Genomic DNA, 57,671 nt, shown 5'->3' with positions numbered 1-57,671 from the left:
TACGAAGAAATAGAAAACGATTTAGAACATACTTTCAATAGGGATTTCAGAAATAGTAGCTATATTTCATTTAGTCTCTTCCCTAAAGAAAATATTGCTATTGTTAGCACAACCTACTACCAACCTTTATACAAAAGTTTTTCAGACTATAGAATATCTAACGACACTTCAATAGCTCTTACTATTTTTAAAAACTTAGCCTTTAAAATACACTTTACTTACCTATTTGATATCAAACCTGCATTAGGGGTTCCAAAAGAACAATACAAATTGAGCAACGGACTAACTTATACATTTAATTAACTTTTTAATTCTTTGACTAAGTCGTCGTAGGTTATTTTTTGTTCTTTAGTTTGGTATTTAATATTTACACGAATGGCTTTTAAGCCAACTACTCCTTGTAAATCTTCTAACTGAACCAGTTCTTCTCCTTCTTCTAAATATCCTTTACGCTGTAAATATTGAATGTAACGTAAATACTCTAATTCATCTTTCTTTTGAGAGTATACAATAACTAATTTTCTTTTTTGGGTAATTCGCTCATTTGTTCCTTTTATATGAGCTTTATCTATACGTTTTTTTACAATTTCATAACGTGCATTATAAGCTCCATCTACATCAAATTTCTTTTCGTCTACTCTAAAACTAATTGATAAGCTATTACCAAATACTAAAACTAAAGAAGCACAATCTAATTGTAAAGACCTTCCTTTTTGCACTTCATAAAATGATCGTTCCATTTCACACATAGTGGTTAACTGCCATAACCTTAGATTGTTTAAATAAACCTTATTGTAAGTTTTATTTTTAACTAAAGATTGACCAATGTACATATTGTGTTCTACACCATCAGTTTTAAAACGTTCAAAGAAATGTGGAAAAATTGCTTGCGCTTCCTTCTGCTTTTCGTCCAATAACGCAGCAGAATGAGTATTTAAAAACTGAACGGTATTTTCATATTCCTTACGCTTATTATAAACAATCCCTATTTCTTGATCAATAACGTTTTCATAAGCATCCACACTCGCTTTTAATTCAGTAGATAACTTTTCTATATGAGGCATAATAGGATTAACTTCATTCTTTAAAAAATGAAGCAATTGCTCTTCGCTGGTAGCATTAAAATCTGATGAAAATTCAGTAATAAAATTATCAATACGCAATATTACTTGCTCATAAAAAGCTAATTTTTCCACCTTATAAGCCTTCTTAAAAATAGCTTTCACCATTTTTAGCTGTTCTATAAAGTCTTCCTGTATTGCTTGATTTCTAACTATAGAAGAACCAATAATATCAATCTGACCAAAAAGCGGATAAACATGATTAAAAACCATGTCGTTAAAAGCTACATCTGTTTTATTGTCAACCAAAGTAGCTTCCATATATTTTCTTGCCTCTTCTTCAAATTTCCATAAAACTGTTGGGTGAATAGATGTGCATTCGTTTTGAATAATTGCCTTAATGTAATTTTCAGACTCTTGTATAGACCTTTCTGCTGTAGCAGTTAAATAGGGCATAATTATATCTAACCTGTTTGCATTTATAGAAGTTAAATCATTCTTGTTTGGAGAAACTATTTCTAAAGTAGCTACTAATTCATCATTAATTATTATTGGAGCTATAATACAGCTTTTAAACCCTTGTTTTTGTAACTGACTTAAAATAAAATTTTCTCCTTCTTCTAAAACAGCATCTATATTAGATACTGTAAAATATTTTTTTTGCTTTATAACTTTATCATAAGAACACTCACAAAAACTTGACTTACAACTCATCTCAACTTTATCACCTAATAAAAAACTCGTGGCTGGTTTTCCGGGTGGTGCTACAAAACTATCTATATCAGCATCGTATTGAGAAAAACCAATACTTATTTCTGTATTATTAAAAAAACGCCTAAAATTATCTTGAAACTCCTCAAAATTATCATAACTAATTGAATGGTTTAACATATCGGATTTTAAATCGGAAACAACAGCATCTACTGTTACATCCGACAAAGTCATTAAAATAAACCCTTGTAAGTTCCAGGAGTTGGGTGGAAATTTTTCTTTCCACAAATCAATATTTTCAAATCCCTGAAGCAATAAATCTATATCTTCCTGGGTAATCTCCTTAAATTCAGGCTTTGGCTCCATACTGATAAAATCAGCATTCATCGTTAATCGATAAGTTTTCTTATTTCCTGATTGATCAGGTATCGTATAATAAAGTGGTTTTTGGTAATTAGTGTTTACTCCATACTGACTTGCCAAGATATAGGAACAAGACATAACATACATCTCATCTTCTGTAAAATTCACCAATTGAAATTCAAAATCTTCACCAGCAGCCATAATAATATTTTCAAATCTTTGCGATCTATAAAAATACTGTGATTGAAACGGTGCCGTAGCAGCTTTAATTTCATTAAGCGTAAGGGCTTGTGGGAATAAATCACCTAATAAAAAATCTATAGGTTCTCTTAATTTTTCCAATTCAGAAGATTGAGTAACCCCATGAGAAAGCTCAGGATTATCCTTAAAACATTCTAAAATACTATCTAAATGCCTTTTTACTATAACATTATTCTCTTTTTGATATCGCTCTACATAATGCTTCTCTAATAGTTTAAAACTTAAACTAACCTCAAATGGTAAAACATGCTTTTTAGTAATATCCATATCCCTTGTTTTGCTTTAGTAAAAATACTGATTTATAATGAGTCGGTTTTCTAATAAAAACCTAAATATTTTCTAAGTTATTAGGAAATAAAGTATTTTTGATTTCATGTACGAAAATACTTTTCCTAATAAACGTTATAAACATACTATTGAGTTTTTAGAAAGTTTAATTTCTAAAAAAGAAACTATTTTAGATTTAGGTGTCGAAAATCCTTTCTCTAAGATTATGAAAGAACGAGGGTATGAAGTTAAAAACACTAATGGAGAAGATTTAGATTTAGATCATTCTACACTAAAATCTGAAGAGTATACAGTAACCACTGCTTTTGAAATTTTTGAACATTTACTAGCTCCTTTAGAGATTCTTAGAAACTTAAAAAGCGATAAATTAGTTGCCTCTATACCTATGCGTTTATGGTTTGCTCCTGCATACAGAAGTAAAACCGACAAATGGGATAGACATTACCATGAGTTTGAAGACTGGCAATTTGATTGGTTATTAGAAAAGGCTGGTTGGAAAATCATTAAACGTGAAAAGTTTACCAATCCGGTTAATAAAATTGGTATCAGACCTTTGTTAAGAAAGTTTACGCCTAGATACTATTTGGTGTATGCAGAAAAAGTAAAATAGTTATTTGAACTACTACATTGTCATACCTGCCCATAATGAAGCTAAGTACATTAGCTCGACACTAGATAGCATTTTATCTCAAACAGTATTACCTAAACAAGTAATCGTGGTAAACGATAATTCTACAGATAACACCGCTAATATTATTGGTGGTTATGTAGAAAAACATTCTTTTATAAGTTTAGTTAATAACCTTTCAACTAACCAACACTTACCGGGTAGTAAAGTTATTCAAGCATTCAATAAAGGTTTGAAAAAATTAGATGACGATTTTGACTTTATCGTCAAGCTAGATGCAGACATTATTCTACCTAACAACTACTTTGAAACACTTATCAATCACTTTCAATTAGATGATAAAATTGGAATGGTTGGCGGATTTGCTTACATAGAAAAAGATGGTAAATGGGTTTTAGAAAACCTAACTAACAAAGATCATATTAGAGGAGCATTTAAAGCTTACCGCAAACAATGTTTTAAAGATATTGGGCAATTAAAAACCTCGATGGGTTGGGATACTGTTGATGAGTTATTGGCTCAATACTATGACTGGAAGATAAAAACAGATGAGTCTTTAAAAGTAAAACACCTAAAACCAACAGGTAAAACATACAATAAAACAGCCCGATATAAGCAAGGTGAAGCTTTTTACAAACTGGGTTATGGTTTTACTTTAACCTGCATTGCTGGTATAAAATTAGCGCTACTTAAAAAGAAACCCTTCTTATTTTTTGACTACTTAAAAGGCTTTTTTAAAGCTGAAAAATCTCGAACAGAAAAACTAGTATCTCAACAAGAAGAACGCTTTATTCGCCGTTTGCGATGGCGAGGTATTAAACACAAACTAGGTCTTTAATTCATTTTTCCCTATCTTTAAGATTCACTCCCCGTAAAAATTACGCATATACCTCAAATCGTTTTTTAGTTTACTAACAGATTAAAACAAAATTTATGTGCGGAATCGTATGTGCTTTTAGTAGCAATCAAGAGGTGAATTCTCTTCGTTCTCAAGTTTTAAAAATGAGTAAAAAATTAAGGCATCGAGGGCCAGACTGGAGTGGTATTTATCAAAATGAGAATGCTATTTTAGCTCACGAACGATTGGCCATTGTAAATCCTACTTCAGGTAAGCAACCTTTATATAGCCCAGATCAGCGATATGTTTTAGCTGCTAACGGCGAAATTTATAATCACCAAGAATTAAGAAAACAGCTTAATAACGGCTATCAATTCCAAACACAATCTGATTGTGAAGTAATTCTGGCTTTATATCAGAAAAAAGGAATTGATTTTATTGACGAGATGAATGGTATCTTTGGGTTTGCCTTATACGACTCTCTAACTAACGAGTTTTTTATAGCCAGAGACCATATGGGCATAATTCCGTTATATATAGGTTGGGACAAACACGGAGTTTTATTTGTAGCTTCAGAGCTAAAAGCACTAGAAGGATATTGTAAAAAAATTGAAATATTTCCACCAGGTCACTATTGGCATAGCAAAGACGCAGCACCTAAAAAATGGTATTCTAGAGATTGGGAAGAATATAAAAATGTAAAAGACAATGCAACAAGTATAGATGAACTACATGATGCTTTAGCCAATGCGGTGAAAAGGCAATTAATGAGTGATGTTCCTTATGGAGTTTTATTATCAGGTGGCTTAGATTCATCCGTCACTTCTGCTTTAGCCAAATTATATGCAGAAAAAAGAATTGAATCTAACGATACACAAACAGCTTGGTGGCCACAACTACATTCTTTTTCAGTAGGACTAGAAGGATCTCCTGATCTAGCAGCAGCTAGAAAAGTAGCCAAACATATTGGTACGGTTCACCATGAAATCATTTTTACCATTCAAGAAGGTTTAGACGCATTAAGTGATGTTATTTATCATTTAGAAACGTACGATATTACTACCGTTAGAGCTTCTACACCCATGTACTTAATGGCAAGAGCTATTAAGGCTATGGGAATAAAAATGGTGCTATCTGGAGAAGGTGCCGATGAAATTTTTGGCGGATATCTATACTTTCACAAAGCACCTAACGCAGAAGAGTTTCATAAAGAAACGGTTCGAAAACTAAACAAATTATATGAGTACGATTGTTTGCGAGCCAACAAGTCTTTAGCTGCTTGGGGCATTGAAGGACGAGTCCCTTTTTTAGACAAAGAATTTATGGATGTAGCCATGCGTTTGAATCCAGAAGATAAAATGATTACTCCAGACAAAATGGAAAAATGGATAGTTCGTAAAGCCTTTGAAAAATATTTACCAGAAAGCGTAGCTTGGCGACAAAAAGAACAATTTTCTGATGGTGTAGGCTACAGTTGGATAGATAGTTTAAAAGAGCTTGTAAACGGATTGATTTCTGACGACCAGATGAAACAAGCTCATTTTAGGTTTCCTATTCATACACCACAAAACAAGGAAGAATATTATTACCGAAGCATTTTTGAAAAGCACTTCCCTAGTGACACTGCTGCGCTAACGGTTCCTTCTGTACCATCTGTGGCTTGTAGTTCTCCTATTGCATTAGAATGGGACGAATCTTTTAAAAATATGAACGACCCCTCTGGTAGGGCTATAGCCAATATCCATAACAAGGCTTATCAAAAAAGATCAGCGCCTAGATAGACACTGACCATTTCTTTGCACAAATAAAACTGTGGGACATTAGTTTGCTTATGTTATAAGTTATTTACTGCAACAGCATCTAATAAGATAGCATCTCTATGTGAGGTTAACATATCTAATGTAGATTGAGGTAAATTCTTTTTAGTATTAATTACTTCATTATATTCTTTAATAGCTTCTTTTTCACCTCTTAAAACCTCATCTAAAATAGCTTGCTGATTGTTTTCTGTAAAAAAAGTTTTTGCATTCATCCACATTCTATGTGTTTTCCCTAAAACACTTCCTCTCATTTCTGGAGTTTGTCCGTAAGACTTAATCTCTTCTTTTAATTGATTTCCAAATTTTTCTCGCTCTTTTTGCCTACGATTAAAAAACTTTGTCAATATTTCATTATCAACATTCTCAGCAGCAGTTTTATACCCTTGAGCTGCATCGTAATTCTTTTCTAACAATCCGTTTAATTTATCTGAAACTTCTTCTGTATAATTATTCATATTTATCTTTTTAAAATTAATGAGTCACTTTTTTATGGATGCTTCCTCAAATACCATCTATTACAGTGTGTTTACTTCTTATTCATAAAAAGAGAGATAATTAACACTACAAAACCAACACCTAAACTTATATAAGCATTTTTATTGTCTTGAGAATTAAACTCCGTAATACCTATATCTACAGAAACCTCAGGTACTACAACTCTATAAACACCATAAACTATTAATATAACGCCTACAACGGCTAACAACATTTTAATTATTTTATCCATACTACATTTTAATTAATAAAATCTTGATTTTAAAACACTTACTGTGTTTTATTATGATACAAATCTACCTTTCATTTAAAAGACTTTTTTGCTCATCTCTTTTTAATCTTTGCTCATTTCATTTTACTAACAAAAAAGTTGTTTTTTTACATCTTCTAATTTCTAGAATAGACTAACTTTATAGCAAACAACTAACCATGACTACTATTAATATCACTGCGGAAAACACAGCTGGTTCTGTAAAACAAATTCAAGAAGTAATAGGTGGGCATATTACCGAAAGGTGGGGCGAATATATTTTAAGTGTTAATAACAAATACGCTATTGGAACCATTACTTTTTTAACTTTTGAATGGGGCGGTAGTGTATTACAATATGACATTACCTTTTTAGATGATATTACAATTGTTATTGATGCTTCTGAATTTAACCCTATACATTTTACTTATACTTTAGAAGGTTATAGTCATCATAGGTTTGAACTAGAAAATAAAAAGAGAAAAATTGAGCAGTATCAATCTGTTATTATTACGAGTAAAGATGGCGGGTATAACTACTTCTATTTTGAAAAAAATGTAAAAATCAAAATCCATAGAATTCAAATAAATAGAATCAAGTTTATAAAAAAACGTTTAAACGACGCTTCTTTACTAAACCAAAACTTGTATAATGTTTTTCAAGATCAACACCATCAAAAAAAGTTTGCATACTTTGGAACCTATAATTTAAAGCTTGCCAATTTAATAAAGCAATACAATACCAATAAACAAAAAGGTATGATTCGTATTTTGATAAAAGAAGGAATCGTTTATCAAATCTTATCCGAACACATGCAACAACATGATAAAGATGTTAAGAAAAGAAAAAGACCTGCGACCAGTTTAACTAAAAAAGAAATAAGCTCTATTCGAAAAACTGCTCAAAAAATACTTAAAAATGTAGCTGAAGATTACAATGTTGAAGAACTAGCCAGTGAAATTGGTCTACCGCAATCAAAACTTCAAAAAGGATTTAAGCTTTTGTTTTCTAGAACTGTTATTGAATATATAAGACACGTTAGGTTAGAAAAATCTAGAGATTTAATGAATACTACCGATTATAATATTTCTCAAATAGTTTACTCTATTGGTTTTTCTAGCAGGAGTTATTTCTCTAAAATTTTTAAGAAGAAATACGGCATTAGCCCTAACCGATTTATGAAGAATAAGAAAAAAAATCAATCTATTTAAGAAGCTATTTTTTGAACTTTAAGCTTTATATAATAGGGCTCGTTAATTAAACTATCTATTGCCTGTTCTGTTGTGTGATTATCTAACCAAACATTTTTAAATATCTTCGGGATCTGAAGAGGCATAAACTCGTATAAATTATTAATTGTATTTAACTCCTCTACAGCTTCTGTATTAATTACCGAACACGTTATAAAGCCATCATTAGTTACATTGTATATTCCTGCAAGATAATACGGCTCTAAATTTTTATTTTCTACTAAATAATTTTCAAGTCTCCCTCTAATTAATTTATGCACATAAAAGCCCGTTACTATAATTAAACATCTTCTTTGCAGAAACGCTTCCTTATACAAAATGTTCTTTTTAATTTCTTTTTTGTTAACATGCAAAGTAAATTTAACACGCTGAAATTTCCTCCAATCCCCTTTGTAATTATTAGGTAACATTCCCCAAATTGCTTGTTTTATTTGGTTAGGATTTTCTTGAGTAATTACACATATACTTTGCTCTTTAAGTCCATTAATTTTCCTTTTAGGTTTATATAAATATGGATATACAAAATCTACTTTTGTAAAATCTCTTATCTTTTCTCTACTTGCTATATTTGATAATTTATAATTCATTATTATTCTTTTATACATTCTATAATGTAAAATTACACTCTAGAACTCTTTTATTTTTGTCCATTTGCTTTAGATTTTAACTCATTTAACAACCAAAATCCAGTAATTGTATTTGAGTTAAAATCTAAAGCAAATGAGCTAAAAAACACTGTATTAGCCCTGTATCTTTGTGGTAAACAATTATTAAACAAAAAACTTATAATATGTTACGTTGGACAATTAGCTTTATTATTATCGCAATAATCGCTGGGATTTTAGGGTTTAGCGGAATAGCAGGTGCGGCTACTGAGATAGCAAAAATCTTGTTTTTTATATTCCTAATACTTTTTATCCTTTCGCTATTAACTGGTAGAAAAAAAGTATAATTACAATAACACTCTACAATATTAATACTGTAGTTCCTATACAGTTTACTTCTTTCATAGAAAATTAAGAAACCTTACTTCTAATACTGTTTACAGTATTTACATATTGTAATAGATTCTCAAAAAGGTGTTAAAAAGTACACACCTCTACAAAAACAAGTTACTTACAATTTAAAAACATAAAAAATGAAAAATTTAATAATTGGATTATTATCCATTGGTACAGTAATGAGTATTAACGCTCAGACTGAAATTATGAAAACATCTGAAGTTAAAAAAACACAAAAAGTGACTAATCAAGGTGTTTCTTATAACACTAAAGTTAAAGTCATTACTAAAAAAACAAAAGAAAAGAAATTAGATCCTAATCAAAAACATTTATTAAATCAAAACCTTGTTGGAACGCCTGTTACTGTTGAAAAAACAATAATGATAGATAATGATTTAGATCCTTTATATGATACCAAAACTAAAGTTAAGTATTTTAAATACAAAGGAGTAAAATATGACTTTCTATTTAATGAAGAAAATGTATTAATTACATATACTTTAAACGATAAAACTATCACCTCTGCGAGAATGGTAAAATCTGTTAATAACAACTTTTATTTTGTAGAAGGTAAAGATTTTAATGGTGTAGGATATTATAATAAGGAAGGAGATTTTGTTATTGAATACAATAATAATATTTCAAATAAAAGCGAGCAGGTAGTTTTTGAAACACATAAAATGTAACCTAATACATTTATTTAATAGTTTTATAAATAAGCGAGAGTTTCTTCTCTCGCTTATTTATTTTACAATATAAAATGAGTTAGAAACAATAATATATAAGCAAAAAGAAAGCCCCGTCTGCAAGTATTTTTTGTAAAAACAATTAAAAAAAACAAATGAATTTTAGCAATACTCTTATCAAACTAAAGGAATCTTTACAAGAAAATTGGGATAACTTTATCAATCATATTCCAGAAATCATCATCGCTATTTTAATTATTATAATTGGTTTTTTATTAGCCAATGTAATTTCAAAAACCTTTAAAAGAACAGTTTCTAAAAAAAGTCAAGATCCATTAATGACTAACTTTTTAGCAAAATCACTTAAAATAGGTTTCTTAGCTTTAATAGTTATGTTAGCTTTAAAAGTATTAGGTTTAGGAGGCATTGCAGCTGGATTACTAACAGCCGCTGGTGCTTCAGCATTAATATTTGGTTTTGCCTTTAAAGATGTTGGCGAAAATTTTATTTCTGGTGTAATTCTATCATTCAACCGCCCCTTTAATGTAAATGATACAGTAATGATTGGAGACATATTTGGAAAAGTTAAAATAATGGAATTTCGTTTTACTAAACTAAAAACTTTTGACGGCAGAGATGTTTATATTCCTAATAGCGATATTATAAAAAAAGCCGTTTACAACTATACTGAAGATGGTTTTTATCGCTCTGATTTTATTGTAGGTATAGATTATGATGATGATGTAGATTTTGCTAAAGAAATTATATTAGATGTAGTAACCAAGACCAAAGGAGTTATTAATACCAATCAGCATGAATGCTTTGTTACGGTAAACGATTTAGGAGTAAGTACTGTAAATTTAAAAGTTATATTTTGGACAAAGACCAAAGAATATAAGCGAGGTGCTCTAGAAGTAAAAAGCGATGTAATTAAGCGTGTAAAAAATGTTATTAGTGAAAATGGTTTAAATATGCCTGCAGACATTAAAGAGATCAAATTGTATGGATCTCAAGATAGTATTCCTGTTCAATTAACTAAATAACCATCTGCTAGATAAATTAAGTATATAAAAAACAACCTTCTTAAAAGGAAGGTTGTTTTTTTCCCCTCAATAAACCTTACCTTTTACTCAACAAAACAATTAGCTAACTCATTCGTTATTGGAATACTATTTGATATGTCTTTACTTTGAATACAAACAGTGAATTATGAACAAACTAATAATATTATTCGGTATTCTATTTATGACCCAATCTTTAGCACAACAAGGCTTTGAAAAACACTGGAAAATAGTAGAAAATTACGAATTAGAAGGTAAAACCAAATCTGCTAACGAAGTAGTAACTACTATTTACAAAAAAGCAAAGAAAAAGAAGAATGATATTCAGCTTATTAAAAGTTTAGTCTATCTATCTAAATTCTCTTTGACTTTAGAAGAAGATTCCGAATTAAAAATTGTTCAGAAATTAGAAAACGAAATTAGTAATGCTCGTTTTCCTGCCAATGCTATTTTAACTTCTATTCTAGCCGATTTTAAATGGCAATACCTACAACAACACCGTTGGCAAATTTATAACAGAACCAAAACCGACCAGGTAAACCAAGAAGATTTTAGAACTTGGGATTTAAATACTTTGTTCACTTCTATTCATAATGATTTTAATAATTCAATTAGTAATGATGCAGGTCTACAAAACATTCCCGTTACCAATTACCGTTATTTATTAATTCAAGGAACCGATACCGAAAACCTTCGCCCTTCTTTATACGATTTACTTGCTCATAGAGCCTTACAGTTTTTTAAAACCGATGAATCTAGAATCACCAAGCCCAAAGAGCGATTTTATATAGATAATGTTGATTATTTTTCTCCATCTAATGTGTTTTCTGAACTAGTTATAGAAACCAATGATTCTATTTTTTCTAAATACCCTGTATTAAAAACCTATCAAAAACTAGAGCAATTTCACCTAGAAAAGAAACAACCTGAAGCCTTAATAGAGGCGTTTGTTGAACGCTTACAATTTGTAAAAAATAATTCTACACTCAGCAACAACAAAGAACTTTATATAGAGAGTTTAGAAAAGAGTTTACAACAATATACTTCTGGAAATTCGTATGCTTTTTTAAAAGCACATTATGCACAAGCGTTGTATGATGTAGCAAGCTTAGAATATTTACCCAAAAACAGAAAAAAGGCTTTAGATATAACCGAAGAAATTATGGAGAGCCACCCTAATACAGAAGCTTCTGTCTTAGCTCAAAACTTACAATCTATAATATTACAGCCAACTTTACAATTACAAAATGAGCAAGTGGTTCCTAGTAATTCAGCTTCAAAAGTTTGGATTCAGTTTAATAACGTAAAGGAACTTTATTTAACAGTATATCAAGTTACTTTAGATTACTCATTTTATCAATACAACTACCAAGACAGAGAAACTAAAATCAATGAGTTCTTTGCTATTCAAAAAGCTTTAGAGAGTGTTAAGGTGAATCTACCACAAAAGGGCGATTATTTTAATCATAGTACAGAAGCTTTACTACCTAAATTAGAATTAGGTAATTATATAGTTTTAGCTACTCCTAACAAAGATTTTAATAAAAATGACTTATTTGCCTATAGCTCGTTTACGGTTTCAAACCTCAGCGTTGTAGAATCTGATTATCAAGGAAAAAAGATCTTCCAAGTACTAAACAGTTCTAACGGTAAGCCCATTAATAGAGCCACCGTAAAATTTGGAAGCTCTCAAAAAAGTACCGACAAATGGGGGGAAGCTTCTTTTAGTGGAAAAAGACAAAATGATTTAGTAATAGTCTCTTACCAAAACGACAGCCTTTCTTTAGGTAAAAAGTATCATTATAATGGTTATAGAAAACCAAAAGATGACAGTAAGAAAGAACGTGCTCAAGCCTTTTTGTTTTTAGATAGAAGTATTTACAGACCTGGACAAAAAGTGCATTTTAAAGGAATTGTATTAGCTAGAAAAGATTACAAAAGTAATGTAGTATCAAATAAAGAATTCGAGGTTATTATAAGAGATGTAAACTATCAAGAAATTAAAAGCTTTGAATTAACCACTAATGATTACGGTTCTTTTTCTGAATCTTTTGAATTACCTAAAGATGTTCTTACCGGAAACTTTACTATCGAAATTCAACAAAGTGATAAACACTTTAAGCATTTTAGTAACGCATATACTAACTTTTCTGTAGAAGAATACAAGCGACCAAAGTTTGAAGTTAATTTTAATCCCGTAAAAGAAAGTTTCTCTGTTAATGACAACATCTGTGTTACAGGAACCGCTAAAGCATTATTAGGTACCAATATTAGTAATGCAAAAGTTACTTACAACATAGTTCGTAAAACTCAGTTTAATCACTGGAGGTACTGGTCTAGACATTATGACACCAATGAACAAGAAATAGCCCACGGAGAAGTTACTACCAACGACAAAGGAGAATTTGACATTAACTTTAATGCATTAGCAGACCAAACAAAAAAATCAGAAGATTTGCCTGTCTTTAACTATGAAATCACTGCTAATGTAACCGATATTAACGGAGAAACCAGAACAGCCACTACAACTGTAAAAGTAGGTTACCATAGTTTGGTTTTAGGTATCCAGACAACTCATAATTGGGATACCAATAAAGAACAAAAGATCACCATAGAGAGTAACAATTTAAACGGTGAATTTTTAGCAAGTCAGGTAACCATAAAAATTTACAAATTAAAAGCTCCGCAATACCTATTGAGAAACCGTAGGTTACCCATTGCTGATAGCCATTTATTAAGTAAAGAAGAATTTAAAAAGTATTTCCCTCACGAAGCCTATGCAAATGAAGATGATTTTAAAAACTGGGAAAAAGGAGGGCTGGTTTATGAAACAGTTTTAGATACTGAAAAGAAAAAAGAAATTGACTTAGATCTTAACAAATGGATTTCTGGAAAATATATAATAGTAGCAAAAGCAGAAGATGATACAAAACATACCATAACACAAGAAAAGTTTGTTTCGGTTTTTAATCCTAATGATAAGTACCTAACAGATAAGCAATGGTTTAACCATCAAGTACTCAATTCAAATACTGTAAAAAAGGATGGCTATATAGCAATCAAATTACAAACAGCTAGCAAAGATTTAGTGGTTTTTACAGAAGCCTTTTATAACAACGAACGTTTTTATAGAGAAGAACTAACTATTGATGGCTACCAAACCATTCGCATACCATTAGATGTTCTTAAAAAGTATCAACCTCAAAACCCCGAAGCTTATGTTAGCCTACAATTTAGTATGACTAAGCACCAAGATTTTAGATTGGTAAATGCTACGATAGATTTATCGATACCAGAAGATGAATTAGTTATAGAAACCAAAACATTTAGAGACAAGTTGCAACCGGGTTCTAAAGAAAAATGGTCATTTACTATTAAAAACAAAAAAGGTAAAAACACCCAAGCAGAAGTATTAGCTAGTATGTACGATGCTTCTCTAGACCAATTTAAACCACACAATTGGATACAACAAATTAGTATTAGAGATTATTATAGAAACGGACAGATTCACAGACATTGCAATACTTTTAAAACTGATCGATTTACCATTAAAAACCCTATTTATATTACTACAAATTCTTTCAGTAAAATACATAACAAACTAAATCACTTTGGATTTGGTTATAAATATCAATACGAACAAGAATACAATAATTATCTTTTTAATAAAGTTCCTAGAGGGAAGGGAGAGACAATAACTATTAGTGGTGTTATTGTTGATGAAAACAATTTACCGTTACCAGGAGCAACTGTGCTAATTAAAGGTTCAACAATTGGTACTAGTACTGATTTTGATGGAAAATATAGTCTACAAGCTAAAAAAGGAGATCTTGTTGAAATCTCTTATGTTGGGTATGCAACTAAATCAATTCCAGTAACAGCTAGCATTATTAATTACACACTTCAACCTGATAATAATTTAGATGAAATAGTTGTTACTGCATATGGTAAAAAAAGAAAAGCTGCAGCAATTACCGCTTCAAATCAAGTTATCTCATCAGTGAGCAGTAACGCTTCTGGCATTGCTAATTCTGAAGAAATGGAAGACAGTGAAGAACTAGATTACGGCTATGAACAGTATCCTCTTGAGGATTTAGAAGAACAATTCAAAACTATTGCGGCCCGCAAAAACCTTAACGAAACGGCTTTCTTTTATCCGCATATAAAAACAGATACAAAAGGTAACTTACAATTTGAGTTTGAATCTCCAGAAGCATTAACTAGATGGAAACTACAATTATTTGGTCATACCAAAACAGGTGTTTCAGGTAAACTACAAAAAGAAGTAGTTACCCAAAAAGAGTTAATGGTAATACCTAATCCGCCACGTTTTTTACGAGAAGGAGACAGCCTTATTTTTCAAACTAAGATTAGTAGTTTGTCAGATAAAGTTTTAAACGGACAAGCAAAACTAGAACTATACAATGCTGTAACAGGAGAAGAAATAAGTCCCAAATTAATGTCAGTTCGAGCGCAGTCGAGAGCCACTCAAGGTTTTACACTTCAGCCAAAAGGAAACACTTCTATTTCTTGGAACTTAGTTATTCCAGAAGGTATACCAGCGGTAGAATATAAAGTATTGGCTATAGCAGAAAATTTTTCAGATGGAGAGTTAAATGTATTACCGGTTTTAACCAATAAAATGTTGGTTACAGAAAGCATTCCTATTACCGTAAAAGCAAACAGTTCTAAAGAGTATAGCTTCAAAAAGTTATTAAATAACCAATCTAAAACCTTACGCAATCATCAGATTACTTTAGAATACACTACCAATCCGGCTTGGTATGCTATACAAAGTTTGCCTTATGTTATGGAATATCCGTATGAATGTGCTGAACAAACTTTTGCTCGCTACTACGGAAATGCTTTAGGAGCACATATTATGAATAGCAACCCTAAAATTAAACAAGTGTTTGATTTGTGGAAAGCTAATGGTAAATTAACTTCTAAACTAGAGCAAAACGAAGAGTTGAAGCAAATTCTAATTGCAGAAACCCCTTGGTTACGAGATGCACAGTCAGATGCTGAAAAGAAAAAACAATTAGCTTTATTATTCGATTTAGAGAAGTTGACTTCAGAAGAAAAAAGAACTATTAATAAGCTACAAAAAATGCAATTGAGCTCTGGGGCTTTCCCTTGGTTTGATGGTGGTAGAGCAAACGAACACATTACCAGACATATTGTTGCTGGTGTAGGTCATTTAAACAAATTGAATGTTCGTAATTCTTCAGATAACTTAAATTCAATAATATCTAAAGCTATTGATTATTTAGACAATGAATTCATTGTCAAACATAAAAGAGCTTTAAAACATCAGAAAGAAGCAGATATTAAAGCGAGCTATTATCATTTACATTATTTATACACAAGAAGTTTCTTTACAGACAGTCACCCGTTTTCTAAAGAAGTTCAGAAATTAGTCAACTTCTATTTACCAAGAACAAAGGAGAAATGGTTGTCTAAAACCTTACTTCAGAAGACCTTATTAGCTATAGTAAGTGAACGTTATGGAGATACTAAACTAGCTAAAACTATTTTAGAGAACTTACAAGAAACGGCTATTGTAAACGATGGAAAGGGAATGTATTGGAAAAGCAATAAAGCTGGATGGTATTGGAATGAAGCTCCTATAGAAACTCAGGCTTTAATTATAGAAGCATTTGCAGAGATAAGCAAAGACCAAGAAACCATTGAGAACTTACAAGTGTGGTTATTGAACAACAAACGTAAAAATAGTTGGGATACCACCAAAGCTACTACAGAAGCTGTTTATGCATTGTTACTTCAAGGAAACGATTGGTTGTCTGTAGAAGGATCTACAAATATTACTATTGGTAACGAGAAAATCAGTACTAAAAAGCTAGACGAAACCAAACTAGAAGCCGGTACAGGTTACATTAAAACTTCGTGGAACACCGATGAAATACAACCAAAAATGGGTTCTATAAAGATTAAGAATAAATCGGACATTACTCAATATGGAGGTTATTATTGGCAATATTTTGAACAATTAGATCAAATTACTTCAGAAACGCATAAGAGCGATATTCAGCTAAGTAAAAAATTATTCTTAAAAGAGTATACTGATGCTGGTATAGAACTTAAGAAGATTAGTGACACTAAAGATAATTCTTTGGCTATCGCCCCGCGATTAAAGGTTGGTGACTTAGTAAAAGTTAGAATTGAATTGCAGGTAAAAGACAATTTTGAGTTTGTTCATTTAAAAGATATGCGTGCCAGTACTTTTGAACCGGTTGATGTATTATCTGGTTATAAATGGCAAGACGGTTTGGGGTATTACCAAAGCACTAAAGATGTAGCTACTCATTTCTTTTTCGACTATTTACCAAAAGGCACTTATGTGTTGGAGTATGAAGTTCGAGTAAATAATTCGGGTAGTTTCTCTAACGGAATATCTACCATACAAAATATGTATGCTCCTGAATTTAGCAGCCATAGTAAAGGGATAAGGATAAACATTAATTAGTCTTAAATTTATATGGAATATAAGCGAAGAAAAAACAAGCTCCATAAGTTTTCAATTTTGTTGCCTCTTTTTACCGTTATTGGTATAGGTGTCACTACTATAATATTTACCAACTATGAAAAGAGCTGGTCTTTTAATTGGAGTGGCATAAGAAAAAATATAAAAGATTCAATTGCTATTGCAGAAATTCAGGGAATTACTAGTGGAGTTGTTGGATATTCTGGAACTTCAACACGAGACGAAATAAAACGTCGTAAATGGATTATGACAAATGCTACTGAACAAGAACTCCTTAAGTTAATTGAATACCCTAGTGGAACGGTGAAAGCTATTGCATATGAAGGATTAATCAAAAAAGAAAATTATAACGAGAAAGCAGAACTAATTTCTAAATCTATCTCTGATAATGAATTTTCAGTTTATTATCAATCAGGATGCTTAGGAAGTAAACTAAGTGTTAGTGAATATTTAATGAGGTTTGTTATCAATATTGACAATTCATATCCTACTTCGCTAGAAACAAATAATAGTTACGGACTAACAGAATTAGAAAAAAATAAAATATTGTTTAAATATCACAATAGTAAAAATTAAACCTTTTCATTTTTCTATAGTCATAGAAGTATAAACCTTTAAAATTATCACTATGAAGAATGTAATTGCAAAACTTTCGGTCTTTATTTTAGCCTTAGGGTTATTATCATTTAGTCCAAACATATCTACTATAAACGGATGGGAAGTATTAGGTAAAAAAAACGTAAATATGAAAGCAGATCATGATGTTATTATGGTAACTGCTAAAGAAGGTAGGTTTAACAAAGTAAAATTTAAAGTTACCAAAGCCCCTATTTATGTTAAAAACGTAAAAATTGTTTATGGTAATGGTTCATCAGAAAATCATGTTATTAATAGTGCTATTAAAAAGGGCATACTTACCAGAGCTATAGACTTAAAGGGAAGAAACCGAATTATTAAAAAGATTGTATTTAACTATAAAACTATTAATGTTGGTAAAGGCAGGGCTCATATAATAGCCTTGGGAAAGCATTAAACACCTATACATTTCCTTTAAAAAAGACTTACTAAAATGTAAGTCTTTTTTAATTACACATAAAACTAATTATCAACAACTTAACTTTCACCTGTTAATAATTAACACTAAATCCATCATAATATTCGATATAATTCCCTTACATTTATCATCCATGTTAAAAAAGCTAACTAATACTAAAGTATCGTACGTATCCTGTCATAGGCTACCTGAACGTTCTTTTTTTTGGAAAGGTAAACAGTTTCCTGTCTGTTCCAGATGTACAGGAATTCACTTAGGGTATTTATCTTTTCCTTTATTTTTATTTGGTGTAATACAGTTTAGTTGGTTAACAGCTTTACTTTTAATGCTTCCTACTATACTTGACGGGCTTACTCAAGCTTATTTTGCTAGAGAAAGTAACAATTGGTTGCGTTTTTCTACTGGTTTAATTGCCGGCATCGGAGCAATGTCTTTAGTTTCTTTAATTGGAATTCAAATCGGATTATTAATATTATCACTTTTTAACTAAATTATAATTTATGGAAGAAAACAATGTAAACAACCAAGAAGATTTAGGTACTGCTTTAAAAGTTGTATCATTTTGTATCCCTTTAGTAGGAGCCATTTTATACTTCGTGCATAAAAAAGATGCTCCTTTAAAATCTAAACAAGCATGTAATATGGCTTTAATTGGATTTGGAGTTGGTATTGTTATACAAGTAATTATGACAGTACTAGGTATTGGAGCTGGAGCCGCTTTACAAGGGTAAAACATATTTAGCATTCATAAAAAAGCTCGCAATTCAGCGAGCTTTTTTATTGGTATTATTTAGTGTATAAGGTTTTAAAGTGCTCACATACAATAATCATATCTTCTCTAAACTCTTCATTATAAGGAGCCATTTCTCTTTTATAATAAGCTTCATGAACTCTTTTCCAATACTCTAAAGACCGGTCTCCTTCTCCTTCTATGAAAGCAAACTCTTTAGTTATTTCATTATATGGAGTTGGATCTATTTTAGTTGTTTCTATTACCGCTTTTGCTTTACCTTCCCAATCAGTTACAATATACACATCACCTACTTTAGGCAGCTGCTCATTATTCTTTTCAAACCACCATAAAGAAGTAGCTGTTGCTTGTTTAACACCTTCTACAACCAGCTCTGCACACTCATCTGCATCCTTTTTATTATCACAGAAATAAAATGACAAAGGCAGTTCTTTATCTTTATATTTCGGGATTTTTTCCTGAAACACTTTCCATAACTCAATAACAGAAGAATCTACTTTATCCATTTCTCTTCATTTAAAAACAAAACCTAAAGGCTTACCTGAGCAACCATTTGGAAAAGAAATACCTAAAAGAGCTGAAATAGTAGGCGCAACGTCTATAATTTCTGTTTTCTGGTAAGTCTCCCCTTTCTTAATACCATTACCATAAAACAATAATGGCACATGAGTATCATAACTATTACCACTACCATGAGTAGATCCTGTTTCTGGATAAGATATTACTGAAGGCTCTAAAACAAATACCACATCACCAGAGTGTTTTGGATGGAACCCATTTTGAATTAGCTTTCCTATTCCAGTTGTAAAAGAAGTATTCATAAGGGCATCTGCAGTAAACACTTTATCTATGTGCTTAAAATCTATAATTGTTTGAGCAATAAATTCTTGAACATCATCTAAATCTTCATCGATCATTCTTATTTTCTCTTTGTTTAAGAAGACCTGATTGTTCGACACGTTTTTAATTAATCCTGTGGTTTGATACTTCTTTTTTAATGCTTCCTTTAACTGCTTTTTAAAATCATCTTTCCTAAAATAACCAGCAGGAATCTTTAATGATTTTAAATAATTTGGCACTTGAACAGCTCCATGATCTGCAGTTAGAAAAACTGTATAATTACCCTTACCTAAATCACTATCTAAAAAGTGAAATAGTCGAGATAGGTCTCTATCTAATCGCAAATAAGTATCTTGAACCTCAACAGAATTTACTCCAAACTGATGCCCTACATAGTCTGTTGACGAATAACTCAACGTAAGAAAATCAGTTACTGAATTCTGTCCTAATTGTTCATTCTTAATCGCTTCAATAGCAAAATCGGTAGTCATTTCATTACCTATAGCCGAAGCCTTAATTACATCATACCCTTTGTTACCTTTTACTTTAGATAATTGTTTCAAATCATACGGAAAGCTCACATTCTCCTTTCCCTTAAAAGCACCTTCAAAATGGTTTTCATCACTTCCGCTCTCTATATATTCTTTTATGGGCTGTAATGTATTCCACTGCTTTAAATACTGATCAGCGTTTTTATTAAACTTTGTCACCCATTTCGGCAATTCATTCATATAATGAGTACTCGTTATCCACTTACCGTCTTCTCTTCCTCTAAACCAATAAGCAGCTGAAGCGCTATGTCCGGCAGGCAAAATTGCACCTCGATCTTTTAACGCTATTCCTATTACCTTACTCTTCATTTGAGTGTGTAATCGCAATTGATCTGCTACACTAGTAGTTTTCATTCTGTTAGGAGACATCTGCTCTTTCTCTGTATTTACTCCTACAGATTTTACCGATTCATCTGAAGCACAATACACATACTTATCTGAAAACTTATCATACCAAGTATTAGATATGATACCATGATTCATAGGCGAAGTGCCTGTAAAGATTGACGCATGACCAGGTCCTGTATAAGTAGGCACATAATTGTAATGATTGTTTTTACAGTTAAAACCTTCGTTTAATAACCTATTAAAACCTCCGTCTACATACTTATCTTGAAAACGAGTTAAATAATCATAACGCATTTGATCTACCACAATACCAACCACCAATTTTGGTTGAGATTCTTGGGCACTTAAAAACATTACATTTAACAACAGTATTACTCCTAACAAATACTTTTTCATAACAAAACCATTTTATGCAAAAATATGTGTTTTATATTTAGATTCCCGTTTTCACAGGAAAGACATTTTTAGTATTTTAGCCACTCTTGAAATTCATTATGAAACAACTCCACGATTTTGGTCTATATTTTATCATGCTAAAAGATATCTTTAGCAAGTTCACTAAGTGGAGTGTACTCAGAAAGTTGATTTTTAAAGAAATTGACGACCTTATTATTGGTTCTCTAGGTATTGTTTCTTTTATTTCGTTTTTCGTAGGTGGCGTTATTGCCATTCAAACTGCTTTAAACATAGACAACCCGTTAATTCCAAAATACTTAGTTGGTTTCGCAACCAAACAAAGTGTTGTACTAGAGTTTGCCCCTACTTTCATGTCTATTATCATGGCTGGAAAAGTAGGTTCATTCATTACATCTAGTATTGGAACTATGCGAGTTACTGAACAAATTGATGCTCTAGAAGTAATGGGTATTAACTCACTAAACTACTTGGTTTTCCCTAAAATTATTTCACTTTTATTATATCCTTTTGTTATTACTATTTCTATGTTTTTAGGAATTTTAGGAGGTTGGGTTGCATGTGTTTATGGAGGATTTGCTTCTAATGAAGATTTTATTCTAGGGCTACAATACGAATTTAATTCGTTTCAGATATTCTATGCCTTTGTAAAAACGATGTTTTTTGCTTTTATATTAGCTACTATTCCTTCTTTTCATGGATACTACATGAAAGGTGGTGCTCTAGAAGTAGGAAAAGCTGCCACTTCGTCTTTTGTTTGGACCAGTGTTGTAATTATTATTGTTAATTATATTATTACTCAATTGATGCTTACTTAATTATGATAACTGTTAACAATTTACATAAAAGCTTTGATGGAACAGAAATTTTAAAAGGAATTTCAACTGTTTTCGAACAAGGAAAAACCAACTTAATTATTGGGCAGAGTGGTTCTGGTAAAACTGTTTTCCTTAAAAGTTTATTAGGTTTACATACGCCAGAAGAAGGAACTATTTCTTTTCACGATAAAATCTATCAGAACTTATCTAAAGCAGAAAAAAGAAAGCTACGTGTACAAATAGGTATGGTATTTCAAGGAAGTGCACTTTTTGATTCTATGACTGTAGAAGAAAATGTAATGTTTCCTATGCAAATGTTTTCTCAAAAGTCTTTAGAAGAAATGAGAGAACGAGCTAATTTGGTTATTGATAGAGTTCAATTAATAAATGCTAATCATAAATTCCCTTCTGAAATATCTGGAGGAATGCAAAAAAGGGTTGCTATTGCCAGGGCAATTGTAATGAATCCAAAGTATTTGTTTTGTGATGAACCTAACTCTGGTTTAGATCCTAAAACTGCTATTGTAATAGATAACTTAATTCAAGAAATTACTCAAGAATATAACATTACTACCGTTATCAACTCTCATGATATGAACTCGGTAATGGAAATCGGGCAAAAGATTGTTTTCTTACAACATGGTCTTAAAGCTTGGGAAGGAAGTAATAAAGATATTTTTAAAACCGATAACAAAGCGGTTACCGATTTTGTATACTCTTCTAACCTAATGAAAAAGGTTCGAAAAATGTATATTAGTAACGAACAATAATTTAAGTAACTGCGCTTATATTTTACTTAATATATTTTTAACATTTTTAACATTAAAGTTACTCATCTTTAATAATGCTGTAACTAATACTTAATATTTAAATTGGAGTTTTGCTGCATTCGTAACAAAATTAAACTCCAATGAAAAATTCTGGTAAACTGTTAATAATTTTTCTGATTCTACTTACTCATAAAGTTATTTCACAAAACATCAATCCTTATTTACAAGCTGCAAAGCCAACTTCCATATGGGTAAGTTGGAAAACAGACAATGGTACAAACCCTTCAGTAAGCTATGGGACTACCTCTACTAACTTATCTACCACTGTTAATGGTACAACAGTAAATTTATCTCCACAAGATTCAGGTTACACTTCTCCATATCACTGGCACAATGTGCAATTAACAGGATTAACTCCTAATACAGGATATTATTATAAAGTACAAAGTGGGAGCAGTGATGAGTCAGCAGTACACTATTTTAAAACACCTCCCAATTACGGAAACAACAACGAAAAACTCCGTTTTATTGTTTTAGGAGATCACCAATTGATTAACTACCAAGGACAGCCATATTCTAAATTCAACGAACTGGTTCAAGCTGCTAAAAGTAAAGCAGAAGAATTGTATGGAACACCTTTAGCAGATCACTTTAATTTAATTATAAATGATGGAGATCAGGTAGACTATGGAAACTTAACTCATTATGAAAAAATTCATTTTGAAAAACAACGTTATATTACTCCAAATCTACCGTTAATTACCGCTGTTGGGAATCATGAGTTATATGGGGCTATGGGATTAAATGCTTATTATGAACACTTTATTCTTGACAATAACTTCGATTATCAAGGCATTAATTCTGGAACAGAACGTTACTACGCATATCAAATGAGCAATGTTTTATTTGTTGTTCTTGACACAGAACTTAATGGAACTACACAATTAAATTGGGTTACTTCAGTTTTAAATGCTGCAGCAACAGATACCAATGTTGACTGGATCATTACTATTTCTCATAGACCATATCAAGCAGAACAATACTCTAATGATTACTCACCATGGTACGGTACAAACGTACTCCCAATTTTAAAAACCAATAATAAATTTGCGCTACATATTGCTGGACACCATCACTTATATTCTAGAGGGCAATTTAAAGATCATCCGGGATACCATATAATTTCAGGAGGAACAGCGTGGCCACAATATTGGGGTGATTCTTCTAATGAAACTGACCATGAAGAGACACAAGGTTCTTGGTCTAACTTTGCCTATCAATTAGTTGAAATCGATAACGCCTCTAACGAAATGAAGGTTGAATCATATACTATTGGTAGTTTAACCACAACTAAAAACAATACTCTTTTAGACAGTTTTCATATAAAACGAGGAATTGCTGTCCCTAATAAGCCTTCTATTACTAATAATATTACTAATGCTATTAGTTTGCCATACACTTTTAATAGCAGTGCTTATAACACATCTACAGGAGAAGCTTATAATTCTACACAATTTCAAATTTCTGCCGCAAGTGACTTTTCAGTATTAGAAAGAGACACTTTTAGAAATCACGAAAACTTCTACGGTCCATTAAATGGTCAAACAGATGAAACTATTGATATTGGTTTAGGAGCTGGTATTTTTAATCTAGATATAGGAACAAACCAATTAAATAATGGAACACATTATATAAGAGTTAGACATCGTGATAAAGCATTAAATTGGAGTGAATGGTCAGATACATTACAATTTGAAATTACAGGTAGTGTAGACGGGCAACCAGCTATTTCTTTAGACAAACCATATTACAATACTAACGAAACAATTACAGTTAGCTATGCTAATGGACCTGGAAATGCTAAAGATTGGATTGGCATATATCAAAAAGGACAAACCCCAGGTTCTACAGCCGCAACAGCATGGAGCTATGTTAATGGTAACACTAGTGGAACTGTAAATTTTTCAATTACTACCAGTGGTGAATACTTTGTATCGTTCTTTGAAAATGATGGTTACACACAATTAACTAACCCTATTCATTTCTGGGTTGGAAATATTCCAACGCTAAGTTCTAATAAAACTGAATATGCTGAAGGTGAAGATGTATTATTAAGTTATGCAACTGCACCTAACAATTCTCAAGATTGGATTGGCATTTATAAGGTTGGTACTGCTCCAGCTACTGGCACTTATACTAGTTGGCAATATGTTAACAATGCTAATGGCACACAAACATATAGCAACTTACCTAAAGGATACTATTATGCAACCTACCATTTAAAAAACGGATACTCTGAGATTGGCGAACGTATTTATTTTCAGGTTGGAACACAAATTACAACCATAACAACAAATAAAACAGAATATGAATTAAATGAAAACATTACTGTTTCTTTTACAGATGGACCTGGTAAAGAGAAAGACTGGTTAGGAATTTATAAAAATGGAGAAAACCCAGGAACAGATCAACTATTTACTTATAAGTATTTTGGAGGTTTGGCTAATGGTGTAACAACAATAGATGATAGTGCAGGTACATCGGGGCAACCTAATCAGGTTCCAGATACAACTGGCGATTACTTTATTGTAATGTTTACTGATGACAGTTATAACGAAGTTTCAAATCGTGTCTACTTTAGTGTGGTAAACAATGTATTGAATTCAGAAAATTTCACCTCTAAAAATAACGTTTCACTCTATCCTAACCCAATACAAGAATATGCCTATGTTGATACACAACATCCTATTTCTAAATTAGAAATCTATGATCTTTCTGGTAAAAAGGTATATGAGGTTAAGCATATAGGTGCTTCAAAAGTAAAAATTGAAAAACAGTTTTTACCCGCTGGAAAATACTTACTAAAAGTTTATTCCGATAAGATTTACAACTTAAACATAATCATTAAATAAGCTTCTATAAACCAAAGAAAAACACACATATTTTATTCTTTTTTAGCTTTAGAAATGCACTACCAATTAATTATTAGATTATAAATGAAAAGTTTTTTCTTATTGTTATACTGCTCTACTTTATTTTTACACCCTTTAAAAATGTCATTCAGTAGAATGACATTTGGTGTTAATAATTACGCCATTATAGAAACAAGATTATTCTTAGATGACTTAAGTTATCACATTGGTCAGAAATACAGACTTAAAGAACCTGAATTCACCACCATTAATAGTAATGGAACAAAAGCTCTACAAAAGTATATTCACGAAAACTTTTACATTCTACAAGGAGACAAAAAAGTTAATTTAAATATAGAAAGTCTTGATTTTACTAAAGGGAAAATTGCTCTAATAATACACCTAAAAAGTGTTACAAACATAGAGCCCAAAAAACATTATCAAATTAATAACACTTTGCTTTTTGATGCTTTTAAAAAACAAGAAAATCGTTTACAGATAAACACTCCAGAATCTCAAAAAAAACACTTTATATTTAATATTAACACCCCTACCCTACTATGAATGAGTTTAAATATTATTTTGAATTAGGAATAAATCACATTTTAGATATTAATGGATTAGATCATTTCTTTTTCATCATTGCCTTTTGCTTATTATATAAGTTAAGTGATTGGAAAGAAATCATTAAATTGATTACCGCTTTTACAATAGGTCATTCTTTAACACTCATTTTAGCAGGCTTAAATATTGTTTCTATGCCTATGGACCTGATAGAAACACTCATTCCTATTACAATAATGATTACATGTTTTGGAAACTTCTATTTCCTTTTTAAAAGCAAGGAACAACAGAAGAAAAAAGGATATTTCTATACTATCTTATTCTTTGGCTTAATTCACGGATTAGGATTTTCTAACTTCATAAAAAATATGTTTTTTGAAGATGAATCAATTATTATTCCTCTATTAAGCTTTAACCTAGGTATTGAAATTGCACAACTATTAATAGTATTTGGCTTTTTAGTAATACTTTCTATTATTCATATTTTTATAAAAGAGTTGAAATGGAGTAGAATCATTATTAACAGCCTTATATTAATTAGCATTTTAAATATGATGCTATTTTAGCTAAGGGCTTCAATACACTCTTCTCTTATTTTCCATAACTCTTCAAAAGAATAATTATTATTGTTTAACCAAGTCTTTAAGAACTGTTGATGATATTCGACTTTGAATACTCCTATCTGTTCTGGTTGAATCTCTACTAATTCTATTACATCTTCTTTAATCTTATTGTAAGATGACTTACTTGTTGTAATATCTAAATACTGATTTTTTATTTGTAAAACACAATGAGCTTCTGGTATATATTCTAGGTTATATTTATAAAGAACTTTAGCTATTTTAGATGTGTTTTTAGCATTCATCTTAAACATACACAGTATAAGTTTTACCTCGTTTATTTCTTGCTCTAAAGCTATCTTTTTAATTAATGCATGTTTGGTACTACAAGCTCCCTTTAACTCTTTTAATACCAAATCAGGATTTGCTCTATCTGCATTTCTACCATAAGGTAGATTCTGAATTAAAGCTATCAATTGATCAAAAGAAAAGACTCCCATCTCTAGAAGTCTTTTACTTAATATTCCTTTATTTAAAAGTTTATTTTTTAACATAAACTGTATCTACTTTTAACTCGGTTTTTAGCCAACTAGATAGTTTACCATTTCTTTTAATAGCTAAACTATCGATCAAATTATTTTTCCAGATAGGTCTAACAACAGATAGCGTGTCTAATTTCTTAAAATTAGATTTTAATTCTGTGGCAAATGTTATAGTTTCTAATTCGGAAAATTCAATTTTTGCGTCTTTTGAAATTGATAAAAGGTCTAATGGCTTTTGGCCAGAAGTTTCTTCAATGGTTTTTTCTAGCTCCGCTACTTGCTGCTCTAAATTATTAATCTCTTTTCTATAATCCTGAACTTCTTTTCGTTTCTCGGCTAATAAATCTTTTACCAATTCGAAATTATCTGTATTACTTCCTTTAATTTTTAATTTTGCCTCGTGTAAATTAGGATAGGCCTCTCCTTTTAACTCATTTAACAAATCGGCTTTAGTCACCTCTGTTATATGGCTATAAAAATCTAACTCTATAGTTTGGGTATCATAATCATAGTTTGTTTCTAACAACTGTAATTCTTTATTTCCTTTAATTTCGTTAGTTACAAATGCTTTTACGTCTCTATTAAAATTAGACTCTTTCCATACATCATAAAATGTTTTAGAAGCAGGTAGCATTGCCAATAAAGCTATAAAAGTAATAGTCCACTTAATTCTTTTACGCTTCTCTGCATTAGCATATTTAACCAAAGGGAAGCGAAGTGCTTTCGCTACTAAAAATGTTGATAATGCTATAAAAATGGTATTGATGCAAAATAAATACATTGCACCTGCAAAAAACCTAGGCTCCCAAACCGCTAAACCATAACCTACTGTACATAGAGGAGGCATTAAAGCTGTTGCAATAGCCACTCCGAAAATAACCGAGGCCATTGTACCTTTTTTAGATTTAGCAACTATAAGTGCTAAACCTCCAAAAATAGCTACAAAAACATCTAAAATATTTGGCGAAGTTCTCGCTTCTAACTCTGGTGTTAACTCCGTTAAGGGTGATAATTTAAAATATAAAAATGCTGTAAAAACGCTTAAACCAACCATTACACCTAAATTAACAAGCGAACGCTTAAGTGTTTGCATATCAAAAATTGCCAAGGACATACCAATACCTAAAATTGGTCCCATTAAAGGAGATATTAACATGGCTCCAATAACAACTGCAGTAGAACTTACATTTAACCCTATAGATGCTATAAATACGGCAAATATTAAAATCCAAGCTATATGACCTTTAAAAGGAATATCTGTTTTTATACCTTCTATGGTTTGCTCTCGATCTGTCTCATCTCTTATATCTAAAAGTTCCGACAAAAAGGTTGAAACACTTTTTACCAAACCTTTCGCGTCTTTTTTAACATCTACAGTCTCTCCTACCTTTTCTTCTTCTGGTGTTAATTGGTTTTGATCTATCATATGTATGTATTGGTCATTTTAACAGGTTGAAAATACAAAAAACCGTTGTATTTATTCTACTAAACACAACGGTTCTTAATTACTTTTTTTGGATTAAAACTAAAAAAACATCGATAAGCAGTCTAAGTCAAACTCTTATCAAGCGCTTTAACTCTATTTACTATTTGTTTAATATCTTGTTCTTTAGACTTTGGATATATCATTAAAACATCTTCTTTATCTACAATGATATAATCTTTTATACCATCTATAACAACTAACTTATCTTTAGTTGTTCTTATCATGTTGCCCGAAGCGTCCTCTGCTAATATTTGAGAATTTACTAATGCATTGTTATCAGAATCCTTATCCAGTTTATCATATAAACTTCCCCAAGTACCCAAATCATTCCAATCAAATGCTGCACTTGAAACATATACATTTTTTGCCTTTTCCATAATAGCATAATCTACCGATATGTTTTCAGCTTTAGCATAATTATTTTGAATAAAATCATGTTCAAACTCTGTATTATAAACATCAATTCCTTTCTCAAAAAGTTGGTACAAACCAAGTTCATTTTCTTTAAATGCTTTAACTACACTCGATGCACTCCACATAAAAATACCAGCATTCCATAAAAAATTACCCTGAGCTATAAACTCTTTAGCCGTATTATAATCTGGTTTCTCTCTGAACTGAGAAACTTTTTTAGCCAAATTTTCATCTGTTTTATTATACTCAATATAACCGTAACCTGTATTAGGAAAAGTAGGTTGAATTCCTAAAGTCATTAAAGCATCATTCTTTAAACAAAAGTCGAATGCATCTTGCACATTTTTAGTAAAAGCTTTTTCATCTTCAATCCAATGATCACTAGGTGCAACTATCATTATTGCATCAGGATTTTCTTTTTGAATTTTTAATGAAGCATATAAAATACAAGGAGCTGTATTACGCATTGCTGGCTCTAAAAGCACTTGCTTTTGGGTAACTTGCGGTAACTGCTCTAAAACTAAATCATTATACTTCTCGTTGGTAAGGATATAAATATTCTCTGATGGAATTAACTTAGATAGTCTGTTAAAGGTTTTTTGTATTAATGTATCACCAGTTCCTAACATATCATGAAATTGCTTTGGAAAACTCGACGTACTTACTGGCCAGAACCTAGAACCTACTCCTCCAGCCATTAATATTGCATAATAATTTTTGTTCATATTATTTTAGTATCCTTTTAATAATTCAACCTCAGCATTGGGTTGAAACAAATATACTTTACCCGTGTTTAATTCTAAACATTCGTAACGCTTAATTCTTTTATTTCCTTTTTTAAATACCTTTCCGTTGTAAATTCTAAAAACCGACCCTGCTGGTAATCTATAAACAAAATGTTTCTCATTTTCTGGATCGTATTCTTTTAATGCTACAGACAAACGAGCATCGGTATCACTACTTGCTTTTGGATTTTTAAAATGATTGGCCAACAAAGGCAATAACTTATTAGGATAAATAGATGGGTTTATAAATGGCAACATTAACTGCTGAAAAGTAAATTTCCATTCTTTCCCATGTGGTTTTATAGTTCTACCATATTTTTGAATAGCTACTAAATGAGCTATTTCATGTATAAGAGTCATTAAAAACCTGTATTTATTTAAACTAGCATTAATTGTTATTTGGTGCTGACCATTGGATAACTTTCTGTAATCGCCATGCTTAGTAACTCGTTCATTAACAATTTTTAGATAAACCCTATTATGTTCTAATAAGCTCAATACGTCTGGAACTGCTCTTTCTGGTAGATATTTTAATAAAGTTTGTTGCACTAGGTAAATATAAAAAACCATATCCTTTTAAAAGAATAAGGTTTGACATTATTTTCTCTTTCTTCTATATGCAATATAAATTAGTATTAACAATAATAAGATTGGCCATATATAAACCATTGCTAATAAAAAAACTTTGATTATTTCTAACCCAAAATTCATTGCTTTATTGATTTCTTTAGAGAACTTATTATCATTTTCCTCATTATGAACTAGAGTTTTAGATTCCTCATATAACTCAATATTTATAGTACTTAGATACACTTTGTTTTTCATAAAATTCAATTTACCTTGAACAGCTTCAATCTCTTCTTGTATATCATTTATCTTTTCTTCTACCTCAAGTAAATCTGTTACTTTATAAGCTTTTGTTCTTAATATCTCTTCATATCTTTTTTTAACTTTTAACTTAGTCTTTAATCTAGATTCAGCATCTATATAAGCTTCTGTAACGTCTTGGGTAGTTATGTTTTCATAATCTATTTTAATTGCCGATGAACTAATTTTTTCTAACAGACCATCAAATTGATAATTGGGTACTTTTATAACAAAAACATTCTGCTTACTGTATGAACTATTCGTAAAACGCATTTCAGAAACATATCCATTATTAGCTAACACCAAGTTTTTTATTTCCTTTGAAGCCTTAGAAATATCTTTAACTTTATATTTCGTATCTGCAGATTTAATAATTTTTAAATTATTGGGAGTAAAATCTGTAGTTATTGACTTTTGCTTTTTTTCATTATTACTAATATCCATTGTATTAGGGTTTATTCCTTCTAGTGATGTCTCTTCTTCAAAAGAAATAAGCTCTACTTCCTGTTTCATAACTGATTCGTTATTACTATTTTTACTACAAGAATGGTTTATTAGGATAATACCCATTAAAAAAAATCCAGTTATAAATTTATTTGCATTCATAATTTTATATTTTTATTTGTTAATACATCACAAACATCTCATTAACCAAATATTTTCTCTTGTAATACACTTGTAACATTCTTGTAAAGTATTTACAAAAGAGTAAACACCAATAAATCAAAGGCTTGACAAAGCAAGAACATATTTATTTTGAAAAACTAAAAGAGGCTATTACAGAAGTATTTAATAGCAACAACGGTTCCTCCTTTAAAATACAAGAATGGAAAGGAAGCATGATAACTTCTTTTCAAGAAGATTTATTTCAAAAAACTAAAGGGAAAGTAAGCGAAAAATGGTTTTATACTTATTGTAAAAACACTCCCGAAAAGTTACCCAGAATCGACATTTTAAACTTATTAAGTATTTATAGCAATTATAACAACTGGGAAGACTTTAAAACCAAAAATACTAAACCGCAAAAAAACAAAGCTCATAAAAAAGTATTATTAATTGGTTTAACTGTATTAATTTCCTTAGTCCTATCTGCGTATTTCTATAACAAAGAGAACCATTATCATTTTTGCTTTATTGATGAAGACACCAATGAACCTATTGTTAACACCAAAATTAATCTAGAAATTTTAATTAATAACGAACCATCAATCTACAAAACAACAGATAGTTTAGGTTGTTTCAGTTATGAGACTAAAGAAAATAAATTAATTATTGTAGCCTCCTCTCCCTTCTATTTTAGTGATACTATTCATAAAAGCAACAAAAGATCTATTAAAGATGTTATAAAATTAAAAACCGATGATTACGCATTAATGCTCAACTACTACACCAACGGAAACATTAAGGATTGGCAAAAAAGAAAAAGAGAATTAGAAAACCTTATTGATAGTAAAGCTAAAATATACCAAGTATTTAAAAACAGTATTGGAATAGAAATATATACTAAAGAAGATTTTATTAATAAACTTTTAATCCCAACTAGTAGTTTAAAAAACATTCAAATCCTTAAAAAGGAATACAAAAACAATAAAATAGTAACTCTTAAATTTATGACTAAATGAATAGCTTAAAATATTTAATATTGGTCATTGTTTTTATTTGTTATGCTTGTGCTAAAAGTAATGACAAAACAATACCTTATGAGAATCTAGAAATTTCAGAAGAAACTATAAGTGATGATTTTGAGCCACATACTAACGAAATTGATCTTGCTGACAAGAGTCCTTTTTATATAAACAATGATTTAATTTTACAAAAACTAAATGAACTCGTTGAATTGAATTCACTTTATAAAAAGGAAACAAAATTTAAACCAGAAATACAATATCAAATTTCGAATATCATTGAAAATGACTCTGTTTTAATCAACCTACCTGAATCTATTTTGATAAAGGAACTCAAACAAACAAACAGTTATAAATCTATTGATGACTCTACCAAATTAATCAATTTCACTTATAACGTAAAAGGGAAGACTCATTATCTAACAGCTAAAATAACTACTATAAAAACTAAAATTGAAGGTATGACTGTATTGAGTCAACAAGTAAAGTTCACCACTAAGGAGTAGTACTAGAAACCTGTAAGACCTTACCATTATAAAACTTATTTCCTGTAAGAGAAAATTCAGCTATATAAGTAGCCATTTCTAAGGCAGATAATGGTGCTTCGTAACCTGGAAAAGCTTCTTCTAACATTTCTGTTTGCACAGCTCCTAAAGCCAACACATTAAAAGCTATTCCTTTTTCCTTATATTCTTCTGCTAATAACTCAGAAAGGGTAATTACTGCTCCTTTACTAGAACTATACGCAGCTAATCCGGGAAACTTCATTGACCCCTGAATTCCTCCCATAGAGCTTACCGTAATTACATGAGCTCCTTTACTCATGTAAGGGATTAAACACTGAATTAGTTGAGCAACTCCAAATACGTTTACTTCATACACTTTTTGCCAATCGAAAGTGGTTAACTCTCCAAAAGGTTTATTTACCAACAAACCTGCATTGTTTATTAAAATATCTACTTTACCATTCCATTCATCTTGAACAAAATTCTTCACTTTTTCGTAATCTGAAGATTCTGCCAAATCAAAAGACAAAGATGTAACATGAGATAGCTTTAAGTCATTAATAGGTTGACTGTTTCTAGATAAACTCAAAACTCGATTTCCTTGATTAGCTAACAACTGTACTAACTCAAAACCAATACCTCTACTAGTACCAGTAACAATTATATTTTTATTCATTTAATTTAATTTCGCCTGGTTTAGAATTGATTACTTTTTCTACAGCTAGTGCATACGCATTTATAAAACTAGCCATATGATTAAAATCTAACTTATCTACTTCATCATCTACATGGTGATAATAATCAAAATTAGTAAAATCAAACGTACAAAAAGTCTGAGCAGGTATTTTAAATTCTTTGTAAAAAGGATAATTATCAGACCTAGAAAATAACTGATATTGTTTAGCTTGTGGCAAATAACCAACTAAATTAGCACTTGCATAAGAATTCATTTTTTCTGCCAAATTAGACATATTATATCCTGTAACATAAGCTGTATAGTCTTTATCTTTTAACGGAACACCAATCATTTCAAAATTTAAAACTATTGCTACATTAACTCCTTCATTTTTTAGTTTTTTTGCTAAATGTTTTGAGCCCAACAAACCTTTTTCTTCAGCTGCAAAAGCCACAAAAAGAATACTCCTTTTGTTGCTTTTTTTAGCTAAGTATTTAGCTAACTCCATAACTGTTGCTGTACCTGCAGCATTATCATTAGCTCCATTTGCTATGATATCTTCTCCTACTTTTTTTCCGTTTCCTATATGGTCGTAATGAGCTCCTATAACCACAAACTCATCTTTCAATTCAGGATCTTTACCTTCTATAACCCCAACAACATTAAAAGCTTCTTTATTTCCAACTTTAAAAGTATCTCGATACGATTTATAGTATTCTTTTAGCCCACTATCTTTAAAATTATTAGCTATATAAGTAGCAGCTTTGTCAATTCCTTCAGACCCCGTATCTCTCCCTGCTAGCTCATCTGAAGCCAAATAAGAAACTATTTCTTTTACTTCTTCTGGAGTAGTTACTAAAGCTGGCTTTTTCTTAACATCTGCATATATTACATCGTGTTTAGAAGGTTCTGGTAATTGATTGTTCTCTGGATTATCATTATCCATAACTACTGTAGATCCCTTACAAGAAATTATCAGCAAGCTTAAAAAAAATATATTTTTAATCATCTATTTTCATTTTGTTCTAAAGATAAAAAAATCCCGTTTCGAACATGTGTCTTGAAACGGGATTTTTAATATTATATATTTTTATTCTTTAATTATTTTCTTAATCCTAGCTCCTTTTTTAGTCCTAATTTTCACAAAATACATACCTGGAGGTAATTCTGAAACTTTATAACTATTGAGAGGTTGAGTATATTCAAGAACTATTTTTCCTGTTAAATTAAACACTTGAATTGATTCAATACTTTCTTCCCCAGAAATCTTAAACTCATAATTTATTGGATTTGGATAAATTTTAAACCTATTCTCTCCTAGAACAAATTCCTCTACATTAAGAGTTTTACAGTTATCTGAAATTGAATTTATATTTTCTATGATACCTATAGGTGTTAAATCTTTTCCTGTAAAACCAACAAAGTTTGCTGGATACTTCTCTGCTCTAAAAACTTGATTTTGACTATTAGGAATCATATCTCCTTGTACATAATTTGATGTTCCTATAGGGTTTTCATAAGACCACACCAAATTACCTGAAGAATCTATTTCTGATATTCTTCCTGGTACCGTTTCACAAAATAAAACATTACCATTTGGCTGAACATTTGCACCACTTTGAGAATTACTAAAAACTGTTGTCCCTAATACACTTCCATCCCAAGACCAGAAAAAATCATTTGGCAAGAAGCTTCCGCTAATACTATAATTACCATTAATATCTACTTGTGTATCTATTATATGTACGGACGAATATTCAGGTGTTCTTCCTGTTCCATTGTTAAATAAAGATAATTTTCCTGCATTAGGATATCCATTAGGTATCCACTTAGGGTCATGCTGACCATACAATTTTTGATCGCCTGCTGTTCCTTGATCATAATTTATAGGGTTCCCCCAACGCCAAAGAAAATCACCTCCTTTACCAGAATTACCTCCGGTATGTGAGGCAGCTTCTAAAATAGTCGTGCTATGATCTATTACATAAATCTCATTCATCTTTCTAGAAGAAAAAACTATCTGATCTAAAGTTTCATTATATTCCACTGCATTAGCGTGTATCCAATTACTAGAAGATGTTCCTAAATTTAAATCTAAAAGTTCAGGATGATTTGCCACAACTCCAAAATTAGGCTGTGCAGCACTGAAATCTTGAATTAAATGATCCCATATTTTCCATTCCCAAACAACATTTAAAGAATTGGTTCCTACTGGCTGAATTTCGACTATTTTTTCTGATCTTAATTCTGTATTTACTAAAGAAGGATTTCTTCCCTGAGCAATAGCCTCAGCTGATGTATATACATCCCTAGATAATACTAACACATTACCGTTTGGCATTGGCTCAATATCATGGTGCTGATCTAAGCCATATACTGTTAGATCTACCTTCCATAACAAAGAGTTATCCCAATCTCGTAATTCTAAAAAACCACCACCTGATTTTAATAAATTACCATTATCTAACAGGTAAGCAACTCCTAATCTATTATCCGTCAACCAATGATTAACAACTTCCCCACAATTATTAATTAAATAAACATCATTGTCCTGTTTATGCCCGAAAAGCAAATAACCATCAGAAACATTAGAATTATAATGTAATAAACCAATAGTTGTTTGTGCTTGAACAAAACAAACAGTACATAAAAAAAATATTATCCCTCTCATATAGTATTATTAATAAAAAATCCCACTTTCATTTCATGGAGGTGGGATTTTATGTTATTTATAAATAATAGTCGTTTTTAAGCCAACATGGTTACAGGGTTTTCAACATATTCTTTTAATGTTTGTAAGAATTGAGCTCCTGTAGCACCATCTACTGTTCTATGATCACAAGCTAATGTTACCTTCATTGTGTTACCAACAACTATCTCTCCGTTTTTTACAACTGGTTTTTGAACAATTGCTCCAACTGATAAAATTGCTGAATTAGGTGCATTAATGATTGAAGTAAACTCCTGAATACCAAACATACCTAAATTAGATATGGTAAAGGTACTTCCTTCCATTTCTTGTGGAGTTAATTTCTTACTTCTTGCTTTACCAGCTAAATCTTTTACATTGCTTCCTATAGTTGTTAAACTCATTTGATCTGTAAAAGGTAAAACTGGAACTACTAATCCTTCATCTACTGCTACTGCAACCCCTACACTAATATGCTTGTTATAGCGAGTACTCTCTCCCATCCAGGTAGTATTTACTTGTGGATGCTTTCTTAAAGCCATAGCAGATGCTTTAACAATCATATCATTAAATGATATCTTAACGTCCGGAATAGCATTAATTGTTTTACGAGAAGCAATCGCATTGTCCATATCTAACTCTATTGTTAAATAATAATGTGGAGCTGTAAATTTTGATTCTCCTAAACGCTTAGCTATTACTTTACGCATTTGAGAATTTTTAACATCTTCGTGAGCCACTTCTCCAGCTGGCACAAACGTAGAAATATTAGCCGCACTTACTGATGACTGAGCTACTGGTGCTTGATAATTCTCTATATCTTTTTTTACAATTCTTCCGTTCTCTCCTGAACCGGTTATGGCAGCTAAAGAAATTCCTTTATCTTCTGCCATTTTTTTAGCTAATGGCGAAACAAAAATTCTTCCGCTAGTGTTCTCTTGAGTAGTTGTAACAGCTTTAACTTCTTCTTTTTTAGCTGAAGATGGTTGAGCAGGCACTTCTTTAGTTTCCGTTACAGGCTGAGCTGCAGCCTCTCCTCCTTTACTAAAACTTTCTGCTACTCCAGTAATATCAGTTCCTTTAGGACCTATAATTGCTAGTACAGAATCTACAGGTGCTGAATCTCCTTCTTTTAAACCTACATAAAGTAATGTTCCTTCATAAAAAGACTCAAATTCCATTGTAGCTTTATCTGTTTCAATCTCAGCTAAAATGTCTCCTTCTTCAACAGCATCTCCAACACTTTTTAACCAAGAAGCAACTGTACCTTCCGTCATAGTATCACTTAAACGAGGCATTGTTATTACTTCTACTCCTTCTGGAATTGATGCCGTAGAAACAACTTTTTCTTTAGCAATTTCCGCTTTTGGAGCCTCTGCCGTAACTGAAGCTGTTGCTCCTCCGTTTAACAATCCAGAAATATCTTCTCCTTTTTCACCAACAATAGCCAATAACGAATCTACCGGAGCCGTTTCTCCTTCTTGAATACCAATATGTAAAAGAGTTCCTTCATAAAAAGACTCAAATTCCATTGTAGCTTTATCTGTTTCAATCTCAGCTAAAATATCACCTTCCTCAATTGCATCCCCTACTTTTTTCAACCAAGTGGCTACCACTCCTTCTGTCATGGTATCACTTAAACGAGGCATATTTATTATTTCTGCCATAGCTTATAATTTATGTGGTAAAAACGGATAATCTTCTTGTTCGTATACGCTATCGTACATAACATTTAATTCAGGATAAGGTGAATTCTCTGCAAATTCTTCACACTCCTTAACTAAAGCTTTAACACGTTTATCTATTTCTTTAATTTCCTCTTCTGTAGCGTACTTTTTCTTTAAAAGTGTATTCTTTACAGTAGTAATAGGATCTATTTTTTGGTACTCTGCCACTTCATCTTTTGTTCTGTAGTGTTGAGCATCAGACATAGAATGACCTCTATACCTATAAGTCTTCATTTCTAAGAAAGTTGGCCCGTTACCTTTTCTTGCATGTTCCATAGCTGCATCTACCTCTTTAGCAACAGCAACTGGATCCATTCCATCTACTGGTCTACATGGCATTTCGTAACCTAATCCCAGTTTCCATATTTCAGTATGGTTAGCTGTTCTTTCTACAGAAGTACCCATGGCGTAACCATTGTTTTCAACAATAAAAACAACAGGTAATTTCCACAACATAGCCATATTAAAAGTTTCATGTAAAGAACCTTGTCTAGCCGCTCCATCACCAAAATAACATAAAGTTACTGCTCCTGTATTGTTGTACTTATCTCCAAAAGCCATACCTGCTCCTAAAGGAATTTGACCTCCTACTATTCCGTGTCCACCATAAAAACCATGCTCTTTAGAAAATATATGCATAGAACCTCCTAAACCTTGAGATGTACCAGTAGCTTTACCATATAATTCAGCCATTACTCTTTTAGGATCTACCCCCATACCAATAGGCTGAACATGATTACGATATGCAGTAATCATTTTATCTTTAGATAAATCCATTGCATGTAATGACCCCGCTAAAACTGCTTCTTGACCATTATACAAATGCAAAAATCCTCTAACTTTTTGCTGAATATAAACAGCAGCTAATTTATCTTCAAACTTTCTCCAAAATAGCATGTCTTCATACCATTTTAAATAAGTTGCTTTAGTTATTCTTTTCATCTTCTATTTATTTGAAGTATGGGTTTATTTTTTATACAAAAGTAAACAAAAGTAGTATTTCAAAATGAATCATAAAACTGTTTCATAAAAAAAATCAACAATCTATATTTTTAAAACATAAACTACTGATTTTAAACTTATTTACAACACTTTTTTTACAAATGAGATTTTTGAAATGTTAGTGGTAATAAATCTGACAATGAATTAGACTTCATAATACTTCCTTCTTCTCCCATAAAATATATTTCTATATTCTCTTTTTGTCTCGTTTCGTATTCAGCTATAGATTGCCTACAAGATCCACAAGGTGGTATAGGTTCTGATACTTTATGATTTTGAGAAGTGGCTGTAATTGCTATTTTTTTAATTTTAGCAGTAGGATAAATAGCACCCGCCTGAAAAATAGCAACTCTTTCAGCACATAACCCTGAAGGATACGCTGCATTTTCTTGATTACTCCCTACTACCACTTTTTCATTATCTAACAATACTGCAGCGCCAACATTGAATTTTGAATAAGGCGAATATGCATTATTCCTAGCATTAATTGCAGCTTCCATTAGACTAAAAACAGCTGAAGGTAAATCCGACAGCTGTTCGTATACTATAAATGTTGTACTAATTTTATATTCTTTCATTAGTTACCATTACTATTAAAAATCAAACCCTAAAGAAAAACGTAAAGTATTTTCTAACGGACTTGGTACTTTTGATGCTGAAAACAAATATGAAACATCTATATTAACAACATTGTATTTAAAACCTGCTCCTAAAGAAAAGAACTTACGAGCTCCTTTAGTTTCGTGCTCATTGAAATAACCCAATCTAAAAGCAAAATTCTCTTGATATACATACTCTGCTCCTAGTGCATATGTAAATTCTCTCAGCTCTTCACTAAAACCTCCGGGTGCATCTCCAAAAGATTGAAACATTCCAGACATGAAGTTTACATTGTTATCCTGTCCTTCAATAATATAATTATCATCTTGAGAAACTATTGTTTCACCAGATGGGTTGGCCTGAGATGGACCGTCATAAACTCCATTTCCGTTAGCATCTTGGTAGACCAATTTTTGACCTCGCACTGGTGGTGTTGGAACCAATAATTTTGCTGCTTCAACAGTCACTCCTATAGTATTTGCTTCATCTAAAATAAAATCAAAACCTCCTCCTAAACGCAATGTAGTAGGTAAAAAGTTTTCTTGACCAGCATCATCATATTTAATTTTTGGACCAAAATTTTGCAATGCAAAACCTCCGCGCCATTTACCATTAAAGCTGCCGTACGCTTTTTCTTCAGATTCATAATACCCCGTAACATCTACCGCAAAAGAACCTGCAGCTTTGGCATCAATATTTTCTCCTGCATTTTGTAATTTTAAATCAGAACGTAAATAACGCAATGCTACTCCCATTGCAAAACGATCATTCAGTTTTAAAGAATATCCAACATCTAATGTTAATTCGTTTGGTTTTTCAATAATACCTAAGTCATTTGCATTCTGTCTAAATTCTATTTCTCCTAAACTAAAGTATCTAAAGCTTGCCGAAATGGCACTTCTATCGTCTAACTTTTTATAATAAGTTAAGTTTCCTAAAAATATATCATTTACCAACTCACTTAAATATGGTGTATAACTTAAAGCAAGACCTTGTTCTGATTCTCCAAAAGCGTATTTAGACAAGTTCCATTGTTGAGAATACGCATCTGGTGATGTAGCAACACCTTGATCTCCCATACCTGCCGCACGAGCATCGGAAGCTATTAATAAAAACGGAACCCCAGTAGTAATGGTTCTTGAGTCTGGATATGGTGTTATTTGAGTTTGCTCTTGAGCAATTCCTTTTACAAAAAACGACAACATAGTAGCCGCTAATAAATACTTCTTCATGTATTTTTATTTTTTAACAAATATAATTTTTTCTTACAGTATGACAAGTTTTTCGTATTTGACCGCTGTTTTATTAGTAGTCGGAGATTTAACAGAAAGCTTATAAACATATACTCCTTTCCCTATTCTATCTCCAAAATCATCTTTACCATCCCATGTAAGACTCCTAGATAACGAAGCACTATTACCTTTATTGCCCGAACTTGAAGTTCCTTTGATTGTTTTTATCAATTTTCCTGAAACTGTATAGATTTGAACCATTACATCTAGCTCTGAAGTACTGTTGTGAGTAAACCAAAACTCTGTATAACTTACAAATGGATTGGGGTAATTTAACACCTTATCTATTGTTAATTTTTCATTTTCACTAACTACCACAAACTGAATTTCTGTAGTTGCAGAATTATTATATACATCCCAAGCTTTAATTGTTAATGTATGCAACCCAGAAGATAAATCTCTAAATTGATAATTAACTTTACCTTTTGTAAAATCATCTGGCTCTGTTTCGTAATAATCGTTTAATATAAACGGATTAGCCTCATCTCCATCTAAAATAGCTGTTATATCATGCCCTATTCCACTGGCAGTATTAATACCATTATCATCCTCTAGTTTTAACAGTAAGAAAGGTGATTGCCCTGTTGTTCCTCCAGACACAAAACTTTCATCGTTCATAAATGCTTGAATTGTGGGACCTAAATTATCTTCTGGAGCATTCTCATTTAAACCACCTACTTTAATGGTATTATCGTATCCGTTGTAATCTAACAACTGATTATTCATGTTAGCATAAAAACTAATTCTTCCTTCACCTAAAGGAATTAATATATCTCTAGATACTACAAATTCAAATTCAAAAGTTCCGTCGCTCTTAATTGTAGATTGTCCCCTAAAAATAATTTCTCCTTGGGTTTCAAAATTCAACTTAATTAATCCATTTCCATCTGTAACACCATCATTTGCTAGAGTTTCTCTATTTTGTTTCTTGTCAAAAATAGTGGTAGATAATATTCCTAAATCTTGACCATTCGGATTTGTAATTACTATTCCGTTTTCATCTACCACTTCTCCTGATATTTTAACTCTACCTAAAGCTTCAAGTGCATCTACGTTTGGATCAGAAATTAAAACATCATTTATCTTGGTTAATCTTACCCCTGGTTTTGGAATAGCCAATCTCAAAGCAGGATCTCCAATACAAAATACAAGTCTTCTTTGTGCGTTAGATAAATCATTTTTAGTCTTTCTTAATGCTTCTCCAACTGATACGTATCCCGTATTTGCAAAATCATACATATATTCAGATAATTTCTTATTAACTGAAACTCCAGTTCCTGCATATATCTCTCTTGTGGTTGATATTAAATTAACAGCTCCCCCTCTAGAGTTCCAATACATAAACTCTCCTGCTGTTGTTCTAAAAGGATTATCAAACTTTGCATAATCACAAGTAACAGTTATAAAAACATTGTATCTACAAGTATTTGTCAAATCTTCACCATCTCCTTTTAAGAAAATTCGTTCATGAGCTAAACCATCTTCTCCTCCGTGTCCAAAGTAAGTAGCTGTTAAAACCCCTAACCCCATTCTAGTTATTAACTCTTCTTTTGCTTTAGGATACAATTCACCTCCTGCTGAAGATTCTTGTAAATAAGCATCTGTATGTATTTTCTTTACATTAAACACTGGTCTATTAGCTGTTATTTCATCAGCCATATCATCTAGTTCCCTCTGCAACAATTCTTCCCAACTAAAATCTATATCATCTGACACTACCATTAAATTATTTCTCCAACTTCCATAAGATCCTTTTTCATAATACTGTTGAATTTTAGTAATTACATCATTAGCTTGTTGAACATTATTTACAACTATTCTACCTACTGCAATATCTAATTTATCTGAAGAAGCCATTGTTCCTTCTGTAACATCCATCATTCCAAAAAAATCATCAGAAATTACTGTGTCTGCCAAACTAAAACTCGACAAACTATGAAATGAGGGTACAAAATTGGTATTATTAGGCTCCCTATCTTTCATATCGTATGACGCATCACCAAACAAACACAAATATTGTAATTTATCTGTTGTAGCATTATCGTAAACATATTTCACAAAGTTCCTAACAGCTCCAATATCCTGATTACCCGTATTAAATTCTGCATAAATATCTTCTAAATTATAAACCCTAGTTCTCAAGCCCAAAACTTGCTTATTAATTCCAGCTAACCTTTCTGCTTGAGCTCTAAATACACTAGGTGTAACAACAATATAATCTACATCTTCTTGAACTCCTGATTCATTTAAAAAAACAGTTCCTTTAATATCACTATTAGACACACTTGTGCTGCTTTCTTTTAAAGGAGTATAAAAATCTGTTTCTACTAATGCTACATATTCTCTTAACTCTCCCATTGTAGCTTTCACTGTAAATGTTGAAGTTGTATTATGCTCTTTTGAAGTTACATTAAATCTATCGGTAACATCCCAAACCTCACTAACAGTTTGCGCGTCTGAAATGACATATTCTCCAACTCCAGAAAAACCTGCAACGTCATTATTTCTAAACGAAAACTGTCTACCTAATGATCTTAAAAAAGAAACCCCTTCTATGGCTATAAAATCTAAATAACCAGTTGCAGATGGATTCCCCAAATGGTTATAGCGTAAACCCACACTAATATCTGTAGAAGAAACATTTAAATTCCCTTGATACAAAGACTCTCTTGCTAGTATTATATCATTTATTGGTAAAAAATTTGCTCCTCCAACAGAATTATTATCATCATTAACAAAAAAGCTCATACTCGAACCAGATGTAGACGAAGAAACTCCTGCCGAATTTATTTTAATATTAATTGGTTGACTAGTATCTAACCTAGGAAAACTAAAGGTGAAATTCCTGTTTGGATTGGCTTGACTAAAGTCTTCTCCGAACCATTTTCTACCTATCCTAACTACATTCACCAAATCCTGCTCATGAAATTGATATTCATGAAACTGTGTTATTGTGTTTGTTGCTGCTCCAGAAGGTTCTAACATATTATTTATCCTCCTACCATTCACATTACTAACATTTATGTAATAGTATGTTTTATCTGAATAAGGGTTGATGTGTGATGCATTCTCTGCATCGTAACCATAAGCACTAACTCCGTAAAAAAGCATGTAATCTCCACTATTAAAAACCCCATCTTCTTCCCCTACAAACTTAACGGCATTTTCTTTAACATCATACTCTGTGATGTTAGAGTTAGATAAAGGAATAGCTTTACCCCCATTTCCAAAAAGTCTAATGTTTTGTGGATTAACATTAGAAACATCTACACCAAGACTACTTAAGAAACTTTTATCTAATTTATAAACACCTGTTTTTTCAATGTAAAATCTATACCACTCACCTTGAGCCATTTCTGAACTAGATATAGCAGAACTTGAGCTTCTAAAATAATTTGATGACTGTTCTTTAAACTTAATACGTACAGACTTAACCTTTTTAAAACCACTATTAACTTTAATAATAGGGCTAAAAGAAACATTAACTCCCTTAACACCTCTAGCTAATGTGTTGGCTATTTTTACATCTATTTTGTTACTTATGTATTTTTTGTTGTAGCCAGTTAGTTTGCTTGAAGAAAGATTTTCATATTCTACATTTAACAATTCAAAATCCCTTTCACTAACTGCTCTTCCTATCTTGAAATGATGTGAATATTTTATCGTTTTATTTGTCTGATTATATTCGAAGTTAGCCAATTGAAAACCATGTACAGTGGCTATTTTTTTTCTTGAAGTCATTACTTCAACACCATCTTCCCAGGTTAACTCAAGTGTCTTTTCTTGAGCATGACCATTAGCGACAAATAGACTTACAAGTAGTAAAAGAATATAGTATTTTGTTTTCATACAAGATAAACGCATCGTTTTATATTTTAGTGCCAACGTAGTTTTATTTTTTCCAAAAGTAAACAATAAATTCCTTTTTTAAGTCGTTAATTATAATCAGAACTTTTATTTAAAGTTATTTATTTTTTTAAAATGTCTTGCGTTATAATCTATATTTATTATATTGCGGACTTGAACTATATCGTTAACCAAGATATGAAAATGAGAAAATTTTTTGCCCTAAAGATTTTAGTAGTACTAACAGTCTTTGCAACCACAAGCTGTAAAAAAGGAAACAAAGGTGGATCTAGTGCCACTGGATGGAAAATCAACTCTAAAGAAGGAGGTTTTCAATACAATACAAAATACAAAGAACAGGAAACTGCTCCAGGATTGGTATTTATTGAAGGAGGTACCTTTACTAAAGGTAAAGTGCAAGATGACCCTATGCACGATTGGAACAATTCTCCAAACCAGCAGCACGTACAATCTTTTTATATGGACGAAACTGAGGTAACCAACATAATGTATATGGAGTACCTTGATTGGATGAAAAAAGTGTATCCACCAGAAAATGATAATTTCAAAAAAATATATGACGGAGTAGTTCCTGACACCTTAGTTTGGAGAAACCGTTTAGGCTACAACGAGGTAATGACTAACAACTATTTACGTCACCCAGCATACCAAAACTACCCAGTAGTAGGTGTTAGTTGGGTTCAAGCTAACCAGTTCTGTGTTTGGAGAACTGACCGTGTAAACGAATTAGCTTTAGAAAAAGAAGGGTACTTAAAAGAAAATTCTAAAGTAACAGATGTTGACGCTGATAAAAACTTTAGCACACATACTTATATCATTGCGCCAACTAAAACTTACGGTGGTGACGAAGAAATTTTAAATGGCGGTAAAAAGAAAAGCAAAACTGCTAATGATTCTACCGGTTTATACGCAACTAGATCTACTGGTATTCTACAACCAGATTACAGACTACCTACAGAAGCTGAATGGGAATTCGCTGCATTAGGCATGTCTGAAATTAGAAGTTATAACGTACACAGAGGTAGAAAAAAATACCCATGGAACGGACAATATTCTAGATCTGGAAAAAGAGTTACAAGAGGTGACCAAAATGCTAACTTTAAACAAGGTGACGGAGATTACGGTGGAATTGCTGGATGGTCTGACGATGGTGCAGACATTACTGCAGAAGTAAAATCTTATTACCCAAACTCATACGGTTTATATGACATGGCAGGTAATGTTGCAGAATGGGTTGCTGATGTTTACCGTCCTATAGTTGACGATGAATTTTCTGATTTTAACTACTATAGAGGTAATGTTTACACAAAAAATAAAATTGGAGAAGATGGTAAAGTTGTAATTATTGACTCTGATTCTATTGGATATGATACCTTATCTAACGGAAAAGTAGTTGCTACTGTTTTACCAGGTCAAATTGCTCAAGTGCCGGTTGACGATGAAGAGACTTACTTACGAACAAACTTCAACAAGTCTAACCATATTAACTTTAGAGATGGAGACAAACCTTCCTCTAGATACTTTAGAGATTTCGCTGGAGACGATGAAGGAGATAGTGAAGGTAATAACGGTCCTAAAAAAGAATCTGCAGAAACAAGACAAAACATGTATAACTCTCCTGACCATAGAGTTGAAGTTGATTCTTTAGGAAACATGATTAAAGAATATGATAAAAATTCTAAAAGAACATCTTTAATTAATGACGAAGTAAGAGTTTACAAAGGTGGTTCTTGGAAAGATAGAGAGTATTGGTTAGATCCTGCTCAAAGAAGATTCTACCCTCAAGACATGGCTACAGACTATATCGGATTTAGATGCGCAATGTCTAGAGTAGGTTCAAAATCTAAAGGAAAAGGAAAAAGAAAAACTCCTAGATAGTAAAAAATATTTTCATAAAGAAAAAGCCTTATTTAACAATAAGGCTTTTTTTAATCTAATTATTTAAAATGAATATATCAGAACTTCATAAACTATTTTTAACAAGCTCTGGAATCAATACAGACACAAGAACAATAAAAGAAAACGAACTCTTCTTCTCTTTAAGTGGCGACAATTTTAATGGCAATAAATTTGCCCAACAAGCAATAGATAAAGGAGCAAAATACGCAGTTATAGATGACAAAGATTACGAAACTGAAAACACCATATTAGTAAGCAACACTCTTGAAACTTTACAAGATTTAGCACGGTATCATAGAAACCAACTATCTTGCCCAATTATAGCACTTACAGGAAGTAACGGAAAAACCACCACAAAAGAACTTATAAATGCTGTTCTAAAAACCAGTTACAAAACTTCTGCAACAATAGGTAATCTAAACAACCACATTGGTGTTCCCCTAACTTTACTAAGAATGCATAAAGATACCGAAATAGGCATTGTAGAAATGGGTGCTAACCACCTAAAAGAAATTGAGTTTTTATGTAATATAGCACAACCAGATTATGGATACATAACCAATTTTGGCAAAGCCCATTTAGAAGGTTTTGGGAGCTTAGAAGGAGTTATAAAAGGTAAAAGTGAATTATACGCATACTTAAAAAACAAGAATAAATCTGCATTTATTGATTTAGACAATAACAAACAAGTAACACAAGCTTCAAACATAAATCATATTACATTTTCGCAAACAAAGAAGTCTTACATAAACTGTAAATTTATTGATGCAAACCCTAATGTAAGAGTAGCATTTGATGACAGTGTAATACATTCTAACTTAATTGGAAGTTACAACTTCACCAATATATCTGCAGCTATATGTATTGGCAAATACTTTAAAGTAAGCGATAACAATATAAAAAACGCTATAGAAAACTACATACCTACAAACAATAGATCACAAATAGTTGAAAAAAACTCTAATAAAATCATATTAGACGCTTACAATGCCAACCCTACAAGCATGAGAGCTGCATTAGAAAATTTTAACAGGTTAGAGGCAAAACACAAAACTGTTTTTATTGGAGATATGTTTGAGCTAGGTGCTGATAGCGAAAAAGAACACCAAGACATTGTAAACTATATTAAAACATTGAAAATAGACAGTGTTTATATCTTAGGTAAACAATTTAATAAAACCACACACAGCAACATACAAGCTTTTGTAGATTTTAACGACTTTAAGGAACAGTTTAAAACAAAAATAAGTAATAGTACTATATTGATTAAAGGATCGAGAGGAATGGCTCTAGAGCGTATTATTGACATCCTTTAAAACAAACAAAAACTTAATACAAATAAAAAAGTCTTACTTTAAATAGTAAGACTTTTTTGTGGGCGATGAGGGATTCGAACCCCCGACCCCCTCGGTGTAAACGAGGTGCTCTGAACCAACTGAGCTAATCGCCCCTTATTTAAGGACTTTTTAACAGAAACTAGTTGTGGGCGATGAGGGATTCGAACCCCCGACCCCCTCGGTGTAAACGAGGTGCTCTGAACCAACTGAGCTAATCGCCCTAGTATCTGATTGCGGATGCAAATATAACATCTATTTTTAAGTCCACAACTATTTTTTAATGAAATTTTTAAAGAATTTCTGCAACAACAAAGGTACTTCCTCCTATGTAAATACAATCTCCTAAAATCGCTTTTTCTTTTGCCGCCATATAAGCCTCATTAACAGATTGATATCCTTTTCCTTTTAACCCTAAGACAAAGGCTTTCTTTAATAAATCATCTACATGCAGTTTTCTATTACTATTGGGAGCACAAAAATAATACTGAGCAGAAGAAGGCATAATAGTAAGTACTTTGTCAACATCTTTATCTGCTACCATACCAAACACAATGTGCAAATGATTAAATTTCTCTTCTAACAATTGCTTCATGGTTAACGTTAACCCCTCACAATTATGAGCTGTATCACAAATTGTCTTAGGATGATCATTTAGAATTTGCCACCTACCTAAAAGATTTGTTAATCCAACAACATTCTGTAACCCAACAACAATATCTTCCTGCGAAACAACAAAGCCCTTTAAACAAGCTAAAGTAGCTACAACACCATTCATGTTTTTTTGTTGGTAAGAACCTAATAAATCTGTTTGATACTTCATCCTTTCTGAATTTGTATCTGCAAAAACTATCAAGCTATTTCTTTTAGAAGCTAAATCTATAAATACTTCTTTTGTATCATTCTGAGTTTCACTAATTACTACAGGAACATTATTCTTTATAATCCCTCCTTTTTCTTTAGCAATACTTTCTAGCGTATTTCCTAAAAACTGAGTATGATCGAATCCAATATTAGTAATTAAACTGACTTCTGGCGTAATAATATTAGTTGCATCTAAACGTCCGCCTAAACCAACTTCTATTATCGCTATATCTACCTTATGTTCTGCAAAATATTCGAAAGCCATTCCAACAGTCATCTCGAAAAAAGACAAGCTATTCGCTTCAAAAAAAGTTTGATTCCTCGCTATAAATTGAACAACAAATTCTTGAGAAACCACATTGCCATTTATCTTGATTCTTTCTCTAAAATCTTTTAAATGTGGCGACGTATACAAACCTACCTTATAACCCGCTTGTTGCAACACAGCAGCAAGCATATGACTAGAAGAACCTTTTCCATTAGTTCCTGCAACATGTATAGATTTAAATTTATTTTGAGGATTATCTAAATAATTTGCTAAAGCAATAATATTAGACAAGTCGGCTTTATAAGCCGACTTGCCAATTTTTTGATAGGCTGGCAATTGTGCAAACAACCAATCTAACGTTTCTTGATATGTCATTATATTAGTACAGACTAAAGTTGTAAATTATTTTTCCAACTTGCTTTTCTGGCGCATTAGCTGCAGCCTGCCATTTTGTTTTTAATGCAGCTATTTTAGCTTGCTCTAACAAGCAACTTTCTGTTGTTGTACTTCCTTTAGCGCCAGGTGTTGCAGAGATCACTTTTCCAGTTCTATCAACCTTTATAGCTACTACAACTCTTCCTTCTTTATTACAATTGTATTTGGGTGTTGGCCTCCTTAAAGGTAAACGACCAATTAATTGGTAATTACCTCCTGACCCATTTCCTGGATCTGTGTAATATTCTGGGGCATTAGGATCACCGTTATCATCGCCTTTATCTCCATCTTCATTATCATCACCTTCATTTCCTGATGAATTTCCATTTGCTGGTGGCCCATTCAAAACACTAGACAAAGCATCTTGTGTAGATTGATCTGGTTTTGGAGGAGCTGGAGGAGCTGCTTCTTCCTTAGGCGTTTCTTTAGGCTCCTCTTTTGGTGTTTCCTTAGGAACTTCTTTAGGTTCTTCCTTAACAGGATCTACTACTGGCACATCTTCTGTAGTTTCTTCTGTAATAACTTCTTCTGTTACTTCTTCTACAGGAGTCTCTACAACTTCTTCAACCGGTTCTTCTACTACCTCTTCTACGGGATCCTCGGGAGTCACCTCTTCTTCTACAGGTTCCTCTGGAGTTACATCTTCCGTTGGTTGTGTTTTTAATTCTTCTAAAGGCTGATCATCTCCAGAACCAAAATCTGTAGTTCCAAAGTTAACTTCCATACCGTATTCTATTGGCGGATCAAAAGCTTCTAGTGGTTTATAAAAGAACATCAAAAGAAAAACAATAAGTGCCGTTAAAGCAGTTAACTTAGCCGCTTTCTTTTCATTATCATCTTTAAATATTTTATTCATAACTAATTATTTTATAGTTACACTTACACATTAACCATACCATTATTGAGGCCTTACTGCTAGTGTAGATTTGATTTTATTTCTATTTGCTATATCCATAACATAAACAAAGTCTTTTAATTCTACTGTCTCTTCTGCTCTCAATACTATACTTGGCTTTTCCAAAGTATTTATTTTATCTAAAATATATGCTTCTAATCTTTCTTTTTCTACTTTCTGATTATCGACATAATAAGTTAAATCTTTAGTAATACTAACCGATAAGCTTTTAGATTGTGTTGTTTTACCTCCCGATTTTGGTAACAACAAATCGATTGCATTAGTTGAAACTAATGTTGAAGCTATCATAAAAAAGATTAACAATAAGAATACAATATCTGTCATAGATGACATATTGAATTCTGGTGTTACTTTATTTCTTCCTCTAATATTCATTTCTATTTTTTTAATTTAAAGATTAAACAATATTGACTAAAAGATTTTTTAAACCTTTCAACCTTTAAATTAAGCAGGCTCATTTAATAAATCGAAGAATTCTAATGAATTGGCTTCCATCTTATAAATAATCTTATCTGTTTTTACTACAAGATGATTGTAAGCCATATACCCAACAATACCTACTACTAAACCTGCAACAGTAGTTGTCATTGCTGTATATAATCCGCCTGCCAATGTTTTAATATCTATATTCCCTCCAGAATTAGCAATCTCAAAAATAGATATAATCATTCCTACTACTGTACCCAAGAAACCAATCATTGGAGCTGCACCAGAAATGGTTGCCAAAACACTAACATTTTTTTCTAATTTATATATCTCTAAACGCCCAGCATTTTCTATAGCTGTATGTATATCTTCTAATGGTTTACCTATTCTTGATATTCCTTTTTGAATTAATGCCGCTACTGGAGTTTTTTCTGATGCACACAACATTTGAGCTGCTTCTATTTTTCCATTTGAAACGTGATCTTTTATCTGATTCATAAAGTTGTCATCTATTTTAGAAGCTGACTTAATTGCCATTAAACGCTCAAAATAGATATATACCGCAACTATAAACAATACAAACAACAAACCAATAATAATTTGTCCTCCTACTCCGCCTTCGAGTATTATATTAATAATTGAAAACTCTTTCTTTTCTGTCTGTTCTAAACCTTCGGTTACTTGTTGAGCTGTTTCTTGAATTGATAGCAACATGGGCAATATAAATTATTAAGTTAATATTTGTTTTAAACGAAAATACAACTCCTTAATTGTATGTTCATTATTATTTTCTAAAAATAGAACATTTATACCAATATTCCACCCTACTTTTTTGCATAAAAAAAGCCATTCAAAACTGAATGGCTTTTTTTATATTTTACAATGAAATTTATGATAATATTAGCTTTACCATTAAATACCCTACTCCTCCTAACACAATTGTGTAAGGTAAGGCCATTTTAACCATCTTACCATAAGATAAGTTAATTAGCGGAGCTAATGATGACGTTAATAAAAATAAAAAGGCTGCTTGTCCGTTTGGAGTTGCTACACTTGGCAAGTTTGTACCTGTATTAATAGCAATAGCCAATTTTTCATAATGCTCTCTGGTTATGCTACCATTTTCAAATGCCTGTTGTACCTCTCCTATATAAACGGTTGCCACAAACACATTATCACTAATTGCAGATAATACTCCGTTAGCCACATAGAATAAACCTGGCTGAGATGCAGGATCTTGTTTTAAAGCCCAAGCAATAATTGGACTAAATAAATGCTGATCGTGAATCATAGCTACAACTACAAAGAAAACTACTAACAAACCTGTAAACGGAAGAGCTTCTTCAAAAGCATGTCCTAAAGCATGTTCTTCTGTAATCCCCATAAAAGCTGTCTGCACAATAATTAAAGCTAAACCTATAAAACCAACAGGTGCTATATGCAAAGCTAAACCTATAATTAACAAAATAGCTGCTACTCCTTGAACCCATAGTCCATATCGCTCCTTATTAGTCCTTTTAGCTTCTTCTTTTAAAGTATAATTTTCAATAATTCTACTAGCCACTTCTGGCATTTTAGCTCCAAAACCAAACACTCCTGTTACTTCTAAAACTACTGTCGTTAGCAATCCACAAACTAAAACTGGAATGGTAATATCTTTCATAGCTAAGAAAAACTCAACAAAATCCCAACCTAAACGTTCACCTATTAATAAATTCTGCGGTTCTCCTACTAAAGTACATACACCTCCTAATGCAGTACCAACTACACCATGCATTATTAAACTACGCAAAAAACTTCTAAATTGTTCGAGTGTTTCACCACTTAGCTCTTTTTTATCAAGTATTCCATCATGATCATAATCTTCGAAACTTGAATGTATTTTATGGTACACTCCATAAAATCCTACCGCTACACTAATCAACACAGCTGTCACCGTTAAAGCATCTAAAAACGCTGATAAAACAGCAGCTAAAAACACAAATAATAACGATAGGACTACTTTAGATTTTACTTTGGTAAATACTTTACTAAAAATAAACATTAGTAAAGGCTTCATAAAATAAATACCCGCAACCATAAAAACTAATAGCAAAATTACTTCTAAATTTTGATCTACCTCATGATAGGCATTCTTAGGAGTTGTTAGTCCTAAAGCTATAATCTCTATTGCTAACAGACCACCTGATTGTAACGGATAACATTTTAAAGCCATTGCCAAAGTGAAGATAAACTCACCTATAAACAACCAAGAAACTATACTATGCGCTTGGTGCGCATCCATAATAGCTGGTAAGCCAAAATACAGTACTACATTCATGATTAAAAATGCAATCATGGTTATTTTAAACCATTTTGGACTGTTTCCTAAAAAATACTTCATCATAGTATATGGGTTTTATTTATTTATTTTTCAATCTATACAACTTAAATCAATTGCTTTAATGCAATTTCAAAAGCTGTTTTACAGATTTCTGTTTTACTACTATTTTTACCGTTGGTTTTTGTCAATGCATTTTTTATAATATTAGATGTATCATCAAATATTGCTTTATCTTGCATTGGTAAGTCTACTTTTGCTTCCATTAAGTAGGCAAAAACTCTTGCTATACCACAATTTGATATAAAGTCTGGTAACAAACTAACTTGACTATCAGTATACTCCATTATAGGACCAAAGAAAATTTCTTTATCTGCAAATGGCACGTTTGCTCCTGGAGAGATTACTTCTAAACCACTATCTATCATTTGTTGAACCTGCTCTTGAGAAACCAATCTAGATGCTGCTGCTGGAACAAATATTTCTGCTGGTAAGCTCCAAATATTTTCATTAATTTCAGAAAATGGAATCATATTATCAGCTTTAAGCTTGTTTCCGTCTTTATTCAAAAACAAAGCTCTCATTTCGCTCATAGTAAACCCTTCTTCATTTATCAAACCTCCATCTCTATCAATAATACCTACCACTTTAGCTCCTAACTGAGTTAAATAATACGCTGCTGCAGAACCAACATTACCAAATCCTTGAACAATTGCTCGCTTTCCAGTAATAGAACCACCATAAATAGCGTAATAATGTTTAACAGCTTCAGCTACTCCGTAACCAGTTAGCATATCTGCTACTGTATACTTTCTAGATAAATCTGGCGAATAATTTTCATCTTCAATTACCTTTATAACTCCTTGGCGTAATTGCCCTATTCTATTAATTTTATCTGCTTCTGTTGGCTTGAAGTGACCATTAAAAATACCTTCTTGCGGATGCCATACACCACAATTTTCGGTAATTGGAATTACATCCTTGTCTGCATCTACATTTAAATCACCTCCAGTTCCATAATAATGTTTCAATAAAGGTGTAACTGCTTTATACCAACGTTCAAGTACTCCTCTTTTTCTAGGATCATTAGGATCAAAATTAATACCCGATTTAGCCCCACCTATAGCAGGTCCAGAAACCGTAAACTTAACTTCCATTGTTTTTGCTAAAGACAAAACTTCATTCTTATTTAAGCCTTTTCGCATTCTAGTACCACCTCCAGCAGCACCTCCTCTTAAAGAATTAATTACTGTCCATCCTTCTGCATCTGTTAATTGATCTTTCCAGTGAAAAACAATTTCTGGTTGCTTTTCTTCGTATTTTTTTAATAAATCTTTCATTATTTATTGCTTTAACCTTTTTTATAATATTTATACTATCAAGCCTATAGCTTGCATAAACTGAAGTTTTTAATTTAATGCTACCCACAAGGGGTGTTAAAGCTGATCCATTTAGAAGCTGTTTTATTAAAGTCTGCCAAATATAAAAAACTAATTACTATTATTATAATTAAATATACATCCTGAAGAATGGTCTCTACTTGCTCCTGTAACTGATGCCAGTACGTTTACTTCACCTCTTAGTCTAAGCACTCCTAAAAAAGCAAAGATTAATGCCTCTTTAAATTCTAACAAAGTGTTATCAGGAATTACAATTTCGGTATCACATAACCTACGTACTCTACTTATCAAAAAATCATTATAAGCTCCACCTCCCGTAATTAAAACCTTACTATTAGCTTCAAACTGACTACTTATTTGAATGGCTACATGTTCTACAAAAGTTCTTAATATGTCTGGTGTAGATAATTGAAACGAATCAATCAAAGGGTATATATGCTGTTTAACCCACTCTAAACCTAAAGATTTTGGTGCATTTTCATGATAGAATTTTATTTTATTGAGTTCTTGCAACAATTCATTATGCAAAGCTCCACTTGCTGCAATCTTTCCTTTATCATCATAATTCAATCCTAACTCTTTTACATAGTGATTCATAACAATATTAACTGGAGATATATCATACGCTACTCTATTTTCTTTCATTTTTGTTGATAGGTTCGAAAATCCTCCTAAATTCAAACAATAATCGTATTCAGAAAATAGCAATTGGTCTCCAATAGGAACTAGAGGAGCACCTTGACCTCCTAATTTTACATCTTGTATTCTGAAATTACAAACAACTTTTTGCTTAATTAAATCTGCTATAATTGGTAAATTACCTATTTGTAATGTTAATTTATTTTCTGGTTGATGTAGAATTGTATGGCCATGACTACATATAGCATCTATTTTATTTAGCTGATACTTTAGTATGAAATCTGTTATAAAAGATGCTAAATATTTTGTGTACCTTTTATCTAATTCAATTAAGGCTTTATCAGTATAGTTTATTGCTTTCCTTAATTCCTCTTCCCAAAAGTTAGTATATGATTTGGTTTCGGCAAGTATAATATCATATGTCCATGTATCTTTTCTTTCAAATTTTACATAAGCTAAATCTACTCCGTCTAAAGAAGTACCAGACATTACACCTAAAACAAAATATTCATCTTTAATCATACAAGTAAATGTAACATTATCAATTGAATAATTCGCATTAAAAACCTATATTTGGGCTTTCTTATTAAAAATTTCACAATAAAAACATACGATACATGGATTTTAGCCTTACAGAAGAACATTTAATGATTCGAGATGCAGCAAAAGATTTTGCTCAAACAGAATTATTACCTGGAGTAATTGAAAGAGATGAAAAGCAAGAATTCCCTCAAGAATTAGTTAGAAAGATGGGAGATTTAGGATTTATGGGAATTATGGTAGATCCTAAATATGGAGGAAGTGGTATGGACGCTACTTCTTATGTATTAATTATGGAAGAGCTTTCTAAGATTGATGCTTCTGCTTCTGTTATGGTATCTGTTAATAATTCATTAGTATGCTATGGTTTAGAGGCATATGGAACTGAAGAGCAAAAGCAGAAATACTTAGTACCATTAGCTAAAGGTGAATGTATTGGTGCTTTTTGTTTAAGTGAACCAGAAGCTGGTTCTGATGCTACTTCTCAAAGCACTACAGCCATAGATATGGGAGACCATTATGTATTAAACGGAACTAAAAACTGGATTACCAATGGTGGTAGAGCTAAATATTATTTAGTAATAGCTCAGACAGACAGAAGTAAAGGACACAGAGGAATCAATGCTTTTATTGTAGAAGCAGGAACTCCAGGCTTCGATGTAGGACCTAAAGAAGATAAGTTAGGTATTAGAGGATCTGACACTCATACTTTACAATTTAATGATGTAAAAGTACCTAAAGAAAATAGAATTGGAGAAGATGGGTTTGGTTTCAAATTTGCTATGAAAACCTTATCTGGTGGTAGAATTGGTATAGCAGCACAAGCATTAGGTATTGCAGCAGGAGCTTACGAATTAGCTTTAAAATACTCAAAAGAGCGTAAAGCTTTTGGTACTGAGATTTGCAACCACCAAGCTATTGCTTTTAAATTAGCTGATATGGCTACAGAAATTGAAGCTGCAAGATTATTAGTTATGAAGTCTGCTTGGGACAAAGATCAAGGTAATAACTTTGATATGTCTAGTGCTATGGCTAAACTATATGCTTCTAAAGTAGCAATGGAACAAACAGTTGAAGCCGTTCAAATTCACGGTGGAAACGGATTTGTAAAAGAATACCACGTAGAGCGTTTAATGCGTGATGCTAAAATTACTCAGATTTACGAAGGAACTTCTGAAATACAAAAAATTGTTATCTCTAGAGGAGTTATTAGAGACTAAATAATACTGATATTTAAAAAAAGCTACACAAATAAGTGTGGCTTTTTTTATACCTAATAAATAAACTATAGAATTTTTATCCACAGAGCGGAGTTATATTAGAAATGAATTTGCTTCTAGCAAAACAGCTTAGTGTATAAAAATAGCTTTAACTATTCAACCTTATTGTTAACTTTTTCACTTGCTCTTAAAACATAAAACAAAAGGTAAATTACCCACCCCATATAAGAAAGAGCAGAAACTATTATTTTCTACTGTTAATAATAATGATACAAATTAGATTAATACTAGTATTAAAAGCGAGATTTTCTGTAATTTTATTAAAGTTAGATTAAACAGTAAACTCTTTGCTTTACAAAATAATTTAATACTCTATTAGTTAAAATATATCTATAATATCAAACAACACTAAGAAATAAATAGATGTTATTATATAAACTAAACCTTCTACATTAATGATTACTTATATTAGAATTCATTGTATAAAAAAACCCTCAACATTTTAGTTGAGGGTTTTTGTTATAAAGAAGGC

Annotated in this window: 49 protein-coding genes and 2 tRNA genes (1 of these 51 running past the window's edge); 23 read left to right on the top strand and 28 right to left on the bottom strand. The window is 31.6% G+C overall.

The window, feature by feature from the left end:
* On the top strand, window positions 1–303 hold the 3' portion of the coding sequence (locus ACFQ1O_RS12145; RefSeq protein WP_377716301.1) for a DUF481 domain-containing protein. Its footprint begins 456 nt before the window's first position; the window shows 303 of its 759 coding nt (coding positions 457–759); its start codon lies off the left edge, out of view; its stop codon occupies window positions 301–303.
* Here ACFQ1O_RS12145 and ACFQ1O_RS12140 read toward each other — a convergent pair.
* Entirely contained in the window at window positions 300–2,663 is a 2,364-nt protein-coding gene (locus ACFQ1O_RS12140) for a GAF domain-containing protein (RefSeq protein WP_377716300.1), read from the bottom strand. The two genes, ACFQ1O_RS12145 and ACFQ1O_RS12140, sit on opposite strands and share 4 nt — an antisense overlap.
* Before the next feature lie 106 nt (window positions 2,664–2,769).
* On the opposite strand from ACFQ1O_RS12140, the gene ACFQ1O_RS12135 reads away from it, so the two are divergent.
* The 3 genes from ACFQ1O_RS12135 to asnB all read left to right on the top strand — a co-directional run bounded on the left by ACFQ1O_RS12135 (window position 2,770) and on the right by asnB (window position 5,931).
* Window positions 2,770–3,294 (top strand): methyltransferase, encoded by a 525-nt coding sequence (locus ACFQ1O_RS12135; protein WP_377716299.1) that lies wholly within the window; start codon window positions 2,770–2,772, stop codon window positions 3,292–3,294.
* Between the two features lie 4 nt (window positions 3,295–3,298).
* On the top strand, window positions 3,299–4,150 hold the full coding sequence (locus tag ACFQ1O_RS12130; RefSeq protein ID WP_377716298.1) for a glycosyltransferase family 2 protein: 852 nt from the start codon (window positions 3,299–3,301) through the stop codon (window positions 4,148–4,150).
* A gap of 95 nt (window positions 4,151–4,245) precedes the next feature.
* Entirely contained in the window at window positions 4,246–5,931 is a 1,686-nt protein-coding gene (gene asnB / locus ACFQ1O_RS12125; RefSeq protein ID WP_377716297.1) for an asparagine synthase B, read from the top strand.
* A gap of 53 nt (window positions 5,932–5,984) precedes the next feature.
* On the opposite strand, the gene ACFQ1O_RS12120 is transcribed toward asnB, so the two are convergent.
* The gene (locus tag ACFQ1O_RS12120) at window positions 5,985–6,425 is read right to left on the bottom strand and encodes a ferritin-like domain-containing protein (protein WP_377716296.1); all 441 of its coding nucleotides are present in this window, start codon (window positions 6,423–6,425) and stop codon (window positions 5,985–5,987) included.
* 71 nt (window positions 6,426–6,496) lie between these two features.
* A complete protein-coding gene (locus ACFQ1O_RS12115) occupies window positions 6,497–6,697 on the bottom strand; it encodes a hypothetical protein (protein WP_377716295.1) in 201 nt (66 codons plus the stop codon).
* A gap of 197 nt (window positions 6,698–6,894) precedes the next feature.
* Here ACFQ1O_RS12115 and ACFQ1O_RS12110 point away from each other — a divergent pair, with 197 nt between their 5' ends.
* Window positions 6,895–7,926, top strand: coding sequence for a helix-turn-helix domain-containing protein (locus tag ACFQ1O_RS12110; RefSeq protein ID WP_377716294.1), 1,032 nt, complete (start codon window positions 6,895–6,897; stop codon window positions 7,924–7,926).
* On the opposite strand, the gene ACFQ1O_RS12105 is transcribed toward ACFQ1O_RS12110, so the two are convergent.
* On the bottom strand, window positions 7,923–8,552 hold the full coding sequence (locus ACFQ1O_RS12105) for an SOS response-associated peptidase family protein (RefSeq protein WP_377716293.1): 630 nt from the start codon (window positions 8,550–8,552) through the stop codon (window positions 7,923–7,925). The two genes, ACFQ1O_RS12110 and ACFQ1O_RS12105, sit on opposite strands and share 4 nt — an antisense overlap.
* Window positions 8,553–8,755: 203 nt before the next feature.
* Here ACFQ1O_RS12105 and ACFQ1O_RS12100 point away from each other — a divergent pair, with 203 nt between their 5' ends.
* The 8 genes from ACFQ1O_RS12100 to ACFQ1O_RS12065 all read left to right on the top strand — a co-directional run bounded on the left by ACFQ1O_RS12100 (window position 8,756) and on the right by ACFQ1O_RS12065 (window position 19,003).
* Entirely contained in the window at window positions 8,756–8,917 is a 162-nt protein-coding gene (locus tag ACFQ1O_RS12100) for a DUF1328 family protein (RefSeq protein WP_377716292.1), read from the top strand.
* A gap of 186 nt (window positions 8,918–9,103) precedes the next feature.
* Complete coding sequence (locus ACFQ1O_RS12095) at window positions 9,104–9,652, top strand: hypothetical protein (RefSeq protein WP_377716291.1); 549 nt, start codon at window positions 9,104–9,106, stop codon at window positions 9,650–9,652.
* Between the two features lie 155 nt (window positions 9,653–9,807).
* Window positions 9,808–10,695, top strand: a complete 888-nt coding sequence (locus ACFQ1O_RS12090; RefSeq protein WP_377716290.1) for a mechanosensitive ion channel family protein — start codon at window positions 9,808–9,810, stop codon at window positions 10,693–10,695.
* Between the two features lie 166 nt (window positions 10,696–10,861).
* Window positions 10,862–17,200, top strand: coding sequence for an alpha-2-macroglobulin family protein (locus ACFQ1O_RS12085; RefSeq protein ID WP_377716289.1), 6,339 nt, complete (start codon window positions 10,862–10,864; stop codon window positions 17,198–17,200).
* 12 nt (window positions 17,201–17,212) lie between these two features.
* The gene (locus ACFQ1O_RS12080; protein WP_377716288.1) at window positions 17,213–17,794 is read left to right on the top strand and encodes a hypothetical protein; all 582 of its coding nucleotides are present in this window, start codon (window positions 17,213–17,215) and stop codon (window positions 17,792–17,794) included.
* A gap of 52 nt (window positions 17,795–17,846) precedes the next feature.
* Window positions 17,847–18,251, top strand: a complete 405-nt coding sequence (locus ACFQ1O_RS12075) for a hypothetical protein (protein ID WP_377716287.1) — start codon at window positions 17,847–17,849, stop codon at window positions 18,249–18,251.
* Window positions 18,252–18,405: 154 nt separating this feature from the next.
* Window positions 18,406–18,762, top strand: coding sequence for a DUF2085 domain-containing protein (locus ACFQ1O_RS12070; protein ID WP_377716286.1), 357 nt, complete (start codon window positions 18,406–18,408; stop codon window positions 18,760–18,762).
* A 10-nt stretch (window positions 18,763–18,772) separates the two neighbouring features.
* Entirely contained in the window at window positions 18,773–19,003 is a 231-nt protein-coding gene (locus ACFQ1O_RS12065; RefSeq protein ID WP_377716285.1) for a hypothetical protein, read from the top strand.
* 55 nt (window positions 19,004–19,058) lie between these two features.
* Here the strand turns inward: ACFQ1O_RS12065 and ACFQ1O_RS12060 are convergent, their stop codons facing one another.
* Both ACFQ1O_RS12060 and pafA read right to left on the bottom strand, forming a co-directional pair.
* Window positions 19,059–19,529, bottom strand: a complete 471-nt coding sequence (locus ACFQ1O_RS12060; protein ID WP_377716284.1) for an ASCH domain-containing protein — start codon at window positions 19,527–19,529, stop codon at window positions 19,059–19,061.
* Between the two features lie 6 nt (window positions 19,530–19,535).
* Window positions 19,536–21,158: an alkaline phosphatase PafA gene (pafA, locus tag ACFQ1O_RS12055; protein ID WP_377716283.1), complete on the bottom strand. Its 1,623-nt coding sequence runs from the start codon at window positions 21,156–21,158 to the stop codon at window positions 19,536–19,538.
* Between the two features lie 98 nt (window positions 21,159–21,256).
* Here pafA and ACFQ1O_RS12050 point away from each other — a divergent pair, with 98 nt between their 5' ends.
* From ACFQ1O_RS12050 to ACFQ1O_RS12030, 5 genes are all read left to right on the top strand, one after another.
* Entirely contained in the window at window positions 21,257–21,994 is a 738-nt protein-coding gene (locus tag ACFQ1O_RS12050) for an MlaE family ABC transporter permease (RefSeq protein ID WP_377716282.1), read from the top strand.
* A gap of 2 nt (window positions 21,995–21,996) precedes the next feature.
* The gene (locus ACFQ1O_RS12045; protein WP_377716281.1) at window positions 21,997–22,764 is read left to right on the top strand and encodes an ABC transporter ATP-binding protein; all 768 of its coding nucleotides are present in this window, start codon (window positions 21,997–21,999) and stop codon (window positions 22,762–22,764) included.
* 140 nt (window positions 22,765–22,904) lie between these two features.
* Window positions 22,905–25,676, top strand: a complete 2,772-nt coding sequence (locus tag ACFQ1O_RS12040) for a fibronectin type III domain-containing protein (RefSeq protein ID WP_377716280.1) — start codon at window positions 22,905–22,907, stop codon at window positions 25,674–25,676.
* Window positions 25,677–25,760: 84 nt separating this feature from the next.
* The gene (locus ACFQ1O_RS12035; protein WP_377716279.1) at window positions 25,761–26,240 is read left to right on the top strand and encodes a DUF6702 family protein; all 480 of its coding nucleotides are present in this window, start codon (window positions 25,761–25,763) and stop codon (window positions 26,238–26,240) included.
* Window positions 26,237–26,806, top strand: coding sequence for a HupE/UreJ family protein (locus tag ACFQ1O_RS12030; protein WP_377716278.1), 570 nt, complete (start codon window positions 26,237–26,239; stop codon window positions 26,804–26,806). The genes ACFQ1O_RS12035 and ACFQ1O_RS12030 overlap by 4 nt, the downstream gene beginning before the upstream one ends.
* Here the strand turns inward: ACFQ1O_RS12030 and ACFQ1O_RS12025 are convergent.
* The 5 genes from ACFQ1O_RS12025 to ACFQ1O_RS12005 form a co-directional block, all read right to left on the bottom strand.
* The gene (locus ACFQ1O_RS12025; RefSeq protein WP_377716277.1) at window positions 26,803–27,354 is read right to left on the bottom strand and encodes a hypothetical protein; all 552 of its coding nucleotides are present in this window, start codon (window positions 27,352–27,354) and stop codon (window positions 26,803–26,805) included. The genes ACFQ1O_RS12030 and ACFQ1O_RS12025 overlap by 4 nt on opposite strands.
* Entirely contained in the window at window positions 27,341–28,768 is a 1,428-nt protein-coding gene (locus tag ACFQ1O_RS12020) for a DUF389 domain-containing protein (RefSeq protein ID WP_377716276.1), read from the bottom strand. Before ACFQ1O_RS12020 ends, ACFQ1O_RS12025 begins: the two co-directional genes overlap by 14 nt.
* 122 nt (window positions 28,769–28,890) lie before the next feature.
* On the bottom strand, window positions 28,891–29,967 hold the full coding sequence (locus ACFQ1O_RS12015; protein WP_377716275.1) for a mannose-1-phosphate guanylyltransferase: 1,077 nt from the start codon (window positions 29,965–29,967) through the stop codon (window positions 28,891–28,893).
* Between the two features lie 6 nt (window positions 29,968–29,973).
* Window positions 29,974–30,576 carry a SprT-like domain-containing protein gene (locus ACFQ1O_RS12010; RefSeq protein ID WP_377716274.1) on the bottom strand — a complete coding sequence of 201 codons (603 nt, stop codon included), beginning with the start codon at window positions 30,574–30,576 and terminating at the stop codon, window positions 29,974–29,976.
* A gap of 48 nt (window positions 30,577–30,624) precedes the next feature.
* Window positions 30,625–31,407, bottom strand: a complete 783-nt coding sequence (locus tag ACFQ1O_RS12005; protein ID WP_377716273.1) for a DUF4349 domain-containing protein — start codon at window positions 31,405–31,407, stop codon at window positions 30,625–30,627.
* A 218-nt stretch (window positions 31,408–31,625) separates the two neighbouring features.
* Between ACFQ1O_RS12005 and ACFQ1O_RS12000 the strand changes: the two genes are divergently transcribed.
* A complete protein-coding gene (locus tag ACFQ1O_RS12000) occupies window positions 31,626–32,516 on the top strand; it encodes a hypothetical protein (RefSeq protein ID WP_377716272.1) in 891 nt (296 codons plus the stop codon).
* Window positions 32,513–33,025: a hypothetical protein gene (locus ACFQ1O_RS11995; protein ID WP_377716271.1), complete on the top strand. Its 513-nt coding sequence runs from the start codon at window positions 32,513–32,515 to the stop codon at window positions 33,023–33,025. The genes ACFQ1O_RS12000 and ACFQ1O_RS11995 overlap by 4 nt, the downstream gene beginning before the upstream one ends.
* Here the strand turns inward: ACFQ1O_RS11995 and ACFQ1O_RS11990 are convergent.
* From ACFQ1O_RS11990 to porU, 8 genes are all read right to left on the bottom strand, one after another.
* Window positions 33,015–33,701, bottom strand: coding sequence for an SDR family NAD(P)-dependent oxidoreductase (locus ACFQ1O_RS11990; RefSeq protein WP_377716270.1), 687 nt, complete (start codon window positions 33,699–33,701; stop codon window positions 33,015–33,017). The genes ACFQ1O_RS11995 and ACFQ1O_RS11990 overlap by 11 nt on opposite strands.
* Window positions 33,694–34,710 carry a M28 family metallopeptidase gene (locus ACFQ1O_RS11985; RefSeq protein WP_377716269.1) on the bottom strand — a complete coding sequence of 339 codons (1,017 nt, stop codon included), beginning with the start codon at window positions 34,708–34,710 and terminating at the stop codon, window positions 33,694–33,696. Before ACFQ1O_RS11985 ends, ACFQ1O_RS11990 begins: the two co-directional genes overlap by 8 nt.
* A gap of 81 nt (window positions 34,711–34,791) precedes the next feature.
* Window positions 34,792–36,372: an aryl-sulfate sulfotransferase gene (locus ACFQ1O_RS11980; RefSeq protein WP_377716268.1), complete on the bottom strand. Its 1,581-nt coding sequence runs from the start codon at window positions 36,370–36,372 to the stop codon at window positions 34,792–34,794.
* Between the two features lie 77 nt (window positions 36,373–36,449).
* Window positions 36,450–38,057: a pyruvate dehydrogenase complex dihydrolipoamide acetyltransferase gene (locus tag ACFQ1O_RS11975; protein ID WP_377716267.1), complete on the bottom strand. Its 1,608-nt coding sequence runs from the start codon at window positions 38,055–38,057 to the stop codon at window positions 36,450–36,452.
* 3 nt (window positions 38,058–38,060) lie between these two features.
* Entirely contained in the window at window positions 38,061–39,059 is a 999-nt protein-coding gene (gene pdhA, locus ACFQ1O_RS11970) for a pyruvate dehydrogenase (acetyl-transferring) E1 component subunit alpha (protein WP_377716266.1), read from the bottom strand.
* A gap of 155 nt (window positions 39,060–39,214) precedes the next feature.
* Entirely contained in the window at window positions 39,215–39,697 is a 483-nt protein-coding gene (gene cdd, locus ACFQ1O_RS11965; protein WP_377716265.1) for a cytidine deaminase, read from the bottom strand.
* 15 nt (window positions 39,698–39,712) lie between these two features.
* Entirely contained in the window at window positions 39,713–40,951 is a 1,239-nt protein-coding gene (gene porV / locus ACFQ1O_RS11960) for a type IX secretion system outer membrane channel protein PorV (RefSeq protein WP_377716264.1), read from the bottom strand.
* Between the two features lie 33 nt (window positions 40,952–40,984).
* A complete protein-coding gene (gene porU, locus ACFQ1O_RS11955) occupies window positions 40,985–44,860 on the bottom strand; it encodes a type IX secretion system sortase PorU (protein ID WP_377716263.1) in 3,876 nt (1,291 codons plus the stop codon).
* Between the two features lie 195 nt (window positions 44,861–45,055).
* Here porU and gldJ point away from each other — a divergent pair, with 195 nt between their 5' ends.
* Both gldJ and ACFQ1O_RS11945 read left to right on the top strand, forming a co-directional pair.
* Window positions 45,056–46,756 carry a gliding motility lipoprotein GldJ gene (gene gldJ, locus ACFQ1O_RS11950; protein WP_377716262.1) on the top strand — a complete coding sequence of 567 codons (1,701 nt, stop codon included), beginning with the start codon at window positions 45,056–45,058 and terminating at the stop codon, window positions 46,754–46,756.
* A gap of 68 nt (window positions 46,757–46,824) precedes the next feature.
* Complete coding sequence (locus tag ACFQ1O_RS11945; RefSeq protein ID WP_377716261.1) at window positions 46,825–48,093, top strand: UDP-N-acetylmuramoyl-tripeptide--D-alanyl-D-alanine ligase; 1,269 nt, start codon at window positions 46,825–46,827, stop codon at window positions 48,091–48,093.
* A 59-nt stretch (window positions 48,094–48,152) separates the two neighbouring features.
* Here the strand turns inward: ACFQ1O_RS11945 and ACFQ1O_RS11940 are convergent.
* The 9 genes from ACFQ1O_RS11940 to ACFQ1O_RS11900 all read right to left on the bottom strand — a co-directional run bounded on the left by ACFQ1O_RS11940 (window position 48,153) and on the right by ACFQ1O_RS11900 (window position 55,901).
* Window positions 48,153–48,227, bottom strand: a tRNA-Val gene (locus ACFQ1O_RS11940).
* A 33-nt stretch (window positions 48,228–48,260) separates the two neighbouring features.
* A tRNA-Val gene (locus ACFQ1O_RS11935) sits at window positions 48,261–48,335 on the bottom strand.
* 68 nt (window positions 48,336–48,403) lie between these two features.
* Window positions 48,404–49,618: a bifunctional folylpolyglutamate synthase/dihydrofolate synthase gene (locus ACFQ1O_RS11930; protein WP_377716260.1), complete on the bottom strand. Its 1,215-nt coding sequence runs from the start codon at window positions 49,616–49,618 to the stop codon at window positions 48,404–48,406.
* Between the two features lie 4 nt (window positions 49,619–49,622).
* The gene (locus ACFQ1O_RS11925) at window positions 49,623–50,534 is read right to left on the bottom strand and encodes an energy transducer TonB (protein ID WP_377716259.1); all 912 of its coding nucleotides are present in this window, start codon (window positions 50,532–50,534) and stop codon (window positions 49,623–49,625) included.
* Between the two features lie 42 nt (window positions 50,535–50,576).
* Window positions 50,577–50,969 carry an ExbD/TolR family protein gene (locus ACFQ1O_RS11920; protein WP_377716258.1) on the bottom strand — a complete coding sequence of 131 codons (393 nt, stop codon included), beginning with the start codon at window positions 50,967–50,969 and terminating at the stop codon, window positions 50,577–50,579.
* A 69-nt stretch (window positions 50,970–51,038) separates the two neighbouring features.
* On the bottom strand, window positions 51,039–51,734 hold the full coding sequence (locus ACFQ1O_RS11915; protein ID WP_377716257.1) for a MotA/TolQ/ExbB proton channel family protein: 696 nt from the start codon (window positions 51,732–51,734) through the stop codon (window positions 51,039–51,041).
* A 175-nt stretch (window positions 51,735–51,909) separates the two neighbouring features.
* Window positions 51,910–53,406 carry a sodium/proton antiporter NhaB gene (nhaB, locus tag ACFQ1O_RS11910; protein WP_377716256.1) on the bottom strand — a complete coding sequence of 499 codons (1,497 nt, stop codon included), beginning with the start codon at window positions 53,404–53,406 and terminating at the stop codon, window positions 51,910–51,912.
* Window positions 53,407–53,447: 41 nt separating this feature from the next.
* Window positions 53,448–54,680, bottom strand: coding sequence for a Glu/Leu/Phe/Val dehydrogenase dimerization domain-containing protein (locus ACFQ1O_RS11905; RefSeq protein WP_377716255.1), 1,233 nt, complete (start codon window positions 54,678–54,680; stop codon window positions 53,448–53,450).
* Window positions 54,681–54,830: 150 nt separating this feature from the next.
* Window positions 54,831–55,901, bottom strand: a complete 1,071-nt coding sequence (locus tag ACFQ1O_RS11900; protein WP_377716254.1) for an anhydro-N-acetylmuramic acid kinase — start codon at window positions 55,899–55,901, stop codon at window positions 54,831–54,833.
* A 95-nt stretch (window positions 55,902–55,996) separates the two neighbouring features.
* Here ACFQ1O_RS11900 and ACFQ1O_RS11895 point away from each other — a divergent pair, with 95 nt between their 5' ends.
* Window positions 55,997–57,139, top strand: coding sequence for an acyl-CoA dehydrogenase (locus ACFQ1O_RS11895; RefSeq protein WP_377716253.1), 1,143 nt, complete (start codon window positions 55,997–55,999; stop codon window positions 57,137–57,139).
* Window positions 57,140–57,671 lie beyond the last annotated feature (532 nt).

The sequence above is a fragment of the Pseudofulvibacter geojedonensis genome, assembly GCF_042675745.1.
GTDB lineage: Bacteria > Bacteroidota > Bacteroidia > Flavobacteriales > Flavobacteriaceae > Pseudofulvibacter > Pseudofulvibacter geojedonensis.
Note: the sequence above shows the minus strand (reverse complement) of the source record. Positions and strands in the feature narration are given on the sequence as shown.

Bases quoted from the DNA above. Each gene is read 5' to 3' on its own strand.
- ACFQ1O_RS12105 (WP_377716293.1), bottom strand. From the start codon at position 8,552: ATGAATTATAAATTATCAAATATAGCAAGTAGAGAAAAGATAAGAGAT.
- ACFQ1O_RS12140 (WP_377716300.1), bottom strand. From the start codon at position 2,663: ATGGATATTACTAAAAAGCATGTTTTACCATTTGAGGTTAGTTTAAGT.
- ACFQ1O_RS11975 (WP_377716267.1), bottom strand. From the start codon at position 38,057: ATGGCAGAAATAATAAATATGCCTCGTTTAAGTGATACCATGACAGAA.
- ACFQ1O_RS12025 (WP_377716277.1), bottom strand. From the start codon at position 27,354: ATGTTAAAAAATAAACTTTTAAATAAAGGAATATTAAGTAAAAGACTT.
- ACFQ1O_RS11895 (WP_377716253.1), top strand. From the start codon at position 55,997: ATGGATTTTAGCCTTACAGAAGAACATTTAATGATTCGAGATGCAGCA.
- ACFQ1O_RS12090 (WP_377716290.1), top strand. From the start codon at position 9,808: ATGAATTTTAGCAATACTCTTATCAAACTAAAGGAATCTTTACAAGAA.
- porU (WP_377716263.1), bottom strand. From the start codon at position 44,860: ATGAAAACAAAATACTATATTCTTTTACTACTTGTAAGTCTATTTGTC.
- ACFQ1O_RS12045 (WP_377716281.1), top strand. From the start codon at position 21,997: ATGATAACTGTTAACAATTTACATAAAAGCTTTGATGGAACAGAAATT.
- ACFQ1O_RS11995 (WP_377716271.1), top strand. From the start codon at position 32,513: ATGAATAGCTTAAAATATTTAATATTGGTCATTGTTTTTATTTGTTAT.
- ACFQ1O_RS11930 (WP_377716260.1), bottom strand. From the start codon at position 49,618: ATGACATATCAAGAAACGTTAGATTGGTTGTTTGCACAATTGCCAGCC.
- ACFQ1O_RS11905 (WP_377716255.1), bottom strand. From the start codon at position 54,680: ATGAAAGATTTATTAAAAAAATACGAAGAAAAGCAACCAGAAATTGTT.
- ACFQ1O_RS12115 (WP_377716295.1), bottom strand. From the start codon at position 6,697: ATGGATAAAATAATTAAAATGTTGTTAGCCGTTGTAGGCGTTATATTA.
- nhaB (WP_377716256.1), bottom strand. From the start codon at position 53,406: ATGATGAAGTATTTTTTAGGAAACAGTCCAAAATGGTTTAAAATAACC.
- ACFQ1O_RS11945 (WP_377716261.1), top strand. From the start codon at position 46,825: ATGAATATATCAGAACTTCATAAACTATTTTTAACAAGCTCTGGAATC.
- ACFQ1O_RS11920 (WP_377716258.1), bottom strand. From the start codon at position 50,969: ATGAATATTAGAGGAAGAAATAAAGTAACACCAGAATTCAATATGTCA.
- ACFQ1O_RS12080 (WP_377716288.1), top strand. From the start codon at position 17,213: ATGGAATATAAGCGAAGAAAAAACAAGCTCCATAAGTTTTCAATTTTG.
- ACFQ1O_RS11985 (WP_377716269.1), bottom strand. From the start codon at position 34,710: ATGATTAAAAATATATTTTTTTTAAGCTTGCTGATAATTTCTTGTAAG.
- gldJ (WP_377716262.1), top strand. From the start codon at position 45,056: ATGAAAATGAGAAAATTTTTTGCCCTAAAGATTTTAGTAGTACTAACA.
- ACFQ1O_RS12030 (WP_377716278.1), top strand. From the start codon at position 26,237: ATGAATGAGTTTAAATATTATTTTGAATTAGGAATAAATCACATTTTA.
- ACFQ1O_RS12095 (WP_377716291.1), top strand. From the start codon at position 9,104: ATGAAAAATTTAATAATTGGATTATTATCCATTGGTACAGTAATGAGT.
- ACFQ1O_RS12100 (WP_377716292.1), top strand. From the start codon at position 8,756: ATGTTACGTTGGACAATTAGCTTTATTATTATCGCAATAATCGCTGGG.
- ACFQ1O_RS12110 (WP_377716294.1), top strand. From the start codon at position 6,895: ATGACTACTATTAATATCACTGCGGAAAACACAGCTGGTTCTGTAAAA.
- ACFQ1O_RS12020 (WP_377716276.1), bottom strand. From the start codon at position 28,768: ATGATAGATCAAAACCAATTAACACCAGAAGAAGAAAAGGTAGGAGAG.
- asnB (WP_377716297.1), top strand. From the start codon at position 4,246: ATGTGCGGAATCGTATGTGCTTTTAGTAGCAATCAAGAGGTGAATTCT.
- ACFQ1O_RS12050 (WP_377716282.1), top strand. From the start codon at position 21,257: ATGAAACAACTCCACGATTTTGGTCTATATTTTATCATGCTAAAAGAT.
- ACFQ1O_RS11980 (WP_377716268.1), bottom strand. From the start codon at position 36,372: ATGAGAGGGATAATATTTTTTTTATGTACTGTTTGTTTTGTTCAAGCA.
- ACFQ1O_RS12070 (WP_377716286.1), top strand. From the start codon at position 18,406: ATGTTAAAAAAGCTAACTAATACTAAAGTATCGTACGTATCCTGTCAT.
- ACFQ1O_RS11925 (WP_377716259.1), bottom strand. From the start codon at position 50,534: ATGAATAAAATATTTAAAGATGATAATGAAAAGAAAGCGGCTAAGTTA.
- ACFQ1O_RS11990 (WP_377716270.1), bottom strand. From the start codon at position 33,701: ATGAATAAAAATATAATTGTTACTGGTACTAGTAGAGGTATTGGTTTT.
- ACFQ1O_RS12015 (WP_377716275.1), bottom strand. From the start codon at position 29,967: ATGAACAAAAATTATTATGCAATATTAATGGCTGGAGGAGTAGGTTCT.
- cdd (WP_377716265.1), bottom strand. From the start codon at position 39,697: ATGAAAGAATATAAAATTAGTACAACATTTATAGTATACGAACAGCTG.
- ACFQ1O_RS12065 (WP_377716285.1), top strand. From the start codon at position 18,773: ATGGAAGAAAACAATGTAAACAACCAAGAAGATTTAGGTACTGCTTTA.
- ACFQ1O_RS12035 (WP_377716279.1), top strand. From the start codon at position 25,761: ATGAAAAGTTTTTTCTTATTGTTATACTGCTCTACTTTATTTTTACAC.
- ACFQ1O_RS12135 (WP_377716299.1), top strand. From the start codon at position 2,770: ATGTACGAAAATACTTTTCCTAATAAACGTTATAAACATACTATTGAG.
- ACFQ1O_RS12060 (WP_377716284.1), bottom strand. From the start codon at position 19,529: ATGGATAAAGTAGATTCTTCTGTTATTGAGTTATGGAAAGTGTTTCAG.
- ACFQ1O_RS12040 (WP_377716280.1), top strand. From the start codon at position 22,905: ATGAAAAATTCTGGTAAACTGTTAATAATTTTTCTGATTCTACTTACT.
- pdhA (WP_377716266.1), bottom strand. From the start codon at position 39,059: ATGAAAAGAATAACTAAAGCAACTTATTTAAAATGGTATGAAGACATG.
- ACFQ1O_RS11900 (WP_377716254.1), bottom strand. From the start codon at position 55,901: ATGATTAAAGATGAATATTTTGTTTTAGGTGTAATGTCTGGTACTTCT.
- ACFQ1O_RS11915 (WP_377716257.1), bottom strand. From the start codon at position 51,734: ATGTTGCTATCAATTCAAGAAACAGCTCAACAAGTAACCGAAGGTTTA.
- porV (WP_377716264.1), bottom strand. From the start codon at position 40,951: ATGAAGAAGTATTTATTAGCGGCTACTATGTTGTCGTTTTTTGTAAAA.
- ACFQ1O_RS12120 (WP_377716296.1), bottom strand. From the start codon at position 6,425: ATGAATAATTATACAGAAGAAGTTTCAGATAAATTAAACGGATTGTTA.
- ACFQ1O_RS12085 (WP_377716289.1), top strand. From the start codon at position 10,862: ATGAACAAACTAATAATATTATTCGGTATTCTATTTATGACCCAATCT.
- pafA (WP_377716283.1), bottom strand. From the start codon at position 21,158: ATGAAAAAGTATTTGTTAGGAGTAATACTGTTGTTAAATGTAATGTTT.
- ACFQ1O_RS12075 (WP_377716287.1), top strand. From the start codon at position 17,847: ATGAAGAATGTAATTGCAAAACTTTCGGTCTTTATTTTAGCCTTAGGG.
- ACFQ1O_RS12005 (WP_377716273.1), bottom strand. From the start codon at position 31,407: ATGAAACAGGAAGTAGAGCTTATTTCTTTTGAAGAAGAGACATCACTA.